The sequence below is a fragment of the Ruegeria sp. CDSA246 genome (assembly GCF_059611225.1).
Map to the genome: position 1 here is coordinate 1 of NZ_JBXWPD010000021.1, position 49,590 is coordinate 49,590.

At 57.0% G+C, this 49,590-nt stretch carries 41 protein-coding genes, 1 tRNA gene and 3 pseudogenes; 29 read left to right on the forward strand and 16 right to left on the reverse strand.

Annotation, left to right across the window (positions count from 1 at the left end):
• The 13 genes and pseudogenes from AC2FI9_RS20615 to AC2FI9_RS20675 form a co-directional block, all read left to right on the forward strand.
• The coding region (locus tag AC2FI9_RS20615) for an adenylate/guanylate cyclase domain-containing protein (RefSeq protein ID WP_496770330.1) at window positions 1–1,244 on the forward strand (1,244 nt) is incomplete at its 5' end.
• Between the two features lie 61 nt (window positions 1,245–1,305).
• A pseudogene (locus tag AC2FI9_RS20620) lies at window positions 1,306–1,380 on the forward strand (IS6 family transposase); the annotation flags it as partial.
• A gap of 44 nt (window positions 1,381–1,424) precedes the next feature.
• Window positions 1,425–1,554: pseudogene (locus AC2FI9_RS20625) on the forward strand (integrase); the annotation flags it as partial.
• Between the two features lie 525 nt (window positions 1,555–2,079).
• A complete protein-coding gene (locus AC2FI9_RS20630; RefSeq protein ID WP_481668174.1) occupies window positions 2,080–3,051 on the forward strand; it encodes a VOC family protein in 972 nt (323 codons plus the stop codon).
• Window positions 3,052–3,065: 14 nt separating this feature from the next.
• On the forward strand, window positions 3,066–4,580 hold the full coding sequence (gene mhpA / locus AC2FI9_RS20635; protein ID WP_299353562.1) for a bifunctional 3-(3-hydroxy-phenyl)propionate/3-hydroxycinnamic acid hydroxylase MhpA: 1,515 nt from the start codon (window positions 3,066–3,068) through the stop codon (window positions 4,578–4,580).
• A complete protein-coding gene (locus tag AC2FI9_RS20640) occupies window positions 4,577–5,557 on the forward strand; it encodes a fumarylacetoacetate hydrolase family protein (RefSeq protein WP_299353559.1) in 981 nt (326 codons plus the stop codon). Before mhpA ends, AC2FI9_RS20640 begins: the two co-directional genes overlap by 4 nt.
• Window positions 5,558–5,604: 47 nt before the next feature.
• Window positions 5,605–6,396 (forward strand): DNA-binding transcriptional regulator, encoded by a 792-nt coding sequence (locus tag AC2FI9_RS20645; protein ID WP_299353557.1) that lies wholly within the window; start codon window positions 5,605–5,607, stop codon window positions 6,394–6,396.
• Between the two features lie 132 nt (window positions 6,397–6,528).
• Window positions 6,529–7,542, forward strand: coding sequence for a TRAP transporter substrate-binding protein (locus AC2FI9_RS20650; protein WP_299353554.1), 1,014 nt, complete (start codon window positions 6,529–6,531; stop codon window positions 7,540–7,542).
• Window positions 7,543–7,623: 81 nt separating this feature from the next.
• The gene (locus AC2FI9_RS20655; RefSeq protein ID WP_299353551.1) at window positions 7,624–8,169 is read left to right on the forward strand and encodes a TRAP transporter small permease; all 546 of its coding nucleotides are present in this window, start codon (window positions 7,624–7,626) and stop codon (window positions 8,167–8,169) included.
• Window positions 8,169–9,485 (forward strand): TRAP transporter large permease, encoded by a 1,317-nt coding sequence (locus tag AC2FI9_RS20660; protein ID WP_299353548.1) that lies wholly within the window; start codon window positions 8,169–8,171, stop codon window positions 9,483–9,485. The genes AC2FI9_RS20655 and AC2FI9_RS20660 overlap by 1 nt, the downstream gene beginning before the upstream one ends.
• Window positions 9,486–10,171: 686 nt before the next feature.
• Complete coding sequence (locus AC2FI9_RS20665; protein ID WP_058279925.1) at window positions 10,172–10,435, forward strand: DUF3489 domain-containing protein; 264 nt, start codon at window positions 10,172–10,174, stop codon at window positions 10,433–10,435.
• Window positions 10,432–10,845 (forward strand): DUF2924 domain-containing protein, encoded by a 414-nt coding sequence (locus tag AC2FI9_RS20670; RefSeq protein WP_496770345.1) that lies wholly within the window; start codon window positions 10,432–10,434, stop codon window positions 10,843–10,845. Before AC2FI9_RS20665 ends, AC2FI9_RS20670 begins: the two co-directional genes overlap by 4 nt.
• Entirely contained in the window at window positions 10,845–12,473 is a 1,629-nt protein-coding gene (locus AC2FI9_RS20675; protein ID WP_496770347.1) for a recombinase family protein, read from the forward strand. The genes AC2FI9_RS20670 and AC2FI9_RS20675 overlap by 1 nt, the downstream gene beginning before the upstream one ends.
• 183 nt (window positions 12,474–12,656) lie before the next feature.
• Here AC2FI9_RS20675 and AC2FI9_RS20680 read toward each other — a convergent pair.
• A tRNA-Gln gene (locus tag AC2FI9_RS20680) sits at window positions 12,657–12,731 on the reverse strand.
• A gap of 303 nt (window positions 12,732–13,034) precedes the next feature.
• Here AC2FI9_RS20680 and AC2FI9_RS20685 point away from each other — a divergent pair.
• Entirely contained in the window at window positions 13,035–13,952 is a 918-nt protein-coding gene (locus AC2FI9_RS20685; RefSeq protein WP_496770349.1) for a haloalkane dehalogenase, read from the forward strand.
• Between the two features lies 1 nt (window position 13,953).
• On the opposite strand, the gene AC2FI9_RS20690 is transcribed toward AC2FI9_RS20685, so the two are convergent.
• Window positions 13,954–14,475, reverse strand: a complete 522-nt coding sequence (locus AC2FI9_RS20690; RefSeq protein WP_496725537.1) for an SH3 domain-containing protein — start codon at window positions 14,473–14,475, stop codon at window positions 13,954–13,956.
• Window positions 14,476–14,613: 138 nt separating this feature from the next.
• On the opposite strand from AC2FI9_RS20690, the gene AC2FI9_RS20695 reads away from it, so the two are divergent.
• The 5 genes from AC2FI9_RS20695 to AC2FI9_RS20715 all read left to right on the forward strand — a co-directional run bounded on the left by AC2FI9_RS20695 (window position 14,614) and on the right by AC2FI9_RS20715 (window position 22,886).
• Window positions 14,614–15,600 carry a 2-hydroxyacid dehydrogenase gene (locus AC2FI9_RS20695; RefSeq protein WP_496734208.1) on the forward strand — a complete coding sequence of 329 codons (987 nt, stop codon included), beginning with the start codon at window positions 14,614–14,616 and terminating at the stop codon, window positions 15,598–15,600.
• 67 nt (window positions 15,601–15,667) lie between these two features.
• A complete protein-coding gene (gene ggt, locus AC2FI9_RS20700) occupies window positions 15,668–17,461 on the forward strand; it encodes a gamma-glutamyltransferase (protein ID WP_496770351.1) in 1,794 nt (597 codons plus the stop codon).
• A 25-nt stretch (window positions 17,462–17,486) separates the two neighbouring features.
• Window positions 17,487–18,893 carry an FAD-binding oxidoreductase gene (locus AC2FI9_RS20705; protein ID WP_496770353.1) on the forward strand — a complete coding sequence of 469 codons (1,407 nt, stop codon included), beginning with the start codon at window positions 17,487–17,489 and terminating at the stop codon, window positions 18,891–18,893.
• 100 nt (window positions 18,894–18,993) lie between these two features.
• On the forward strand, window positions 18,994–20,241 hold the full coding sequence (locus AC2FI9_RS20710) for a hypothetical protein (RefSeq protein ID WP_496770355.1): 1,248 nt from the start codon (window positions 18,994–18,996) through the stop codon (window positions 20,239–20,241).
• A 137-nt stretch (window positions 20,242–20,378) separates the two neighbouring features.
• Window positions 20,379–22,886, forward strand: coding sequence for a GcvT family protein (locus tag AC2FI9_RS20715; RefSeq protein ID WP_496770356.1), 2,508 nt, complete (start codon window positions 20,379–20,381; stop codon window positions 22,884–22,886).
• Window positions 22,887–22,925: 39 nt separating this feature from the next.
• Here the strand turns inward: AC2FI9_RS20715 and AC2FI9_RS20720 are convergent, their stop codons facing one another.
• From AC2FI9_RS20720 to AC2FI9_RS20730, 3 genes are all read right to left on the reverse strand, one after another.
• Complete coding sequence (locus AC2FI9_RS20720) at window positions 22,926–23,261, reverse strand: carboxymuconolactone decarboxylase family protein (RefSeq protein WP_496770358.1); 336 nt, start codon at window positions 23,259–23,261, stop codon at window positions 22,926–22,928.
• Window positions 23,262–23,329: 68 nt separating this feature from the next.
• Entirely contained in the window at window positions 23,330–23,983 is a 654-nt protein-coding gene (locus AC2FI9_RS20725; protein WP_496770360.1) for a DUF938 domain-containing protein, read from the reverse strand.
• Window positions 23,980–25,047: an NAD(P)/FAD-dependent oxidoreductase gene (locus tag AC2FI9_RS20730; RefSeq protein ID WP_496770362.1), complete on the reverse strand. Its 1,068-nt coding sequence runs from the start codon at window positions 25,045–25,047 to the stop codon at window positions 23,980–23,982. The genes AC2FI9_RS20725 and AC2FI9_RS20730 overlap by 4 nt, the downstream gene beginning before the upstream one ends.
• A 204-nt stretch (window positions 25,048–25,251) precedes the next feature.
• On the opposite strand from AC2FI9_RS20730, the gene AC2FI9_RS20735 reads away from it, so the two are divergent.
• On the forward strand, window positions 25,252–25,632 hold the full coding sequence (locus tag AC2FI9_RS20735) for a hypothetical protein (RefSeq protein WP_496770422.1): 381 nt from the start codon (window positions 25,252–25,254) through the stop codon (window positions 25,630–25,632).
• A 3-nt stretch (window positions 25,633–25,635) separates the two neighbouring features.
• Window positions 25,636–26,868: an HlyD family secretion protein gene (locus AC2FI9_RS20740; protein WP_496770364.1), complete on the forward strand. Its 1,233-nt coding sequence runs from the start codon at window positions 25,636–25,638 to the stop codon at window positions 26,866–26,868.
• Window positions 26,869–26,910: 42 nt separating this feature from the next.
• Here AC2FI9_RS20740 and AC2FI9_RS20745 read toward each other — a convergent pair whose 3' ends face one another.
• From AC2FI9_RS20745 to AC2FI9_RS20785, 9 genes are all read right to left on the reverse strand, one after another.
• Window positions 26,911–28,278: an MFS transporter gene (locus tag AC2FI9_RS20745; protein WP_496770366.1), complete on the reverse strand. Its 1,368-nt coding sequence runs from the start codon at window positions 28,276–28,278 to the stop codon at window positions 26,911–26,913.
• 166 nt (window positions 28,279–28,444) lie between these two features.
• Window positions 28,445–29,518 carry a BMP family ABC transporter substrate-binding protein gene (locus AC2FI9_RS20750; RefSeq protein ID WP_496725547.1) on the reverse strand — a complete coding sequence of 358 codons (1,074 nt, stop codon included), beginning with the start codon at window positions 29,516–29,518 and terminating at the stop codon, window positions 28,445–28,447.
• Window positions 29,519–29,553: 35 nt separating this feature from the next.
• Window positions 29,554–30,474 carry an ABC transporter permease gene (locus AC2FI9_RS20755; protein ID WP_496725548.1) on the reverse strand — a complete coding sequence of 307 codons (921 nt, stop codon included), beginning with the start codon at window positions 30,472–30,474 and terminating at the stop codon, window positions 29,554–29,556.
• Window positions 30,475–30,477: 3 nt separating this feature from the next.
• Window positions 30,478–31,560, reverse strand: coding sequence for an ABC transporter permease (locus tag AC2FI9_RS20760; RefSeq protein ID WP_496725549.1), 1,083 nt, complete (start codon window positions 31,558–31,560; stop codon window positions 30,478–30,480).
• 39 nt (window positions 31,561–31,599) lie between these two features.
• Window positions 31,600–33,117 (reverse strand): ABC transporter ATP-binding protein, encoded by a 1,518-nt coding sequence (locus tag AC2FI9_RS20765; protein ID WP_496770368.1) that lies wholly within the window; start codon window positions 33,115–33,117, stop codon window positions 31,600–31,602.
• Complete coding sequence (gene xdhC / locus AC2FI9_RS20770) at window positions 33,114–34,049, reverse strand: xanthine dehydrogenase accessory protein XdhC (RefSeq protein WP_496770370.1); 936 nt, start codon at window positions 34,047–34,049, stop codon at window positions 33,114–33,116. The genes AC2FI9_RS20765 and xdhC overlap by 4 nt, the downstream gene beginning before the upstream one ends.
• The gene (xdhB, locus tag AC2FI9_RS20775) at window positions 34,049–36,451 is read right to left on the reverse strand and encodes a xanthine dehydrogenase molybdopterin binding subunit (RefSeq protein ID WP_496770373.1); all 2,403 of its coding nucleotides are present in this window, start codon (window positions 36,449–36,451) and stop codon (window positions 34,049–34,051) included. Before xdhB ends, xdhC begins: the two co-directional genes overlap by 1 nt.
• Window positions 36,448–37,809 carry a xanthine dehydrogenase small subunit gene (gene xdhA / locus AC2FI9_RS20780; RefSeq protein ID WP_496770386.1) on the reverse strand — a complete coding sequence of 454 codons (1,362 nt, stop codon included), beginning with the start codon at window positions 37,807–37,809 and terminating at the stop codon, window positions 36,448–36,450. The genes xdhB and xdhA overlap by 4 nt, the downstream gene beginning before the upstream one ends.
• Window positions 37,810–38,011: 202 nt before the next feature.
• Entirely contained in the window at window positions 38,012–38,155 is a 144-nt protein-coding gene (locus AC2FI9_RS20785) for a hypothetical protein (RefSeq protein ID WP_282151815.1), read from the reverse strand.
• On the opposite strand from AC2FI9_RS20785, the gene dnaE reads away from it, so the two are divergent.
• The 3 genes from dnaE to AC2FI9_RS20800 all read left to right on the forward strand — a co-directional run bounded on the left by dnaE (window position 38,154) and on the right by AC2FI9_RS20800 (window position 42,332).
• Window positions 38,154–41,654, forward strand: coding sequence for a DNA polymerase III subunit alpha (gene dnaE, locus AC2FI9_RS20790; RefSeq protein WP_496770415.1), 3,501 nt, complete (start codon window positions 38,154–38,156; stop codon window positions 41,652–41,654). The two genes, AC2FI9_RS20785 and dnaE, sit on opposite strands and share 2 nt — an antisense overlap.
• A gap of 85 nt (window positions 41,655–41,739) precedes the next feature.
• On the forward strand, window positions 41,740–41,958 hold the full coding sequence (locus AC2FI9_RS20795) for a YMGG-like glycine zipper-containing protein (RefSeq protein ID WP_496770417.1): 219 nt from the start codon (window positions 41,740–41,742) through the stop codon (window positions 41,956–41,958).
• Window positions 41,958–42,332, forward strand: a complete 375-nt coding sequence (locus AC2FI9_RS20800) for a hypothetical protein (protein ID WP_496770424.1) — start codon at window positions 41,958–41,960, stop codon at window positions 42,330–42,332. Before AC2FI9_RS20795 ends, AC2FI9_RS20800 begins: the two co-directional genes overlap by 1 nt.
• Before the next feature lie 4 nt (window positions 42,333–42,336).
• Here the strand turns inward: AC2FI9_RS20800 and AC2FI9_RS20805 are convergent, their stop codons facing one another.
• Window positions 42,337–42,531 (reverse strand): SlyX family protein, encoded by a 195-nt coding sequence (locus AC2FI9_RS20805; RefSeq protein ID WP_058275721.1) that lies wholly within the window; start codon window positions 42,529–42,531, stop codon window positions 42,337–42,339.
• A 131-nt stretch (window positions 42,532–42,662) separates the two neighbouring features.
• Here AC2FI9_RS20805 and hisS point away from each other — a divergent pair, with 131 nt between their 5' ends.
• From hisS to hisG, 3 genes are read left to right on the forward strand one after another with little or no spacing between them, the layout of a single operon-like run.
• Entirely contained in the window at window positions 42,663–44,150 is a 1,488-nt protein-coding gene (gene hisS, locus AC2FI9_RS20810; protein WP_496696219.1) for a histidine--tRNA ligase, read from the forward strand.
• Between the two features lie 3 nt (window positions 44,151–44,153).
• Complete coding sequence (locus AC2FI9_RS20815) at window positions 44,154–45,242, forward strand: ATP phosphoribosyltransferase regulatory subunit (RefSeq protein ID WP_496770418.1); 1,089 nt, start codon at window positions 44,154–44,156, stop codon at window positions 45,240–45,242.
• A complete protein-coding gene (gene hisG, locus AC2FI9_RS20820) occupies window positions 45,239–45,928 on the forward strand; it encodes an ATP phosphoribosyltransferase (RefSeq protein ID WP_058275488.1) in 690 nt (229 codons plus the stop codon). The genes AC2FI9_RS20815 and hisG overlap by 4 nt, the downstream gene beginning before the upstream one ends.
• Here the strand turns inward: hisG and AC2FI9_RS20825 are convergent, their stop codons facing one another.
• Complete coding sequence (locus tag AC2FI9_RS20825; RefSeq protein ID WP_282118950.1) at window positions 45,929–46,360, reverse strand: DUF1489 family protein; 432 nt, start codon at window positions 46,358–46,360, stop codon at window positions 45,929–45,931.
• A 128-nt stretch (window positions 46,361–46,488) separates the two neighbouring features.
• Between AC2FI9_RS20825 and AC2FI9_RS20830 the strand changes: the two genes are divergently transcribed.
• Entirely contained in the window at window positions 46,489–48,771 is a 2,283-nt protein-coding gene (locus tag AC2FI9_RS20830) for an adenosylcobalamin-dependent ribonucleoside-diphosphate reductase (protein ID WP_496770420.1), read from the forward strand.
• A 185-nt stretch (window positions 48,772–48,956) separates the two neighbouring features.
• Window positions 48,957–49,103 (forward strand): annotated as a pseudogene (locus AC2FI9_RS20835) (IS3 family transposase); the annotation flags it as partial.
• Between the last annotated feature and the right edge of the window lie 487 nt (window positions 49,104–49,590).

Sequence of the window (49,590 nt, forward strand, 5' to 3'; positions counted from 1 at the left end):
TTGGCGGTTACGATGAGCCAGAAACCCTCTCTTATCAAATCTACTTAAACTGTCCCATTGGTGCTGACGTCAGACACTTCGGTGCCCAACCTACGCTCGGGCTTATAGTGCCGGAAGATGAGTTTATCGGAGAAATAAAACGAAACACGACCCGTGCCATGCAAATCGGCGTACTTGCTTTGTTTCTGGCTGTCGCATTTACCTTTGTTGTCGCCCGACTGTTGAGCAAAAATCTTGTACGCGTGGCCACGGAAGCGAGAAAAGTCAGTAACTTTGAACTAAGTGAGAACTTGAACCTGAAATCAAATATTCAGGAAGTCGCCGAACTCGAAACAGCCATTGCAAGTATGAAGGCTGGATTGTCGAGTTTCGGTGCGTTCGTACCAAAGGAGCTGGTGCGCTCTATCCTTTCAAAAGCAGAGAGAATTAGCGTTGGGGGAGAAACGCGCGACGTGACTCTTATGTTCGCCGATCTCAAAGGGTTTACGCGCCAAACCGAGGGACTTGAACCCGAAGTTCTGATGCCTGCTTTGTCCGAGTATTTCGAAACAATGGAAAAAGAGATATCCGGTAATCAGGGTACAGTGGACAAGTACATTGGAGATGCCATCATGGCTCTATGGAATGCTCCGCTCGATGATACTGATCACCCTGTCCATGCTTGCCGAGCAGCTTTGGCGTGTTTACAGGCTGAGGCGATACTCAATTCTGATAACGGAGCCTTACCGTTTCGTCCCTTGCACACACGTTTCGGCCTACACACGGGTCGCGTAGTTGTCGGTAACGTTGGGTCTCTCTCAAGATTGCAATACACTGCGCTTGGTGCTGCCGTTAATTTTGCTTCCAGACTGGAAGGGTTGAATAAAGTTTACGGCACAAGAATTCTCGTATCGTCAGATGTGGCCGTTCATGTCGAGAACAAGTTTGTGCTGCGCGAAATTGACTTTGTCGTGCCTGCTGGAACTAGCTTCCCTAGCCGCATCTTTGAACTAATCGCGGAAAAAGATGATGACGGTGGTTTTCTGGTGAGCGCAGCCAAGAAACGCGAACTCGAAGAATGGAGCTCATGCTACGCCTTATATCAGTCGGGAGAATGGGGTGATGCATTGGACGCGCTGGAAAGGCATCGAGAAACCGCTTCCAACAAGCAGCTTGTGGATATCTTTGCCAAAAGATGCAAAAGGTTTGCGTCTAAACCACCGGCCTCTGATTGGGATGGCATTTACTGGTTCGAGAAGAAATGAATGAGAGGTCGGTCGTGTCAGAACAACTTTGCTTGAGCGGGGCAGGACGGTTGCGTAACTTTTGTCCATGACCAGACCTGCCTCCTTCAAGTACTTCAAAACCAGTCCCGAGATAATCCGCCTTGCGGTGATGCTGTCAAACTGGCGCCAAAACCATGGAGAAGGGCGTTGGTTGATCGCATTTACCAGCGCACCTAACCTTCGGGCCGTCCAGCTTCTGCTCGGACATACAAAAGTAGATAGCACGGTTAGGTATCTTGGAATCGAACTCGACGATGCATTGAGCATTGCAGAGAAGATCGATCTTTGAGGATTTGGCAGACGGCAGCAGCCGTCCGTCATCTCAACTTAAACCGAGTGTTCAAACGTCTAGACGCGAACGGCCGCTCCTCTGGATAGCAGACCTTATTCCTTTTGCGTTCGATGACCTACTTGCGGGACAAAACGGTCATTCGCAAAACCGTGCCTTCTGTCGCCATAGGCCCATTCACGACCTTATGAACTCTGTCAAACGCTGTGGTGCAGTTTCACAAGAGCAGCCGTTCATGCATCGTGCAGCATCCATTGCCAGAGAACAGCGGACGCGTGGGCAAATTGGTCCGTTTCGGCGGCAGCATGTCCACGCCCCAATCCAGCGTGGTGTCAGAAACCGGAAATGATCCATTTTTTCGGATCAAGGCTGCGTGCAAAGATGCAATCTGCGCAAAAAACAACGCTGTTTTCAAAGGCGCTCCACGAGCACACCTTGTCCGCCTGGCGGACACTGAGCCGGACAGAAGTTCTCTCCGGTACCGTCTCTTTCTAGTTTGGTTGCGCAGCTGTGGAAGGAAATGAAATGCCAATTCAATCTTTGGGCTATCTTGGTGTGCGATCCGACCGGACGGATGACTGGAAGCAATTCGCAAGTAAAGTACTTGCCATGCAACTCGCTGATCACGGCGGGCGCCAACTTTCTTTCCGGATGGATGATTTGGTGCAGCGCCTGGTGATATCCGATGAACCCGGCGAAACGCTTGCCTTCATCGGCTGGGAACTTTCGCAGAAATCAGACCTGCAAGATTACGCCGCCCGGCTGGACAATGCGGGACATAAGGTTGGGCAGGGAAGCCGTGAATTGGCAGACCGCAGGTTTGTCGAAGACCTGATCGTATTTCACGATCCTGCGGGAAACCGGATCGAACTGGTGTGGAACCCACAAAAAGCCGAAGACCCCTTTACGCCGGGGCGGCCGATCGACGGCTTTAAAACCGGCCCGCTTGGAATGGGGCATGCGGTGTTGCACGTGCCCGATGCGACGGCTCTATTACCGTTCTATCGCGATGTGCTGGGATTTGCCGTCAGTGACTATGGTCTGAAACCAGTGCCGCTCTACTTTTTCCACGTCAACGGGCGTCATCACAGCTTTGCCATAGTTGGCTCGGGCAATTCGGGGTTTCACCACTTCATGGTCGAATATCACAACCTTGATGACGTTGGTCAGGGTTATGACCTAGCCTGCCAGGAAGAGGATGGCATTGCCTATACGCTGGGGCGCCATACCAATGACTACATGACCAGCTTCTACGCCAACAGCCCCTCGGGTTTCTTTGTCGAAAACGGATGGGGTGGGCGCGTGATCGACCCCGCGACCTGGGAGCCACATGAAACAAAGTGCGGCCCCAGTTTCTGGGGTCACGACCGTCTTTACTTGTCCGAGTCAGGGCGGGAACCTTTTGTCGACATGCGGCTCAAGGCCGCTGAGGACGGGTTGCGCGCGCCGCCCGTAGTCGATTGCCCATGGCTATATGAAACCCGTGGGCGTGGCTGAGAGAGGGGAACCTGATGGCACAGATTACCAAACATTTTGATGTCGCCATTGTCGGCTATGGGCCAACTGGTGCGACGCTGGCCAATCTGCTCGCCGAATGCGGTGTGAGTGTGGCTGTCATCGAGCGCGAGGCGGCGATTTATCATCTCCCCCGGGCTGTGCACTTTGACGGTGAAACCATGCGGGTTTTTCAGGCCGCAGGCGTAGCCGAGCAGCTGAATGAAAAAGTGCGGGTCAATCCGGGTATGCGCTTTGTCGATCAACAAAGAAATCTGCTGATGGACTGGCCCCGTCCGCAAGGGATTGGACCGCAGGGGTGGCATTCAAGTTATCGCCTTCACCAACCTGACCTTGAGAAGCTGTTGCGTGACAAACTGACCAGCCGCGACACTGCGATGATTCTGACAGAAACTGAGGTTGTTAGCGTCGAGGATCAGGGCGAAGAGGTTACTTTGTACTGTCGCAAAGCTGGCGACGAGCACAGCACAATGGTTAAGGCCAATTTCGTTGTCGGCTGTGACGGTGCTCGATCTTTGCTGCGTGAAGCCATCGGTTCTGGCATGGACGATCTGGGGTTTGACGAACGTTGGTTGGTCGTGGACCTATTGCTTAAGAGGGACCGCCCCGATCTGGGTGATCACACGGTTCAGTTCAGCAACCCTGATCGTCCAATGACCTATTGCCGAAGCCCGGAAAACCGGCGGCGGTGGGAAATCACGGTTCTAGATGACGAAACCGACGACGAGGTTTTGCAAACCGCGCGCATATGGGATTTTCTTGCGCCCTGGATTGGCCCCGAGGATGCGGATCTGGAACGGAGCGCGGTCTACACGTTTCGATCTGCAATCGCGCAGAACTGGCGCAAAGGTCGATTGATGATCGCCGGAGATGCCGCACATCTGACACCGCCTTTTATGGGTCAAGGCATGTGCGCGGGGATCCGTGACGCCGCCAATCTGGCGTGGAAACTGGCGCTTTGCGTCAATGGCGAAACCGGAATTGACTTGCTGGACAGCTATCAAGCCGAGCGCGCGCCCCACGTGCGCACGTTCATCGAAACGGCGGTGCGCTTAGGTGGTTTGATCAATACGATGGATCGCGACACCGCGCTGGCACGAACAGAAGCTGATTGCGACGGAAAGGCTCGCATGGAGTTCACCTCGCCCCCACTTGGTCGCAGTGATTTGGCCAGCCTCGTGGTTGGCAACACGCCGCACACCGGGCACCTGTTCAGCCAGCCGACACTCAGTGACGGTCAGCGGCTTGATGATGCCATCGGGTATGCACCAGTGCTTGTGGTGCGTCACAAACTGCCCCGTGATGTCGTGCCAGCCATGCGCGTTCTTGATGGAGAAGCGCATCCTGCCTTTGCAGATGCGTTGGACGAAATTGGGGCAAATGCCGTTCTGCTGCGCCCTGACCGATACATCGCCGCTAGCGCCATGACTCAGACAGACATCAAAGCAATTGCAGCTATGAGCCTGCCAACCCCTTACAAAACCATCATAGAAAGAGAGCCCGTAAAATGAAACTTGCTTCCCTGAAAACTGGCGGGCGCGACGGCACGCTGGTCGTTGTGTCCCGTGATCTTTCCCGTTTGACTTTGGCCACATCCGTGGCACCCACACTGCGCGAAGCGATCGAAGACTGGCAGACCGCCGAGCCTGCCCTGCGCAACCTTGAAAAACAACTCGAGGACGGCGTCGTCGATTCCATGTCGTATGATCCGGCGGCACTGGCCTCACCGTTGCCGCGAGCGTTCCAGTGGGCGGACGGTAGCGCCTATCTCAGCCATATGCGGCTTGTACGCAAGGCGCGCGGCGTTGACATGCCTGCAAATTCGGAATCCGACCCGTTGCTCTATCAAGGTGGTGGCGACGGGTTTCTTGGACCGGTCGACCCAATCCCCTGCGTCGATACCGATTGGGGTCTGGATTTCGAGGGCGAAATTGCCGTGGTCACAGATGACGTGCCGATGGGATGCACGGCCAAGCAGGCCAGATCGCATATCAAACTGATCATGCTGTGCAACGATGTAAGCCTGCGCCATGTCATGCGCCCAGAACTGGTTAAAGGATTTGGCTTCTTCCAGTCGAAACCCGCAAGTTCCTTCTCGCCCGTGTGCGTAACCCCCGACGAGCTGGGAGAGGCCTGGACTGGTGGGCGCATCAACCTGTCACTAGTCACGACTTACAACGGTGACGAATTCGGATGCGTCGACGCGGGCGCGGATCTGAACTTTGAGTTTCCCGAGCTGATCGCCCACGCCGCGCGTACCCGCGACCTATCGGCCGGCACGATCATCGGGTCGGGCACTGTCAGCAATGAAAACCACCAAGAGGTGGGTTCATCCTGTCTGGCTGAAAAGCGTATGATTGAAACAATTCGCGATGGCGAGCCGACAACCCGGTTCATGCAACCCGGCGACACAATCCGGTTCGAGATGCTGGACCACGACGGCACCAGCGTGTTCGGCGCTATTGACCAGTCGGTTGTGGCCGGGTGAAACTGCATCATGGGCGGACAGAACGCCCCCCTGATCGTGATGGATAAATGGCGGCAAACTCTGAAACTGTCCGCGCGCTTGCGCGTGGATTGAATATCCTGCGATATCTCAACCGGGCCGGCGCAACCCGTCCGGGTGAAATCGCGTCAGAGCTGGGTTTGCCTCGCCCAACGGTTTATCGCTTGCTGCACACGCTGGAAGAAGAGGGCTATGTCCTCTGTTCCGCCAGCGATGCCCGGGTGCGTGTGTCGCCTTTGGCCGCGGCATTGGGAGACAATGTGTCGGTGCGCTCGCGCCTTTGTCAGGTGGCGGCACCAGTTATGGCGGAATTCACCGAAACCCACGCCTGGCCAGCCGATCTTTCCACCTATGAAGACGCCCATATGGTGATCCAGGAATCGACCCATGGCCGCAGCCCGTTGTCGGTGGACCCAGGGATGGTCGGCTTTTCCCTGCCCATTCTGCGCTCGTCAGCGGGGCGGGCCTATCTTTCGGTCTGTGGTTCGCGCGAGCTGGAGATGATTATCGAGTTATTGCGCGCCGAAAACCTTCCCGAAGACATGCCGTTCCTCAGAAAAAGATGGCTGGAGGAAAACCTGACGATCTATGCCGAACAGGGATACGCCACCCGTGGCCCACACACATTCAGGCCCAAAACATCCAGCCTGGCCGTGCCTATCCTAACTGATGATCGCGCGGTCGGCTGCTTGTCGATTATCTGGGTCACCAAGGCCATGAACATGGATCAGGCGATCAAGCGTTATGCCGACGCTTTGCAGTTTGCTGCGGCGAACATCGCCACCGAATATGAAACCCTTGAAATTTCGGGTCGGCCTTAACGGCGTCTGTGGGCATATGGCGCGCTTCAAAACGCTAAGTGTCCGCCACGCGGACAGCTGGACGCAAGAGCATATTTTTTTTGTGCTCTGAAGCGCTAGAATTTCGCCAAGAAATGGGAGGAAACACACATCATGAAACATACTTTGATCACAGGTCTTGCCGCCGGCGCGATGTCGATTGCATCCATGGCAGCGCAGGCCGCTGACACCACACTGACGATTTCGTCTTGGGCCCCGCCAACGCATGGCGTCAACGCCATGATCTGGCCTGAGCTAACCAAAATGATCGAAGAGGCCACCGACGGGCGGGTCAGTGCCGAAGTCAAATATGGTCTGGGCAGCCCTCCGGCGCAATTCGACCTGGTGCTTGACGGTGCGGCCGATATCACCTGGATCTTCCACGGCTATTCGCCTGGCCGCTTCGTGTCGACGAAAATGATCGAACTTCCGGGCTACGAGGGTAACGCCGAGGCCGCGTCGGTCGCAAGCTGGCGGGCGTATGACACATTCTTTGCCGATTTGAATGAGCACAAGGGCGTCAAGGTTCTGGCGATGATGACCCATGGCCCGGGCGTACTGCATTCGAACGTGCAGATCACCGCGCTTGAAGACATTTCTGGAATGAAGTTGCGACTAGGTGGCGGCGTGTCTGGCGATGTCGGGGCTGCACTGGGGGCAACGGGCATCCGTGTGCCCGCTCCAAAAGTCTATGAAACATTGGAATCGAATGCCGCAGACGGTGTGATGATGCCGATGGAGGCGAAGAAGAGCTTCAAACTGTTCGAAGTTGCCAAAAACTCTTACGAAGTTCCGGGCGGGTTCTATCGTGGATCTTTCGCCATCATCATGAACCAGGACACATTCGACAGGCTGTCTGATGCCGATCGCGCTGCACTGGATAAGGTATTTGGCGAAAACTTGTCACGCGCTGCGGGCAAAGCCTGGGACCAGATCGATGCGGCTGGCATCGAATCGCTGCACGCGAATTCCGACAATGCACTGACACAGGCCTCGGCTGACGATGCGGCCAAGTGGCAGGCACTTACAGGACCGCTGATTGAAAAGGTCCTCTCCGAGGTCAGTGCAAAGGGCGTCGATGCAGTTGCCGCGCATGCCTTTATCGTCGAGCAGATGTCCGCCGAGTGACCTGACCGCACGTTCAGCGTTTCAAAACACCAACAACAAGGCCCTTCATTGGGCCTTGTTTCATACAGTGGACCCACCATCATGACTGAACAAGATGACCAAACCTCAAATCCAGCGCAAAACTGGGACATGTCGCTGCGACAAACAAGTCCCTGGCGCTATATCGCCGTTGCCCCGACATGGTTTGCGGCCGGTATCTTGTTCCTGTTGATGTCGATGACATTTGCAGATGTCGTTTTGCGCAGCCTGTTTGGCAACCCGATTGAATCGGCAACCGAATTAACGCGACTGTTCATGGCCATCATCGTGTTTTCGTCTCTGCCTATCGTCAGTTGGAAAGGCGCGAACATCGTGGTTGATCTTATGGACCCGCTATTTTCCCGTCGCCTTGCGGCCCTGCGCGACTTTGTAATTGATCTTGCGTGCGGAATCTTTCTGTTGTGGCCCGCAAAGCGGGTCTGGGAACTTGCCGAACGTGCGCGCGAATACGGCGATGTCAGCGAATACCTCAACCTACCACAACACTATGTCGGTTGGTTCATCTCCGTTTTCACCCTTGTCACTGCAATCACCTTCATTGCCCGTGCCGTCGCGCGAGTAATTTCCCCAACAAAGGCAAACTTCTGATGCTGTTTTCCATCCTTGGCCTGGCTGCGGTCCTTTTCCTTGTGTTCCTGCGGATGCCGATTGCGATAGCAATGGGGTTTGTGGGGTTTGTCGGCTATGCTGAACTGCGCGGGTTTCGTGCCTCGATTTCTATGGTCGGTCGGTTGATCATAGACACCGCACAGGACTACGGGCTGTCGGTTGTCCCACTGTTCATCCTGATGGGGCTTTTCGTGAATAAGGGCGGACTGTCGCGCGAATTGTATCAGGTATCTTACGCCTTTATGGGTCACTTTCGAGGTGGGCTGGCAATGGCGACAATCGTTGCTTGTGCCGGATTTTCGGCCATCTGCGGCTCGTCCCTGGCGACTGCTGCCACGATGTCAAAAGTCGCGATGCCTCAAATGCGCAAATACAATTATGCTGACAGCCTGTCGACGGCATCCATCGCCGCCGGGGGCACGTTGGGGATTCTTATACCGCCCTCTGTCATTCTTGTTATCTATGGTTTGCTGACCGAAACCAGCATCGGAAAATTGTTCATCGCCGGTATCATCCCGGGATTGCTCGGGGTCGTTCTTTACCTTGCGGCAGTGCGCTACACGATCCTGCGCAACCCAGAGGCCGGCCCCGCCGGGGATCGCGCGAGCTGGGTTGATCGTGCCAAGGCTTTGAAAGGCGTGTGGGCGGTACTTCTGTTGTTCTTCATTGTAATCGGCGGGTTGTACGGAGTTTTGGACTTCTGGCCACTGAATTTGACATTTTCCCCGACCGAGGCGGCAGGTATGGGCGCGGCAGGAGCCTTTCTGATCGCTTTTTCGCGGCGCAGACTCAGCTTTGCTGCAACGATGCAGGTCTTGATCGAAACCGCCCAGACGACCGCCGCTCTGTTTACTGTTCTGATCGGCGCCTGGGTGTTTTCAAACTTTGTGAACCTTGCCGGCCTGCCGGAAGCGCTGCGCGCCACGGTTTCCTCTGCGGGTCTGGGGCCAATGACGGTAATGCTGATGATCCTTGGCGTCTATGTCATCCTCGGATGTGTTTTCGAAAGCCTTTCGATGCTATTGCTGACTGTGCCGATCTTTTTTCCACTGGTCACGAGCCTAGGCTTTGATCCGGTCTGGTTCGGCATCATTGTTGTCGTCGTCACCGAAATCAGCCTGATTACACCACCGGTCGGATTGAATGTCTTTGTCCTCAAAGGCGTTGTTGGGAACGTGTCGACAGCAACGATCTTCAAAGGCGTCACGCCATTCTGGGTCGTCGACATCATCCGCTTGGCCGTGTTGGTACTTGTACCAACACTGGTGCTGTTCCTGCCAAACTCTATGCACTAGCGAGTGGTGCCTCCCAAAAGGACGCTAACCAACTCTCTGATATGGCGTGTTAAAACGTACGGCTCGCGGCGTTCGGCGCTCAACGAACCTAGTTAGAGATTGGTTAGCCTTCCAACATCTGTTTTGCGAAATTCAATTGAGGTTACAGCACGGGCTATTCCTCAGCTCCGACAAAGGTCCTGCATTTCTCGCCTTCACTGCAATGCATTCGGCAGCGATCTCTGCTGAAAGAGAGAAGTACGAGAACCTTGGTGCGTTCCGCGCGACTGACATTTTCAGTGCCGGATTGCCGGAATTGCAGCCAAAGATTGCATAGTCGCCCAGTCAAACACCGGTGGCGGGACAATTTCTGAGGGCGTAACGAACGGCAGCTTTTCTTTCTGCAGTGTGGCTGATGGTCTCGGTAAGCGGGAGTTGCAGCACCTGCGAGCGTCGGCGTTGACTATGTCTACTCCGGGCTCGGGGCTGACATCCGAGCATTTTACTCAGATGACTGCTTAAGAGCGGAAAGCAGACACAGAAGCCTGTGCCCTGCGATCTAGTGAGGCGAGAACATTTTTTACAACTGGACTGGACTTCCTGGCGGTTCAGAGCGGTACTGTCTGTGTCGCATTCGCCCGGGATCACCGGGCTCCACTCAGTACGGGGCGAGGGATGGACCTTTGCTCGCAGAGTGGAGAAACACGATGACTACACGAAATGCGGTAGCGCAAAGTTCGGCCAGAACCACAAAGTTTGGCAAAAAGCTGACCCGTCATAAGCAGCTTCACAGAATGCTCACGCGGAAATCCGGCGTCACAATCGCACAACTTCAAAAGACCTTCGGTTGGCAGGCGCATACGGCACGCGCCGCGATATCCGCGCAGCGCAAAGCCGGATGCGTTGTGGACAGACTGGAGACAGACAAGGGATCGGTTTACCGAATTGTCGAGGCGCAGAGCACCCAATGAAAGTGGAGCAAAACGAAAAGGTATCGATCCTGATATCAGAGATCGCCGCCCTTGATCGCGCTGCGTGCCTCGACCGATGGCGTGAGGCCTTCGGTCGCTTGCCCCCAAAGTATCTTTCGCCACAGTTCATGAAGCGGGTGCTGATCTGGGATATGCAAAACAAAACGCTGGGCAGTGTGTCAGCGAAAACCACCCGACGCCTGAAGCAGATTGCGGCTGGGAAAGTGTTGCCCACGACCGCCAGGCCTGGGTCTCATCTGGTCCGGGAGTGGAACGGACAGACCTATCAGGTCGAAGTCACTGAAGGCGGGTACGTCATGGATGGTAGAACGTGGCGTTCCCTGTCAGCCATCGCAAAGCACATTACCGGAGCGCATTGGTCAGGCCCGCGCTTCTTCGGGCTTCAATGATGCGACGTATCCGCTGCGCCATTTACACGAGGAAAAGCTCGGAGGAGGGGCTGGAGCAGGATTTCAATTCGCTGGATGCCCAGCGGGAAGCCTGTGAAGCTTACATCTCCAGCCAGAAGCACGAGGGATGGGAGCTTCTGCTGGATTGTTATGACGATGGCGGTATCTCGGGCGGTCATCTTGACCGCCCTGCGCTACGGCGGCTGATGCAGGCTGTAGAAGAAAATCGTGTTGACCAGATTGTTGTCTACAAGATCGATCGGCTGACTCGTTCGCTGGCGGACTTCGCGAAACTGGTCGAACGTCTCGACGCAGCCGACGCATCGTTTGTGTCCGTTACTCAGTCCTTCAATACGTCTACCAGTATGGGGCGCCTGACACTCAACGTGCTGTTGAGCTTCGCTCAGTTCGAACGGGAAGTCACCGCTGAACGCATCCGGGACAAGATCGCAGCTTCAAAGCGTAAGGGCCTTTGGATGGGCGGGAATGTTCCGCTTGGCTATCAGGCTGACGGCCGGACGCTCAAAATCGATGAAGAAGAAGCTGAGGTCATCAAGGCGCTCTACGAACTCTATCTGGAGCATCGGAGCATTCTTGATGTGAAAGAGCAGGCTGAGGCACTGGGTCTCCGTTCGCGCCGTCGGGAGCGCCCGGGCGGACGCGTGGCAGGCGGTAAGTGCTTTGACCGCGGACACATCCATCATTTGCTCAGTAATCCGATCTATTCTGGCCGCATCCGACACAAGGGTCAGGTTTATGAGGGGCAGCACCCTGCCATCATCGCCCCGGAAATTTGGACCCACGTGCAACAGCTATTGACGGATGGCGCAGTAAGGGAGCGCGGCGTAAAACAGAAAGCAAAGCGATCAGTGCTGGCCGGAAAGCTCTTTGATGAGACCGGAGATCGGCTGACACCCAGTCATAGTCGCAAAAATGGGAAGCGTTTGCGTTACTACATCTCCGGACGTCTGGTGACTGATCGCAGTAAGAAGCATTCTGATGCCTGGCGGCTGCCTGCAGAGCAGCTTGAAAACCTTCTGACCGAAGTGGTCAGACAGCATCTGAGCCGACCGAATGCCGTGACATTAATGGCGCAGGATATGCCAGCAGCCAAAATTACTTCGGCAACGGAGCTTCTCAGAGATTGCCAGTCCGCCAGGAAATACCTCGGTCTGATTTTGCGGGCAGATTTGCAACAGGGGTCTCTGAGGGTGCAACTGGATCTCCAGGCACTGGCACAGATGATTGAGTGCAGGGTAGATCAGGTCGATGCCAGGGAGCTAACGATCGAAGCGCCATTCCGGATGCGCCGCAGAGGCGTGGAGCTGAAACTGCATCTTGGCGATTCACCGCCTGAGATCGATCAAACACTTGTCCGCAACGTCGTTAAGGCGCGCCGGTGGTTGGCGATGATTATTGATGGCAGAACGTTCTCAGAAATTGCGGAGACAGAGGGCACTTCCAAACGACGAGTTCAGGATGTGGTCGATCTGGCCACGCTGGCGCCTGACGTCCTGGAGGCCATCGCTGCAGGCGAACAACCTGACGGCCTGACCACGGATTACCTGATCAAGTCCGGCTTCCCTGCTATCTGGTCAGATCAGCACAAACAGTTCGCTGCGCTCTGATCTGCAGACTCTCCCAAAGTTACCAAACTCGTACCGCCGGAATCGCGAACTGAGACTGCGGCCCGAAATCGACCATTGTTGCGCATAAACTCGGGTCTCAGCTGGAATAGCCGGATGATAACCTGCTGAAAGCAAGCGATAATATGCGGCCAAATATTCAGTGCGTGATTTTAGGGAAAATCATGGCTGGGGTGGTAGGATTCGAACCTACGGTACACTGTACCAAAAACAGTTGCCTTACCACTTGGCTACACCCCAACGGTGAGGCGCTGTCTACGATTGTTGATCGGTGGGTTCAAGACCTTTCGGGTAAAAAAATGAGTGCGGATTAAAAAAAATCTGAAGGCGCTAATCGAAGATCTGAGAGTGGCTTGTTTTCATAGGTAAGGTGTTCGATCTTGCTGAGATCGGGTCGTCGGAAAGCACTGCAGAATGTATGCGGAATGAGTAGCCCATTGGCCTGATCTTACGGCGGGGTTTTGAAATCCAGTGTTTTGCGAAGAGCTGGATGCGCGCATTGATGGCAGGGCGCTAAGATTGGAAACTCTGAAAGGGAAGAGAATGAAGTTTCTACGTACTCCAGACACCCGGTTTGACGGGCTCTCAGAATACCCGTTTGCACCGAATTACGCGCAGGTGGATGACACCGAAGGCGGCCAGTTGCGGATGCATTATGTGGATGAAGGGCCAGCCGAGGCTGATCCCGTATTGATGATGCATGGCGAGCCAAGCTGGTCCTACCTTTACCGCCACATGATTGCGGGATTCGTCGCGCAGGGACATCGCGCGGTTGCGCCAGACCTGATTGGGTTCGGACGATCCGACAAACCAACTGAACGAAGTGACTACACTTATGAACGCCACGTGGCTTGGATGGGTGATTGGCTGCGCAAGGTGGACCTGCGCAACATCACTCTGGTTTGCCAGGACTGGGGCGGGTTGATCGGGCTGCGGTTATGGGCAGAGATGCCCGACAGGTTCGCGCGCATAGTGATTGCCAACACGGCGCTGCCAACTGGCGATCAGCCAATGGGCGCAGCGTTTGAGAACTGGCGCAGGTTTAGCCAAGAGGTCCCGGTATTTCCGGCCGGTGGAATTCTGAAAGGCGGAACTGTATCGTCACTGTCCGAAGACGTTATCGCGGCCTATGATGCGCCTTTTCCAGATGAAAGTTACAAGGCCGGGGCGCGGCAGTTCCCTATGCTAGTGCCAGCGACGCCTGATGATCCGTCCTCGGGTCCGAACCGGCAGGCGTGGGAGGTGATCCGAGGGCTTCAGACACCTGTCCTCACTGCTTTCGGGGCCGATGATCTGGTCATGGCGGGGATTGATGCGGTGTTCCAGAAACTGTGCCCGGGGGCCGCAGGGCAGCCTCATGTTATCTTGCCGAATGCGGGGCATTTCTTGCAAGAAGACGTTGGTCCGGAACTGGTCAAGCTGACCTGCGATTTCATCGCGCGCACACCCCTATCCGACTAGGTTATTCTCGGATTTCGGCAGGGTCGACGCCCCAGAGGTTCGTTTTCTGCGCCCAGCCGCGATACCCGCCCGCAGAAATCTGGCACCAGTCCAGCGAACAACTTCCCAGGCGCGCCACAACGCCCGTTTCAAACTGTGCGCTGATCGGCGCATTTGCATCGGGGCTTGTGTAAACGGTCAGCAATTCGGCGTCGACCAACACAGTTCGAACACCGGACAACAGGGCATAGTGGACCCATCCTCCGGCTCCGTCGCGGTCCTGAACTCTGCGCCAGTTTCCGTATTCTGCCGTTATCTGCAGTGGCATGCCGCGCCGTTTGAAAACCCAATCGATTCGGTGAGTCAGGGATGGGCCGCGGCGCACATTGCCCTCAGCAGCTTTCATCGAAACGAACCGTGGGAGGGGCAGGTTGGTGACTTGGCCACGCTTGTCCTGCGCGCTGGCAGCCAAGCCACCAAACACCGTCAGGAAAACAGCGAATGCCGCCGAAACAAGGCGTTTTACGGGTAGAAAACCACTCACTTACTGTCTGCTCTTGTGCCTGTTGATCTTGCTTCGAAAAAAGGTCGACTCAATGCCTATGGGGTTCTTGTGCCCCGCCTTATCCTGCGCCACGATGACATGGCGCGCGAAGGTTTGCAAAGCAGTGGGAGTGCAGAGGTGTCAAGAGAACGTCTGAGTGTTGTCGTTACGCGACGGTTGCCCGAGGCGGTTGAAACCCGGTTGAGCGAATTGTTCGATGTGCAATTGCGCGACGATGACAACCCGATGACCCGTGAAGAACTGGTGGAGGCCGTGAAAACCGCCGATGTTCTGGTGCCAACCGTGACCGATACGATCGACGGTGGCCTTTTGGGGCAAGCGGGTGAAAACCTGCGCTTGATCGCGAATTATGGGGCAGGGGTCGACAATATCGATGTCTCGACCGCGCGTCAGAGGGGCATTCTGGTGTCGAACACCCCGGGGGTTCTGACCGACGATACCGCTGATATGACCATGGCGCTGATTCTCGCTGTGACCCGTCGAATTCCCGAGGGTCTGTCTGTCATGCAAAAGGGCGATTGGACCGGGTGGGCGCCGAATGCCTTGTTGGGCGGACGTATCGGCGGGCGGCGTTTGGGCGTTCTTGGCATGGGGCGTATCGGCCAGGCCGTGGCCCGCCGTGCCAGCGCATTTGGAATGCAAGTACATTACCACAACCGTCGCAGGCTTCGCCCCGAGATCGAACAAGAGATGGAAGCGACCTACTGGGAAAGCCTCGATCAGATGGTGGCGCGAATGGATGTGATTTCGGTCCATTGCCCGTCGACACCGTCTACCTTCCATTTGATGAATGCACGGCGGCTGAAATTGATGAAGCCGACAGCCGTTATCGTGAATACCTCAAGGGGTGAGGTGATCGACGAAAACGCTCTGACACGCCGGATACGCTCGGGCGAAATCGCCGGCGCGGGCCTGGATGTTTATGAGCACGGGACGGATGTGAATCCAAGATTGCGACAGTTGCCGAACGTTGTTCTGCTGCCCCACATGGGGTCGGCCACGTTAGAGGGTCGGATCGAAATGGGTGAGAAAGTTATTATTAATATCAAGACCTTCGAAGACGGTCACCGCCCACCGGATCAGGTAGTCCCCGCAATGCTTTGATCAGGTGTTTCCCGTGTTTTGATGCGGGCGGTGCCAATTTACACACGCATATTTTCAGGAGGATACGATGAAACGAAGTCTGATTTCGGGAGTTTTGCTGTCGGCGGTTGTGCTGGCAGGACCATTGACTGCTCAGGAAACGGCGGATGCCGTTGCGCCCGAAGGCGCGTCCGAGGGGCAGGTGCAAGGCCTGACCGAAGAGGTGATCGCTGCGCTTGAGGCCAAGATGGCAGGGCAGCCGGTCACATCTGAAAACTGGATGGTCGCTGCTGCGAATCCATTGGCGGTTGAAGCAGGCGCAAAGGTTTTGCGCGCTGGCGGGTCGGCGGCTGATGCAATGGTCACCGTTCAGGTTGTGCTGGGGTTGGTCGAACCGCAATCGTCGGGCCTTGGTGGCGGTGCATTTTTGGTTTGGTATGACGCTGCATCGGGCAAGCTGACGACATTGGATGGGCGTGAAACGGCCCCGCTTGAGGCGAACCACAGGCTGTTCCATGACGAAAACGGCGAACCGCTGAAGTTCTTTGATGCGGTTGTCGGCGGATTGTCAGTGGGCACACCCGGGACACCGGCCTTGCTGGAAGAGGCACACCGGCGCTGGGGCCGCAGTCCCTGGCCAAGCCTGTTTACCGATGGCATCGCGTTGGCGAACGACGGCTTCCTGGTATCTCCGCGCCTTGCTGGCCTGGTCGAAAAGGATGCCGAACGCCTGTCGCGCTTTCCTGCAACCGCAGAATATTTCTTGCCCGACGGTAAGCCGCTTGAGCAGGGGCAACGCCTGACCAACCCGGCCTATGCCGAAACTCTGCGTATTTTGGCCGACGAAGGCTCGGCTGGCTTTTATGGTGGTGAAGTTGCCGCTGGCATCGTCAGCACCGTACGCAACGCCGAAGGCAACCCGGGCGTTCTGTCGGGAATTGATCTGGCGCTGTATCAGGTGATCGAGCGTGAACCAGTGTGCGCAACCTATCGCGCCTATGAGGTCTGCGGCATGGGCCCGCCATCGTCAGGCGCGCTGACCGTCGGGCAGATATTGGGCATGCTGGACGGCTATGATCTGGCTGCAATGGGCCCCGAAGACACCAATGCATGGCGCCTGATCGGTGATGCCTCTCGTCTGGCTTTTGCCGACCGCGGTCGCTACATGGCCGATCATGATTTTGTTCCCATGCCCACACAGGGCTTGGTTGATCCATCTTATCTGTCCGACCGTGGCGCTCTGTTAGGCGGAGAAGCCGCCCTGACAGAGGTCGCACCGGGTAACCCCGAGTTCGATCATGCGTCGAATTGGGCTGACGATGTCTCGATCGAGTTACCCTCAACCTCGCATATCTCGATCGTTGATCAGTACGGAAACGTCCTGTCGATGACGACGACGATTGAGAACGGGTTCGGTTCACGACTGATGACAAACGGGTTTCTGCTAAACAACGAATTGACGGACTTCTCGTTTAAAACGCACAGTGACGGTGTTCCAATTGCCAACCGGTTGGAGCCTGGCAAACGCCCACGTTCGTCGATGAGCCCGACAATTGTGATGCAGGACGGCGCGCCTGTTCTGGCCATCGGATCGCCGGGCGGTAGCCGTATCATCGGCTATGTTGCCAAGTCGATCATCGCCTGGGCGGATTGGGACATGGATGTGCAACAGGCCCTGTCGCTACCGCACCTAGTCAACCGTTTTGGCACCTATGACGTGGAAGAAGGAACCGCGGCCGAAGGGTTCTCGGATGCGTTGATTGAGCTGGGTTTTGAAGTGAACCCGCGCGACCTGACCTCAGGTCTGCATGCGATTGAGATCGGGGATGTGCTGGTCGGCGGTGCTGATCCGCGTCGTGAAGGTATCGCGCTGGGCGAATAGCCCGGCGTTTTAAAAGGGGAAGACCATGGTGCAGGCAGTTGCTTTGCCGCGAAACGAAGTGGGGATCGAGGCGGCTGTCGGCATCCTGAAGCAGAAATTTGGTGACCGGTTGCAAACCGGTCAGGCAATCCGCGAACAGCATGGTCACACGACCACCTGGATCGAAAACCAAACCCCGGACGCCGTGGTTTTTCCGTGCTCAACGCAGGAGGTATCCGAGATCGTCAAAACCTGCGCCACGCACAAGGTACCGGTGATTGCATTTGGCACGGGTACGTCTTTGGAGGGTCACGTGAACGCCCCTGCTGGTGGTATCTCGGTTGACCTGACCCAGATGAATAAGGTGCTGGCTGTGAACCCTGGTGATCTGGATTGCGTCGTACAACCGGGTGTGACGCGCGAAGACCTGAATACCCATTTGCGGGATCAGGGCTTGTTCTTTCCGATTGACCCCGGCGCGAATGCTTCGATGGGTGGAATGGCGGCGACGCGGGCGTCCGGAACCAATGCGGTTCGCTATGGCACGATGAAGGACAATGTCCTTAGTCTTGAGGCGGTCATGCCGGATGGGCAGATTATCCGAACCGGGCACCGGGCCAAGAAATCCTCGGCCGGTTACGACCTGACCCGACTGTTGATTGGGGCCGAAGGGACTTTGGGCATCATCACCGAGCTTACCTTGCGCCTGCAGGGCATCCCCGAGGCGATCACCTCGGCCCGTTGTTCATTTCCGTCGGTGGATGCGGCCTGTCAGGCCGTCATGATGACGATCCAGTACGGTGTTCCGGTGGCGCGGATCGAGCTGCTGGATGAAATGTCGGTCAAGGCCGCCAACGCCTATTCCGGGCTGAGCCTGCCTGAAACGCCATTGCTCTTGCTCGAGTTCCACGGATCGGAAAACGGTGCGGTCGAGCAGTCCGATACCTTCAACCAGATCGCGGAAGAGTTCGGCGGCACCGATTTCGCGGCGACCTCAACGACTGAGGAACGCAATAAACTCTGGCAGGCCCGGCATGATATGTACTGGGCTTCCTTGCAACTGCGTCCGGGCGCGCGAGGAATCTCCACCGACGTCTGCGTTCCGATCTCGCGTTTGGCAGAGTGCGTCACAGCGACTCAGGACAAAGCGCGTGAGCTAGGGCTGATGGCCCCAGTGGTGGGGCATGTCGGGGATGGCAACTTTCATTCCTTGCTTCTGATCGACATGGAAAACGCGGACGAGGTCAGCAAAGCTGACGAATTCGTCGGGTGGCTGAATGATCTGGCTATTTCGATGGAAGGCACGTGCACGGGCGAACATGGGATCGGACAGGGCAAACAGCCCTATCTGGTCAAAGAGCTTGGGCCAGCCGTCACGTATATGACTGCTATCAAAAAGGCGCTGGACCCCGACAACATCATGAACCCAGGAAAGATTCTGCCGAACGAATAAAATTGACCCATCCTTGGGAATTTCGCTTCAAAGCCACAAGGGTGCCCGATTCTGCCGCTATCCATTGCGAAAACAAGCAGTAATTGAATTTGAGGTCATAATGGGCGCGCTAAGGTTCATTGGGTTTGCGTTGATAGTTGGTCTGGTCGTTGCGGGCCTAGATTATTTTCAGCAGGACAAAAAATCGGACGGTACGCTTTCGCTTAGCGGATATTTTGAAACCATCTCGGTGCGGTTCGATCAAAGCCAAAAAGAGCGGGAAGTGAAACAAGCGGCGCGAGAACGTCAAAAGTTGTGGAATGCCGGTGCAAAGTCCTTTCTTCCGAACCCCCCAGAGGGTTGGGCGCAATATGCCTTGACCGAGCCCGACACCAAGGCAGTCTCCAGAGTTCTTTCAGAGTTGCGGCCAGTGCCCCTTGTCAGTTCGATCAGCGGGCCAGCCGAATTGCTGCAGCTCAACGCTGCCGGCAAAGACGGCGCGCTTCGAAAGCTGGATGAGACAGGCACTGTTTACGCAAAAGAAGGTGAACTGATCTGGCTTGATATCACCCTCAAACCACAAGCAGCACGAAACACTTTGGCCGGATTAGCGCTGAGTGCGCAGGATGCGTTTCTGGATGGGATGAAGGCCGAACAAGGGTATGCGATGATTGACGGCGTCGCTTTCATCGAAACAACCGGAAATTTGCTGGATGATACCAAAAAGACCAACTATCGCGCGTTCACAGGCCGTATCGGCTTTGATCAAGAGGTTGTAATCCGCCTTCATGCAGATGCCAGCGATGCGACGATCCGAGAGTTTCTTGGCCGCGTCGATTACGCAGGCTTGAACGCGTTGCTGCCGCATCCGGCCCTGATTGTCGGCAAGGGAATCGAAGTTCCCCTGATCCGGCAGCCCGAAATAGCGGATGAAATGCACGATCTTTACGAAACGATGCAAATCGCGCAGCTAAGGTTGGGTCAGGAAAAGCTGGAAAATCTGGATGCGGCGGCTTTGGTGGCGAACACGCTAAGTAGTTCGGGCTTCAACTCTGAAGGCGTCATGGACATCACCAACGGCGAAGTCTTCGAAAATCAGGAACTGTCGCAATTATCTTACATTCGCACCCAGAACCTGCTGCTTGAATCTGCGCTGAGCGAGGCGGAAACCGAAGTGGCCAGCACAGGTGGTATCGGCGGGTTCATTAAGGGATTGATGGGCAAAGTGGCCCACGCCGATGCAAAAGCGGAGGAACCCCAGCCTCAGGTTGCTCCATCGGGTGAGGTTAAAGTCAGGAAGGGTGGTTTGGGCAAATCATCCTGTGCAACGTTGGGCAGTAGCAAACGGTGCTCTGTCGGGGGCAACTGAAACCTTTCACCTGAAAAATCGACGCTCTGCGCCATGCACGGGTCGTTTTCTTTATATCACTGGTCGGATGAATGTCGCGCCGGGGCATTCAAATGCGCCATATGGTGTCAACTGAATTCAAGGGGAGACGCCCGGTAATGAAAACCCAAGTCAAAGCACTGGTCGTTGGCGGTGGTGCCGTCGGCACTTCGATTGCATATCACTTGGCCAAGGCAGGCTGGGACGATGTGATGTTGATTGAGCGGGACGAGCTGACTTCCGGCTCGACATGGCACGCAGCAGGGCTGTTGCCGCTGTTCAACATGTCCTATGCAACGACACACATCCACAAGTACTCGGTCGACTTCTACAAGCAGCTTGAGGAAGAGACCGGCCTGAACGCAGGCTTTGCCGTCGTTGGCAACCTGCGCATGGCACAAACGCAAGAGCGCATGGATGAATACATGCTCTATGCGTCCACCGCTGAAACTTGTGATGTCGCCTACGAATGGCTGACGCCCGAGCAGATCAAGGAACGCTGGCCGCTGATTGAGACATCGGACCTGAAGGGTGCGATCTATCACACCGAAGACGGCTACATTAACCCTGCAGATGTGACGCAGGCGATGGCTAAGGGTGCCCGTCAGCGTGGCGTTGATATTGTTCGCAAGATGCAGGCCGATGCCTTCCACTGGAACGGCACTCACTGGGAAGTGACCTGCACCAAGATGGTCGAGAAGGGCGGCAACCTCATCCCGTCTGACGAGCAAGTTGTGATTACCGCCGAGCACGTCGTGACTGCATCAGGCAACCACGCGCAGCGCACCGCCAAGATGCTGGGCATCAAGATGCCCGCGATCCCGGTCGAGCATACCTTTATCGTCATGGACAAGGACCCCGAGCTGGTCAAATGGCGTGAAGCGGGCAACCCCGAACACCCAGTTGTCCGTGATGCCGACAACGAATCTTACGCGCGTGAGGAACGTGGCGGCTGGATTCTGGGTATTTATGAACACGGCGCACCAGCGCAGTTCGAACATGGCGTGCCGGACAGTTTCCGCGCTGACCTGTTCCCGCTGGATCTGGACCGGATTGCCGATCAGTACATGGCGATGGCCGAACGTGTGCCGTCCTGCGCCGAATCCGGCCTGAAGGACGACTTCAACGGCCCGATCTGCTACACCCCGGATGGCAACCCACTGGTTGGTCCGGCACCGGGTCTGCGTAACATGTGGCTGGCTGAAGGTTTCTCGTTTGGCATCACCGCGGCAGGCGGCACCGGCTATTACCTGGCGCAGATGATGGTGGATGGCGAAGCCGAGATCGACATGGCGTCGCTGGACCCCAAACGTTACTCGTCGAACTGGATGACCACCGAGTTTGCAGCGCGCAAGAATGAAGAGTGCTATGAGCACGTCTACATCCTGCACCACCCCGATGAAGAACGTGCTGCCTGCCGTCCGCTGCGGACTGTTCCGGCCTATGACCGTCAGAAAGCGCGTGGCGCACAGTTTGGCTGGGTCAATGGATGGGAGCGCCCGAACTATTTCGGTCCACTGGATGCACCCGAAAACTTCGACCATGACGCCCGCTCATTCCGTCGCGGTGGCTGGTGGCAGTACGCAGTCGAAGAAGCCAAAGCGATCCGCGAAGGCGTTGGCCTGATCGACGCATCGGCCTTCACCAAGCATGTCGTCAAAGGACCCGGTGCGACGCAATTCTTGGATTGGTTCACCTGCAACAAGCTGCCCAAGGTCGGTCGTATCAACCTGACCTACGCGCTGACCTCGCACGGCACCACCCGCACCGAGTACACCATCGTCCGCAATGGCGAGAACAACTACTACATCGTCTCTGCAGGTGCCTGGACCGAGTACGACGCGGACTATCTGCGCAAGGCGGCTGAGGACAAGATGGAGGAGTTCGGCTACATCGAGATCCAGGACGTGACCACCCAGTGGGGCGTTTTCGCTATCGCCGGACCCAAATCGCGTGACGTTTTGAAAGAGGTCATCAAGGACGCCGATCCGGAAACCGCATTGTCCAACAAGCGCTTCCCGTGGTTGTCGGCCCGTCAGATCGAACTGGGCATGTGCCCGGTCAACGCGATCCGCGTGGCCTATACCGGCGAGCTGGGTTGGGAACTGCACCACCCGATCGAGATGCAGAACTACCTGTTCGACCTGCTGGAAAAAACCGGTGAAAAGCACGGTATGAAGCTGGTCGGTGCGCGCGCTCAGAACTGGCTGCGTCAGGAGAAATCCTATCGCGCCTTTGGCACTGAACTGGGCCGCGACGCGACCCCGCTGGAAGCCGACCTGCCGCGTTTTGTTGATCTGTCGAAAGATTTCTACGGCAAGGACAAGCTGGAAGAGACCGGTGTGCGCGTGAAGTGCTGCACCCTTCTGATCGACGGGCCGGACGATGCCGACCCATGGGGCCGCGAGGCGCTGTACACACCGGAAGGTGAACGCGTGGGTCGTTTGACCTCGGGCGGATACTCGGTCGCGTTCGAGAAATCCATCGGCATGGGCTACGTAAAGCCCGATCTGGCGGTCGAAGGCACTAAGCTAAAGGTCAAGATTCAGGATAAACTGTGGGATGCGGTCGTGACCTGCGACAGTCCCTACGATCCGAAAAACGAAACCATCCGCAAGGACGGTTGATCAAAAAAGGGCCCCGGAGATCTCCGGGGCCCTTTTTTGTCACGCGGAAAGCTCGTCAAAGCATTCCAGCGCCTTGGCCGCATACATCATCGATGGCCCACCGCCCATCTGGATGGCGATGGCGAGCACCTCTGACACTTCTTCGCGGCTTGCTCCGGTATTGATCAGAGCTTCGGTGTGTAGCGTTATGCATGGTTCGCAGCGGGCAGCGATGGACATACCCAAAGCGATCAGTTCTTTGGTTCTGTAATCCAGCGAGCCGCCCTCTTTGACGGATTTTCCAAGCGCACCGAATGCACGGGCGGTATCAGGTATCGCAGCGTTTAGGATGCGCAAATTGTTGCGGGTATCCGAGAGCTTGTCTTGCCAGTTCATTTGTGGGCTTCCTTTAAACATATCACCTTGTGAATATGTTCATGGAAACTGCCTGACTTTGATCTTGATCAGACTGAAGGTCTTTCAGCGATAAATGCCAGGTTGTTTGCTGGCATTTCAACAGCATCGGTTAAACTCAATTGAACTCGACGCAGCAGGTCCAAAATATCGGCGTCATCCTTGTATCCAATGTCCGGGTCTTGTTGGCTCAACGCAGCATGAAAGTTCTGGTCTCCGGTACTGGTCAATCGGCCTGCGCGCATGAATGGCCCATAGAGGATTAGCCGACCGCCCGGGTTCAGCGCCAGCGCGGCCTCGGTCACCAAGGTTTCCACCTCCGACCAACTGATCAGATGCAGCAAGTTGATCAAGAGGATCAGGTCATTTGCCCCGTGAACAGTATGCCAACCGGGTTGGACCGCATCGAGTTCTATCGCAGGGACTATGTTTTCTACGCCTTCGGCATATGCGTCGATTGAAGCGCGTCGTTCAGGTTCAACCTCACTGGGTTGCCAATCCAGACCGGTCAGTCGATTGGCAAAGACCGCGACGTGTTGCCCCGTACCGCTCGCCAATTCCAACGCGCGACCTGACGATGGGCCAAACCGCGCCAGCAGATCACAAAGCGCATCGGCATTCCTGCTGGCCGCCGGAGCGACCAATTTTTGCCCATCGGATACCGTCGCCACGCTGGCATTTGCAGGGAGTTTGCGTTTTGTCATCCACGTAGTCTTCCCGGTCTGAGGGCCGAAACGCTGGCCGCCTCCAGTTCTGAACGAACACCAGTCGTCAAATCCGCCACCAGTTGCGAGGCCGCCGGTGCTGTTTGAAAGCCGTATCCGCCTTGGGCGGCCGACCAAATAAACGTAGGCTCAGCAGGGTCGGGGCCCAGAACCAGAGTACCATCCGGCGCAAAGCTGCGAAGCCCGGCCCAGTTCGCCTCGACCCTTGTGACCGGTTCGGTCACCATCGCTTCGTACCTCGCCAGTCCTTCGGCTAACACCATGTCGTCCGCATAGGCATCATGGGGAAAGGTGGGATCAGCCTCGCAAGGTGAAACGATCAGCTTTCCGGCATCCGGTTTCGCATACCAGCCTTCGCCAGCACCCAACATCAAAGGCCAACCTGTCACGCCATGACCAGCCGGGGCGGGAATACGTGCCACTGATCGTCGGCGTGGTTCTATACCGATCGGTGTAACGCCGGCCATCATAGCGATCTCATCCACCCACGCGCCTGCGGCATTTACAAGGGCCTTAGCCTCGAAAGCGTCTGCCGCCTCGACAACCCAATGACCAACTTTGGTGATACGTTTTACCTTTTGGCGGGTCAGCACCAGACCGCCGTTGGCCCTAATCACACGAGCGAAATCCTGCATCATCCGGTCGGTATCAATGTCAAAAGCAAAACTGCTGGCGGCGGCAAATCCAACAGTCTGAGGGTTCAGTATCGGAATTCGCGAAATGGCCTCTTCAACCGAGATTTCTGACAGACGAAGGTCAGCTTGATCCTGAAGAAACGCGTCTCGTTGATCATGCCCGGCGATCAGCATCAACCCGCGCGGCGACAGATAGCCATTCGACCTCAGATAAGCTTCGCTCGCTGCATTCAGGGTCTTCACGGAAGGTGGTCCATACCCCTTTTCGAACAACGCCGCCGACCGGCCAGAGGTGTGATATCCCAGCGCGTCTTCGCCTTCGAGCACGACGACATGTCCATGTTCAGACAAACGCGCACCTGCGCTTAACCCGGCGATGCCGCCGCCGATGACCAGGAAATCGATCATGTCAGTAACTCCGCCCCGGGATCACCCCAAAACGGGTGGATTTGAGATCTGCTTTCATTCATGCGCTAAGCTTCGCATGCGTAACACTATTGGAAAAGAGGCGTAATTTCCGCAATGTAAACTTGAACCATAGAGATTGGCCTGTCTTTAGTGCGGCCAACATCGGAATCGGAGAAAAACGTGATACCGGCAGAGCTACACCCAATGGCCACGGGGCATATCCCCTCTTACGTCACGCAGGCGGATGGCAGTGACTTTTTGCTAACCTTCATGTTTATTTTTACCGTTCTGGTGATCGTGCTGATTGGCGTTGGCTATTTCACCCTGCACTCCATCCCGGAAAAAATCGCGCATGAATCCAACCACCCTCAGTTTCAGCTTGTGGGGATATTGGCGCTGTTGGCTCTGTTTACCCACAATGGTCTGTTCTGGGTGGCGGCCATTCTGGTGGCCGGGTTCCAATTCCCGGATGTCGCCGCCCCCTTGCGCGCCATTGCTGACGCGATCCGATCCTTGGGCGATCAAGGCAACGATGTTCCTGCCCCCGCGGCCCCATCGCAACCGACCGCGCAGCAGGGGCAGTAAGAGATGCTTGAGACACTGATGTGCGCGCTGGTCACCGTGTTGCCGGATTACCTGTTCCGCCGTTACGTACAGGGCAAACGTATAGGCCATGAAATCACACTGTTCACCATGTGGTATGAACTGCGCTGGGGCCTGACCACCTGTGCCATTCTTGCGCTGACGGTGATCACCACGCTGTTCTACTTCCATCCTGCAAGCAAAACGGCGGCGTCATATTTCCGCACGGTCACGATCCTTCCACAGCTCGGCGGTCGCGTGTCCGAGGTTTATGTCACCAATAACCAGCAGGTCACTGCGGGCCAGCCGATTTTCCGGATCGAGGATTTCACCCAAACCGCACAGGTTGAGGCCGCGCATGCGCAGATCGCGCAAGTTCAGGCCTCGCTGAAAGTGGCGGAAACCGATCTGGCCGAGGCCGACGCAGGCATCGCAGGCGCGCGCGCTGCATTGGATCAATCGCTTGAGGATTTGGAGCGTAACACCACCCTGCGGGACGAAGGCTCCAGCGCCGTACGATTGGCCGAAATCGACCGGTTGGAAAACCTTGTTGCCGAGCGTGAAGCGCAGCTTACCGCATCGCGATCCCGCCGTGCCGCCGTGGTGCAGCAGATCGAAGAACTGATCCCGGCCCAACTGGCCAGCGCCAACGCCCAGTTGGACGCCGCGCTGACCGAGCTGGACAAAACAGTCGTAAGCGCAGGTGTGACCGGTCGGGTTGAACAATTCGGCCTTCAGGTGGGCGACTATGTCAGCCCCTTGCTGCGGCCTGCGGGCATTCTGGTTCCGTCAAGCTCGGGCCATAACCGGTTTCAGGCTGCATTCAACCAGATGGCCGCTCAGGTCATCAAGCCGGGCATGATCGGAGAGCTAGGCTGCATGACCAAGCCCTTCACCGTGATCCCGATGGTTGTGGTTGAGGTGCAGGATGTCATCCCGTCAGGTCAGATACGCCCTTCGGATGAGTTGCGCGATGTGCAGGCCAACAAGGTACCCGGTTCGATTCTGGTTTATATGGAGCCGTTGTACAAAAACATGGCCGATGACATACCGCCCGGTAGCAATTGTCTGGCGAATGTCTACACCGACAACCACGAACGGCTGGAACATGAAGACCTGGGATTCTGGCACACCGCCGCCTTGCATGTGATAGACACGATCGGTGTTGTCCACGCGGCGGGCTTGCGCCTGCGTCTGATCCTGATGCCGGTGAATACGTTGGTGCTGACCGGGCATTGAGCCATTCACGCGTTTTGATTTCAGATCCGGCCTGTGTGAGGTTTAAACCGCTGGGCGGCCGGGTTTGTTATCTAAGGCGAGGGACGCGTAAGCAAACGCGAGAACGCAGACAGCGAACGCCGCAACAAAACAGAAAACCAGAGTGAACGAGCCGGTTATGGCAAAAACCGAACTGCCCAGGGCCATCCCGACCGTACCGCCCAGCGGCTGAAATGTCATCGAGATGCCACTTGCCTGTCCGTGCAGAGCTTGTGGTACCGTTGACATGATGGCCCGCCTTGGGGGGACAAACAGAAACGGCACGCAACAACCCCAAAGGAAGTAGCCAGCATAGATCAGCGCGGCGACGTCTAAATGCATTCCCAGTGCGACAATAAGTATGGCAATCGCACCCAGCGCTGTACCTGTCAGAGAAGGGCCGCGAGAGCCAAATTTATCAGCAATTTTCCCCGCCATCGGGGCAATGAAAATCTGCGGAAAAGCAATCGGCAACAGGGCGACACCAGCAGTCAGCGGTGAAAACCCGAGCTTTGATTGAAAGTAGGATGCGCCGAACACGAACAGAGTAATCTTGCCGAATTGTGCGGTGAACAGGATCATGTTTGAAGCAGCAAACCCGGGGCCGGCAAAAAGGGAGATGGCAATCAGAGGCGATGTTGCCCTCTGTTCGACGCGGACAAATAACACCAAAAAAATAAGACCCGCTGACAGGGCCATAAGAACTTCGGGCTGTACCCAGCCTCTGTCCGGGCCCTCCATGACACCGAACACAATAGCCGCCAACCCCGTCACCAGTAGAATTAGCCCTTTCAGGTCGAACTCGCGCTCCCGTTGGTGTGGCGGGTCCCGCCAGAAAACCCATGCGACCAGAGCGACCACAAGCACGATTGGGGGGTTGACCCAGAAGATCCAGCGCCAAGACAGATATTCGGTCAGAACGCCTCCAACCAGCGGACCCATTGACAGGAATACTGTCCCGATCCCGCCGTATAAACCCAGTGCCAGCCCGCGTTCCTTTTCGTCAAAAGACTGGATCAGAACCACTAGCGACAGCGGGAAAATCAGTGCTGCACCGATGCCCTGTGCGGCGCGCGCTGTTAACAGAGCAAATACACTTTCGGCAAACGCTCCCAGTGCGGAGGACAAACCGAAAATCAATAAACCTGCACTGAGCAAAACCCGAATGCCCAGAACATCGCCCAATCGTCCTGCTGCGCCCGCAAAACAAGCCAGCACCAGCAGATAGATATTCACCACCCAATGCGCTTCAAGCAGAGACAGGCCAAGCTCATTGCGGATGGTTGGAAGCGCGACGCTGACGACCGTTTCGTCCAGCAGAATAACACCCAAGATGGCACCCATCGCGCCGAGTATCCACCAGCGGCTGTGGTCTTGCGCTTTGATCTCCATGGGGTTTTTACGTTTCGTGTTGAGAGAGGTAAAACATTAACCCCATCAGGTCCGTCGTGTCTGCAATCGTCAAGACAGTATTTAGTTAAGGCTAGGCGAGGTGCTCGCATAGACACGAAAAAGGGCCAGCCAAATGGCCAGCCCCTCAACGTGTTCGTGTATAGGTTTACTGCGGAATTTCGCCTTCCAAACCTTCAACGTAGAAGTTCATACCTGCCAGTGTACCGTCATCGGCGGTTTCGCCTTCAGCCAGCCAGTCGCTACCGTCCTGCTTTTTCAGCGGACCGGTGAAGGGGTGGTATTCACCCGCGGCCATGGCCGCTTTCATCGCCAGTGCTTCTTCTTTGATGTCGGCTGGAACGGCGTCCGAGATCTCACCGATCTCAACCATGCCTTCCTTGATGCCATCCCAAGTGTTAACGGTTTCCCACGACCCATCCATGACCGCTTGGGTGCGTGCGATGTAGTAGGGCGCCCAGTTGTCGATGATCGACGATACGCGCGGCTTGGGGGCATATTCGCTCATGTCCGAGGCCTGACCGAAGGTGATCACGTTGCCCGCCTCTTGTGCGGCCGCCTGCGGCGCGGTCGAGTCGGTGTGCTGCAGGATCACGTCCGCGCCCTGTTCGATCAGAACGGAAGCAGCGTCAGCCTCTTTCGCCGGGTCGAACCAAGTGTAGGCCCAGATGATCTTGAACTCCACATCCGGGTTCACCTTTTTGGCGTGGATATAGGCCGAGTTGATGCCGCGGATCACTTCGGGGATCGGGTAGGACCCGATGTACCCGATGATGTTCGACTCGGTCATTTTACCAGCGATGTGGCCCTGAACGGCGCGGCCTTCGTAGAAGCGGGCCGAATAGACGGACACGTTCGGGGCGGTTTTGTAGCCGGTCGCGTGCTCGAACTTCACATTCGGGAATTTCTTGGCCACGTTGATGGTCGGGTCCATATACCCGAACGAGGTGGTAAAGATCAGGTCAGCGCCTTCCAACGCCATCTGGGTCATCACACGTTCCGCGTCCGGGCCTTCGGGAACGGATTCAACAAACACGGTCTCGACTTTGTCGCCGAATTCTTTCTCAACCGCCAGACGGCCTTTGTCGTGTTCATAGGTCCAGCCGCCGTCGCCCACCGGGCCGACATAGACAAAGCCTACTTTTGTTTTGTCCTGTGCGACCGCGCCGGTCGCCAGACCCAGCACCATCGCGGCACTGGCAAGAAGTGAAGTGAATTTCATGTGGTTACTCCCCAAGTTGGTTCAATTGGCCCCGTCTAGTGCGAGGCGTGGAAGGTCCGGCCCAGTGAGGCAGGTGCGCTGCTCTTGTCGGCCGAAAGGATCACAAGCACAAGGATCGTGATGATGTAGGGCGACATTGCCAGATACTCGACTGGGATGGCAACGCCCGCTGCCTGCAGATTAAGCTGCAACACCGTGATTCCGCCAAACAAATAAGCACCCAGCAATGCACGCCATGGTTTCCAGCTGGCAAAGACCACCAGCGCAAGAGCGATCCATCCAACACCGGCGGTCATGCCCTCGGTCCACTGCGGAACGCGGATCAGGCTGATATAGGCTCCACCGAGGCCAGCGCAGGCGCCACCGAACAAGATCGCCAGGATACGGATCTTGATAACCTTGTAGCCCAGGGCGTGTGCGGCGTCGTGGTTTTCACCCACTGCGCGCAGGATCAGACCGACACGAGTGTATTTCAACGTGGCCCAGACGGCTGCGGTCAGAGCAATACCGACATACAGGATCGGGTCATGCTGGAACAGGATTGGGCCGATCACCGGTATGTCGCTGATCAGAGGGATGTGAATGTCCCCCATGCTGGGCGGCTTGATACCCACATAACTTTGCCCAAGCAGAGCGCTGAAACCGAGGCCGAACAGCGTCAGGGCAAGGCCACTGGCGACCTGATTGGCAAGCGCGACCTGTGTCAGGAGGACAAACAGCAGCGACAGCACCGCGCCACCAATGGCAGCCGCAATGAAGCCCAGCCAGGGTGAGCCTGTCTCGACCGAGATCGCAAATCCGCTGATTGCGCCGACGATCATCATGCCTTCGACGCCAAGGTTAAGAACACCGGCTTTCTCGACGACCAGCTCTCCGATCGCGGCCAGTAGCAAGGGGGTTGCAGCGACCATTAATGATGCCACCAGAAGGACTGGGTTGATTGCTGAAAGGTCCATGATTCAGGCTACCTCGCTACGGGCCGCACGGATGCGGTAGTTGGTCAAAAGGTCGAAGGCGAGCAGGAAGAACAGCAACATTCCCTGAAACACCTGAATAGCGGCCGCAGGCAGGCCCAGTTGAGACTGAGCGATCTCGCCGCCGATATAGGTCAGTGCCATCAGGCCACCGGCCAGCAAGATGCCCAGCGGATGCAAGCGTCCCAAGAAGGCCACGATGATCGCGGTAAAACCATATCCTACATTGAAATCGATGCTGACCACGCCGGCGGGACCGGACACTTCGAACATGCCCGCCAATCCGGCCAAAGCACCAGCCATACCGAGGCAAAACAGGATCAACCGTGCGGGGTTCACACCGGCGAACTTTGCCGCGCGGGGTGCTTCTCCGGTCAGTCGAATGTGAAAACCCAGCATGTGTCGGTTCAGCAGAACATAGGCGAAGATTACCGCAATAAAGGCCGCAACAACACCCAAGTGCATACCCGATCCCGCGATCAGCTCGGCGTTATGTGCGCTGTCGTAAGCTTGTAAATTGCGTGAACCGGGAAAACCGTGGCCCTCCGGGTTTTTCAGCAACCCCAGCGAAACAGAGGCCAGAAACTGCTCGGCCACATAGACCAGCATCAGTGAGACAAGGATTTCATTGGTACCAAAGCGCACCTTCAGGAAGGCCGGAATCATTGCCCATATCCAACCGCCAAATGCACCGGCGATCACCATGATCGGGAAGACATACCAGGCATCCAGCGGATAAAAGGCCAGACCTGTACCTGCGCCAAAGATAGCGCCCATGATGTATTGGCCTTCGGCTCCGATATTCCAAATGCCGGCACGGAAACCCAAAGACAGACCAATTGCGATCAGAACTAGCGGAGCACCTTTCACCAGCAATTGCGGGCGATAGTAGAACGAGAATTCACCGAACAAAGGCTCCCAAAAGATGGTGCCAATGGCTTGGATCGGGTTCTTGCCCAGAATGGCGAACAGGATGCCGCCGAAAACCATGGTTGCCAACACGGCCACCAAAGGGGTCGCGTAAGACCACGCTTTGGACGGCTGCGGCCGTTTCTCCAACACAATCATCCGCTCATCCCCCTGTTTTCACTTCTTTTTTGATATGTCTTAGACATGGGCCACCTCCATGCCATGCGCGCCGCCCATCATCAGGCCAATTTCGTCGACCGTCAGACCTGTGGTCGTGCGCGGAGCGCTAAGCCGACCTTCATTGAGCGCCGCAAAGCTGTCCGAGATTTCCATCAGCTCATCCAGATCCTGAGATATGCAGATGACCGCTGTGCCTTTTGCCGCCAAATCCAGAATGGCTTGGCGAATGGACGCCGCGGCGGCTGCATCCACGCCCCATGTTGGTTGGTTCACAACAAGCACGTCAGGGTTTTGCAGGACCTCGCGTCCTATGACGAATTTCTGCAGGTTACCGCCTGACAAGGATCGCGCAGCGTTTTCAGGTCCGGGCGTTCGGACGTCAAAAGCACTAATGATCTTTTCCGCGAAGCTCTTGGTTTCTGCCCATTTGAGAAACCCGTTGTTCTCAAGTCCTTCCCGGACCGAACCAGTCAGCAACGCGTTTTCGGTCAGGCTCATGTCAGGGGCGGCCGCATGTCCCAACCGCTCTTCCGGAGCGGTCAGAACACCCAGCTTGCGACGTGCGGTCGGTCCCAGCTTGCCGATTGGCTGGCCGTTGAACTTAATCGCGTCGGGCGCTGTGATGATTTCACCTGACAGAACGCCCAGCAATTCGTCCTGTCCGTTGCCAGCGACACCGCCAACGCCCAGAACCTCGCCCTTGCGGACGGTCATGTGGACATTCTTCAACGCAGTACCGAATTCAGATGGTGATGAAACTGACAAACCGCTGACATCCAGGGCGACCTCACCGAACTCACGCCCCGAACGCTCGGGCGTTTGCAGGGTCGAACCCACCATCATCTCGGCCATGTCGCGCGCTGAGGTCTCAGCGGGAATGCATTCGCCGACATTTTTACCCAAACGCAGGATCGTGGCGTGGTCGCACAGCGTGCGGATTTCTTCCAACTTGTGCGAGATATACAGGATCGAGGTACCCTCGGACCGTAATTTGTTCAGCGTTTCAAACAGAATATCGACTTCCTGGGGTGTCAGAACCGATGTCGGCTCGTCCATGATCAGAAGCTTGGGGTCCTGCAGCAGACAGCGGATGATTTCGACCCGCTGACGCTCACCCGCGGACAGATCACCGACAGTGCGATAAGGATCCAGTGGCAGACCGTAAGTTTCCGAAACTTCGCGAATACGCGCAGCCAGATCGCCCATGGCTGGCGGGTTTTCCATCCCCAAGGCGATGTTTTCGGCCACGTTCAATGCGTCGAACAACGAGAAGTGCTGGAACACCATCGCGATCCCGTCCGCCCGTGCGGCACGGGGTTCGGGTGGCGCGAAGGCTTGTCCGCGCAGCAGCATGGTGCCGCTGTCGGGCTTTACCAAACCGTAGATCATTTTGACCAACGTGGATTTGCCGGCGCCGTTTTCGCCAAGCAAGGCGTGTACCTCACCCTCACCGATGTCAAAGGACACCTGATCATTGGCCACGACGCCGGGATAGGCTTTAGTCAGCCCTTGTAAGCTTAGAAGTGGAGTGGTCACGCGCTCAGGTCCTTCTTTATTTCGTTTTGCCGGGCAGGGCGCAGGATCTGCGCCGCGACACCAACTGCGATCATCTGCGGGTGTTTGCCCAAGGCTGGATCTCCGATTGGGCAGGTAATCCGGCCAATCCGCTCGGGCGCATGTCCCAAAGCGGCCAGCCGGGATCGGAACCGCGCCCATTTCGTAGCCGAGCCAATCAGGCCCGCAAAGCGGAAATCATGCAAAAGCAACCTGTTGCACAGTTCCAGGTCCAGATTGTGTGAATAAGTAAGCACAAGGTGCTCGGCATCACGCGGCGCATGGCGAACCAGCTCGGCCGGTTTGCTTGCCGGAACGACGGTTACGCCTGCGGGCACCGTTTCGGGAAAACGCTCAGGCCCGGTATCGACCCAGGTGATCGACAGATCAGGCAATGGGGATAGAACGTCTACCAGAGCCCGGCCAACGTGACCGGCACCCCATATCCACAGATTGCGCGCCGGTTCGTGAACGGGTTCGACCATCCAGCCGTCAATCAGCTGCGGTTCGGGCGCAACACCTTGACCGCGGGCCTGCGACAACAGTCGCTTGACCGAAAGCGGCATCTCACCGCCCGAAGCCGAGCGCGCAATGACTGCATCATCCAGCCGGTCGACGGCCGCAAGATCGTAGATTTCACTCAGCAGAGTTACTGCACCGCCACAACACTGGCCCATATCCGGGCCGAGCGCGTGGTGCGTTTGGCGCATGGGCGCTGCTTGGGATCGGGCTGCTTCAGACGCCTGATACTCCAACGTGCCGCCGCCGATTGTGCCCGACTGCCCGTCCTCCCAAACCAGCATTGCAGCGCCAACTTCACGGGGGGATGACCCCTTGATCCCGGCGATAACCACCCGGGTCACCTTGCCGTGGGTTTTGACCGCCTCCCTCAAAGCCTCTCGATCAAATCCCATCAGGTCTCTCCCTTTACCCGCTGGACACCCTTCCAGACTTCTTCAGCCGTGGCGGGTGCATCAAGTGCCGGGTAGCTGTCACCGCACGCCGCCACCGCATTCGACAGGGCAAGCCACGCGGAAATACCCAGCATGAAGGGCGGCTCTCCGACCGCTTTTGAGCGATAGATCGTGTCCTCGCGGTTTTCACCGCTCCAGAGCGCGACATTGAAAACGTCAGGCCGATCCGAGCAAGCGGGAATCTTGTAGGTCGACGGCGCATGCGTGCGCAGATTGCCCTTGCCGTCCCAGACAAGTTCTTCCGTGGTCAGCCATCCCGCACCCTGTACGTATGCGCCTTCGACCTGCCCAATATCCAGCGCCGGGTTCAGCGACGCGCCTGCATCATGCAGGATATCCGTCCGCAAAATGCGGTTCTCGCCTGTCAGTGTATCGATCACGACTTCGGTAATCGACGCGCCGTAGGCGAAATAAAAGAACGGACGCCCCCGGCCTTTGATCCGGTCCCACTCGATCTTGGGTGTCTTATAAAACCCGGTCGCAGACAGGCTGACCCGGCCCTGATAAACCAGCGCAGCTGCTTCTGAGAATGTGTAGCGCTCTACGCCGACCGAGACGTGGCCATCAGAGAACGTCACCGTTGAGGGATCGGCCTGATGTCGATGCGCCAGATAGTCAGCCATCCGGTCGCGGATCGTGTCGCAGGCCGCTTTGACCGCCATACCGTTCAGGTCACTGCCCGAGGACGCGGCCGTAGCCGAGGTATTCGGCACCTTGGCGGTGTCGGTCGCGGTGATTTTCACCATCTCCAACGGAATACCAAAGCGGGACGCGGCCACTTGCGCGACCTTTTGGAAAAGACCTTGCCCCATCTCGGTGCCGCCGTGGTTCAGGTGGACCGAGCCGTCCTGATACACATGCACCAACGCGCCCGCCTGGTTCAGATGGGTCAACGTAAACGAAATGCCGAACTTAACCGGAGAAAAGCCGATGCCTTTCTTGATCACGCTGTTCTCGGCGTTCCACTTCTGGATGGCTGCCTTGCGCGTGTTGTAGTCGCTGGATTGCAGCAACTTGGCAGTCATGCCGTGCAGTTCGAAGTCACTGACCTCCATCCCGTACGGCGTGGTATTGCCACCTGCGGGCAAGGGACGCACCGGGGCGTTGCCCATCTCAACCGCGCCTCGGCTGGTCAGGTCCTCGTGCGGGTCAGGATGGCCCAGCGGCTTTTCAGCGATCACGGGATCCGCAACAACATGCGCCGGCTCATAGTAGTTCCGGCGACGCAATTCGACCGGGTCCATGCCCAGTTCATACGCGGCGTGATCCATCACGCGTTCGATCCCGACCATACCCTGAGGTCCGCCGAACCCGCGATAGGCGGTGGCGGATTGAGTGTTAGTCTTCAGCCGGTGGCTTTCGATCCGGGCATTCGGCAACAGATAGGCATTGTCCGAATGCAACATCGCACGGTCCGCGACGGGCAGGGACAGGTCCTGTGCCCAACCACAAATCGCATGATGCAGGAAGGAAACGCCTTGGATGTGACCGTTCTCATCAAACCCGGCCTTATATGCAATCCGGAACGCGTGGCGCTTGCCGGTGATGATCATGTCATCATCGCGATCGTAACGCATCTTGCAGGCTTTGCCTGTCGCACGCGCTGCGACAGCGCAGGAAACAGCCAACGCGTTGCCCTGACTTTCCTTGCCGCCAAAGCCGCCGCCCATACGGCGCGTTTCAACGCGAACCGCGTGCATCGGAACACCCAGAGCGTCCGCTACTTTGTGCTGAATCTCGGTCGGGTGTTGGGTCGAAGAATGCACCAACATATCCGCGCCCTCATTGGGCACGGCCAGTGCGGCTTGACCTTCCAGATAGAAATGCTCCTGACCGCCAAGTTCAAATCCACCTTCGATCACATGCGCCGAACCCGAAATGGCAGCATCCGCATCGCCCTTGGCGTAGATGCGCGGGCCGTCCTCGAACCGGCTGTCCGCGGCAAGCGCCTCTTCAACCGTCAGGATCGGGGTTTCTTCGGCATAATCGATCTGGCCCAAACGCGCTGCTTTCCGCGCGGCAAGGTGGCTGGTCGCGATAACGAGGAAAACGGGTTGCCCGATATAGTGAACCGTACCATCAGACAGCAGAGGTTCATCATGGATCGACGGTGAGACGTCATTGGCAAACGGCAGATCGTCGGCCGTCATTACCATGACGACACCTTCGGCTGCCTTCACCGCCGACAGGTCCATCGTGTTGATCTTACCCTTGGCAATCGGGCTAATGCCAAAGGCCAGATGCAACGACCCTTTGGGCGTCGGAATGTCATCCACATACCGCGCGGTTCCCGCGACATGCAGTGGCGCCGCGTCATGGGGGAGGGGTTTGGTCACGCTCATGCGGACACCTCCAATACATTTGTCACTTCGCCCTGATCCTCAAGGAAATATCGTTCGAGCAGCGCTTTGGCGGTCTGCAGCCGATAGTTGGCCGATGCGCGCATGTCCGTCATCGGGGTGAAATCACTGTCGAAGGCCGGAATGGCGGACTGAACGGTCTCATGCGTCCATGGCTTGCCAACCAGCGCGGCTTCGACATTTGAAGCCCGTTTGGGAGTGCCGGCCATACCACCAAAGGCAATACGGGCATCAGCAACCGTTCCGTCCGATACGATGATGTTAAAGCACCCACACACGGCTGAGATATCCTGATCGAACCGTTTGCTGAGTTTGTAGGCCTTCAAACGATCCGCCTGACGCGGAAAGCTCACGGATTCGACAAACTCGCCGGGTGTCCGGTCTTGTTTACCGTAGTCGATAAAGAAGTCCTCCAATGCGACCGAGCGACGTTCGTCGCCCTTGCGCAGATGTAGCGTTGCGCCCAGGGCGATCAGTGCAGGCGGGTTGTCTCCGATGGGCGAGCCGTTTGCGATATTTCCGCCCACGGTGGCCGCGTGCCGCACCTGAACGCTGGCGTAACGGCGGATCATCTCGGCGTAAGACGGGTGCAGGTCCGCCAGTGCTTCGCCCATCCGGTTCATATCGACCATCGCGCCGAATCTAACCTCGTCATCCGTGATCGTGATCTCTTTCAGATCATCGCAGCGGTTCAGAAAAATCACTGGGTCGAGGTCTCGCAGTTGCTTGGTCACCCAAAGCCCGACGTCCGTCGCGCCGGCGACCAGAGTGGCGTCCGGGTGTTCCGCATAGATTTTGGCCAATTCATCCGATGACTCCGGCAACATCTGCGATGTGACCCGCGTCGCGACTGGCTTGTCTTTCACCCAAACTGGCACAGGGATCTCTTCGGCGGCCTTGGCCGCACGAATGATTGGCGCGTAGCCGGTGCAGCGGCACAAGTTGCCAGCAAGCTGGGTGTCGTGATCCGTCGCGCCATTTGCATGACTTGCCACCATCGACATAACGAAACCGGGGGTGCAGAAGCCACATTGCGAGCCGTGCAGATCCACCATCGCCTGCTGGGCTGGGTGCGCCTCGCCGTTGGGGCCACTGGCGCCTTCGACCGTGCGAACCGCTTTTCCGTGCAGTTGAGGCAGAAACAGGATGCAGGAATTCAGCGCCTTGTGGCCACCTTCATCCGTCACCATGACAGTGCATGCCCCGCAATCGCCTTCGTTGCAGCCTTCTTTGGTGCCGGTCAGGCCGCGATCCTCACGCAGCCAATCCAGCAGGGTCGCTGTCGGATCGACATCCGCCAGTTCCACTGTCTCTCCGTTCAGAAGAAACGTGATATTCATACGAGAAACCCGTCGCCTTACCCGGTTGCGCCCTTGCGTGCCCCCCTTCGATGCGACGTAGAAAGAGTAGCGGGCGGATAGCTTGCCATCTGATGTTAGAAACAGCGCAGGTTGTCTGGCAAGAAAAACTACCTATGTGATACACCATTGAGCACCGACACTGCGTGATTGTTATCTTCGTTTAGAGATCACTGGTTTGAAACTAAAGCGTTTTTTGTCTTTGGCTACTGCCGGGCTCCGAAGCACCTTCTGGAAAAGCCGAATAATCAAAGCCCATCTTTTTGGCAATCCAAAGCCAAGGTTCCTGCTTTTGCCGGGCGCGCGGCTGGGATAGCGTGGCGGTCATGAGCAGTACTCCTCGATTCATTCACCTCCGTGTTCACACCGAATATTCCCTGCTGGAAGGCGCCGTGCGGCTGAAAAAGCTGCCCGGTCTGTGTGAGAAGATGGATATGCCCGCCGTCGCTGTGACGGATACCAATAGCATGTTCTCGGCTTTGGAGTTTTCGGTCACCGCCAGCGGGGCCGGAGTGCAGCCGATCATGGGTTGTCAGGTTGACCTGACCTATGTGCAGGCGCAACCGGGCGAAAAGCCCAAAACACCTGCACCGGTGGTTTTGCTTGCCCAGTCCGAGGTCGGGTATGAGAACCTGATGAAGCTCAGTTCGTGCCTTTATGTGGATAATGGTGGGCAGTTGCCGCAGGTGACTCTGGAAGAGCTTGCGGAACGATCTGACGGGTTGATCTGCCTGTCCGGTGGGCCGGATGGACCGGTTGGGATGTTGTTGCAGCAGGGTCAACGCCCCGCAGCTGAGGCCTTGGTGGACCGGTTGTCAGCGATGTTCCCCGATCGCCTCTATATCGAACTCCAGCGTCATCCGGGTGAGGGTGGTCAGCCAGAGGCTGAACGTCTGACCGAGCGTGGCCATGTGAAAATGGCTTATGCCAAAAACCTTCCTCTAGTCGCCACCAATGACGTCTATTTCCCGACCACAGATATGTACGAAGCGCACGATGCGCTGATTTGTATCTCAGAGGGGGCCTATGTCGATCAGCAAGAAGGCCGACGCCGCCTGACCGCGCAGCACTATTTCAAGTCGCAGCAAGAGATGGCGACTTTGTTTGCCGACTTGCCCGAAGCAATTGAGAACACCGTTGAGATTGCCAAGCGCTGTGCGTTCATGGCCTATCGCCGCGATCCGATCTTGCCGAAATTCGCCGATGACGAGGTTGCCGAACTGCGCCGTATTGCGAATGATGGTTTGCAGAAACGTCTGGCAGTGATCCCGCACGCTGTGACACCAGAGGAATATCAGGAACGACTGGATTTCGAGCTCGACATCATCGAAGGCATGGGGTTCCCCGGCTACTTCCTGATTGTTGCCGATTTTATTCAGTGGTCCAAGGATCACGATATCCCGGTCGGGCCGGGTCGGGGCTCGGGTGCGGGATCTTTGGTGGCCTATGCGCTAACGATTACTGACCTTGATCCGCTGCGCTATTCGCTGCTTTTCGAACGGTTCCTGAACCCGGAACGGGTTTCGATGCCGGACTTCGATATCGACTTCTGCATGGATCGCCGCGAAGAGGTGATCCGTTACGTGCAGCAGAAATATGGCCGCGACAAGGTGGGGCAGATCATCACCTTTGGTGCGTTGCTGTCGAAAGCTGCCGTGCGCGACATTGGGCGCGTTCTGCAGATGCCATACGGGCAGGTGGATCGCCTGTCCAAGATGATCCCGGTGGAAGGCGTCAAACCCGTCTCCATCGAGAAGGCGCTGAAAGACGAACCTCGTCTGCGCGAAGAGGCGCGCAACGAAGAGGTTGTGGACCGCCTTCTGACTTATGGCCAGCAGGTCGAGGGGTTGCTGCGAAACGCGTCGACCCACGCGGCGGGAGTGGTTATCGGAGACCGCCCGCTGGATGCGCTGGTGCCGCTGTATCAGGACCCGCGATCCGACATGCCGGCCACTCAGTTCAACATGAAATGGGTGGAACAGGCCGGGCTGGTAAAGTTCGACTTTCTTGGTCTGAAGACGCTAACTGTGATCCAGAATGCGATGGATCTGATCTTCAAATCCAACCGTCCATTGCACGTCGCCGCCGACGGAACCGAGCTTTATGAGCCTGCCGACGGGGCCGAGAACCAGATCAACGCCATCCCTCTGGATGATGAGGCAACGTACAAACTCTATTCCGCGGCCAAGACGGTAGCGGTGTTTCAGGTGGAATCCTCGGGCATGATGGATGCGCTCAAGCGCATGAAGCCGACCTGTATCGAAGATATTGTTGCCCTAGTGGCGCTCTATCGTCCCGGTCCGATGGAGAACATCCCGACCTATTGCGAGGTGAAGAACGGGCTTCGCAAGATTGAATCCGTACACCCCTTGATCGACCATATCCTTGAGGAAACCCAGGGCATCATCGTCTATCAGGAACAGGTGATGCAGATCGCGCAGGTTATGGCTGGGTACAGCCTTGGTGGTGCCGACCTGCTGCGCCGCGCGATGGGTAAGAAAATTAAAGAAGCGATGGATGCCGAGCGCCCGAAATTCGAAAAGGGTGCGGGCGAGAATGGAGTCGATGCCAAGAAGGCCAGCGAAGTCTTCGACTTGCTGGAAAAATTCGCCAACTACGGCTTCAACAAATCCCACGCAGCCGCCTATGCCGTGGTCAGTTACCAGACAGGCTGGCTTAAGGCGAACCACCCGGTCGAGTTTATGGCCGGTGTCATGAATTGCGATATCCACCTGACCGACAAGCTGGCTGTATACTTCGAGGAGGTGCGCAAAGGGCTGGAATTGCCTTATGTGCCGCCTTGCGTAAACCGCTCGCTGTCGACTTTCGATGTGGTCGACGGCCATCTTGTCTATGCATTGGGGGCACTAAAGAACGTGGGCGTCGAGGCGATGAACCTTGTGGTCGCGGGGCGCGAAAGCAAGCCGTTCGTGAACCTGTTCGACTTTGCCCGCAAGGTTGATCTGAAGAGGGTCGGCAAGCGCCCGCTGGAGATGATGGCGCGGGCAGGGGCCTTCGATCAGCTCGACAAAAACCGCCGTCGCGTGTTCGAAAGTCTCGATCCGTTGGTGCAATATTCGGCGGCAATCCATGACCAGAAGAACTCGAACCAGGTGTCGTTGTTTGGTGAAGCCGGAGACGATCTGCCCGAACCGCGCCTGTCGCCTTCGCCAGACTGGCTGCCGGCGGAACGTTTGAGCGAAGAATTTAAGGCTATTGGTTTCTATTTGTCAGGCCACCCGTTGGATGACTACATGCCCGCGTTAAGGCGTAAGCAGGTTCTGACGTTGGACGAAGTGACCGAAAAGGCGCGTTCGGGCCCTTTGATCGCTAAAATGGCCGGAGTTGTTGCCGGACGGCAAGAGCGAAAGTCCGCACGCGGCAACCGGTTCGCCTTTGCCCAGTTGTCCGACCCGACAGGTGCATATGAAGTAACGCTGTTTTCAGAAACGCTCGAAAAGTCACGCGAGTATCTGGAAACCGGAGCACAGGTGGTGCTGACCGTCGAGGCGACGATGGAAGCTGACCAACTCAAGCTGCTGGGGCGCTCGGTAGGCCCGGCGGATTCCGTTGTGGCAGAAGCCGGGGCGACGGGCCTGCGTATCTTTGTTGACGCAGCGCAAGCGGTGCCAACCGTGGCAAAAGTTCTTGAGGATGCCGCAACTGCCGCCAAAGGCGCGGCGCGCGGACCGATCCAATTGTTGTTACTGGACCCAAGCCTGCCAGGTGATGTCGAAATGGACCTGGGCGCTGAGTTTCCGATCAACCCGCAGATCAAAGGCGCGATAAAATCGCTGGAAGGTATTCTGTCCGTCGAAGAGATCTGACCTCTCTTTGTTGCCAGACAGTTAGCACCCCGCTAGGCTGACCCGACAGAGATGTCTTTGGGTCATGCCGCAGGAGGGTGTTGATATGACAATTGCAGGTCTCAATTTCAGAAGAGTTTTGTTTGGAGCGACGGCATCGCTGGCTTTGGTTGCAGCCTCGGTCGCGTCGGCGGACGACAAGAAGAAAAAGAAGACCATCGAAGGCGCGCTGATCGGCGCAGGTGTTGGTGCGATTGTCGGTGATGGAAAAGGCGCCGCAATTGGTGGCGTGGCCGGAGCCATTATTGGACATAACTGGAAGTGATGGTGATGCAGTTTAAAAAACTTGGAATGTCAGCTTGCGCCGCAATTCTAGCGGCTCCGTGCGTGGTATCTGCCGATGAAGCTGCTGAGCAGATGGTGCAGGACGCATTGCCTGTGATGCACTATACCTGCGCCTCAATAGCTGAAGAGGCGGATGGTGACGAAGAATTTGTTGTGACTGTAGTCGCAAAAATGACGGCGCTATCTCTTCATAATCGTCAGATCAATATCGAAGAACATGCGGCCACAGATGAGGAAAAGGCCCAGTTGCGCGAAGCCTTCATAGCGGCGCTGTCGGAAGGATGCGCCGCGGATAAGGATGCCCTTTTGGGCGGCGTGGTCGACAACGCGGTGAAAAAGTCGCTGGGGCTCTAAGTCATCAATAATGTGGCGGGCGTTCGTCGCCCAAAACGATCCCGCCCGAGCCTTCCTGCGCCCGTTCGCCTTCGCGGCGCATCAGCATTTCGACACGGCGTGTCAAACGATCAATCTCGTCCTGTTGTCGAGTGACGACCGAGTTGAGGTCTTCGACCGTACGGGCAAGATGGGCGATCTGCTCTTCCAGATGCTGCATGGGGGACTCCTGTGTCTTAGGCCGGTCATAGCGACCCGGATAGCGCATGGCCAGCGAAAGCGCGCCTTGCCCCGATGCAGGCCATGGGATAGACCGCGCGCGGAACAAGGCAACTCCCAAGGACGTCCCACATGGCCAAGCCCAAGAAACAGCCCCGCCCCAAGGCCGTAACGCCAAAAGGGTTCCGCGACTATTTCGGCCAGGAAGTCACGCAGCGCACCGAGATGCTGCGGGCTATTGCGGACGTCTATCATCAGTACGGGTTTGACGCCCTGGAAAGCAGCGCGGTTGAAACCGTCGAGGCGCTGGGCAAATTCCTGCCCGACGTAGATCGCCCGAATGAAGGCGTCTTTGCGTGGCAGGAAGTCGACGAGAATGACAAGGGCGACTGGATGGCCTTGCGTTATGATCTGACCGCGCCGTTGGCCCGCGTCTATGCGCAGCACCGCAACGATCTGCCAACGCCTTATCGCCGCTATGCGATGGGGCCGGTCTGGCGGAACGAAAAGCCGGGGCCGGGGCGGTATCGTCAGTTTTATCAATGCGATGCGGATACGGTGGGTACGGCCTCGATGGCCGCAGACGCCGAGATTTGCGCGATGCTGTCTGATACGTTGGAGACCGTGGGCATTCCGCGCGGCGACTATCTGGTGCGGGTCAACAACCGCAAGGTTCTGAATGGCGTGCTTGAGGCCATGGGGCTTGGCGAAGACGTCGCTGCCCGCGACAACGTTCTGCGCACCATCGACAAGTTCGACAAAGTTGGCGAGCAGGGCGTGCGAGAGCTGCTGACCAAAGGCCGTCTGGACGCCTCTGGCGCGTTTATCGACGGCGTTGGCCTCAGCGAGGATCAGGCTGAGCCGGTGATCGCGTTTCTGACCTCCAAGGCCGCCGAAACCGCCGGAACATTGGCCAACCTGCGCGCCGCCGTAGGCGACAGCAAGATCGGTGCGGATGGGATCGCCGAGTTGGAACAGATCGGAACCCTGTTGGATGCGGGCGGGTACGGCGCGGACCGGATCGAGATTGACCCTTCGGTCGTGCGCGGCCTGGGTTATTATACCGGGCCGGTATATGAGGCCGAGCTGACCTTTGAGATTTTCGATGAGAAAGGCCGCAAGCGGCAATTCGGATCGGTCTCGGGTGGTGGTCGCTATGACGATCTGGTCAAACGCTTCACCGGGCAGGAAGTTCCGGCGACCGGCGTCTCCATCGGTGTCGACCGTCTGCTGGCTGCCCTGCGCGAAAAAGGCAGGATAGCCGCGCAAGCCACGGGTCCTGTAGTCGTGACCGTTATGGATCGCGACCGGATGGCCGACTATCAGGCGATGGTGGCGGAACTGCGCAATGCCGGTATTCGGGCCGAGGTCTATTTGGGCAACCCCAAGAACTTCGGTAATCAGCTGAAATATGCGGATAAACGGAACTCTCCGATTGCAGTGATCGAGGGCGGTGACGAGAAAGCCAATGGGATCGTGCAGATCAAGGATCTGATCCTGGGCGCGAAGATTGCCGAAAGCGCCACGCTCGAGGAATGGAAAGAACGCCCCAGCCAGTTCGAAGTGTCACGTGGTGATCTGGTCGCCAAAGTGCGCGAGATTCTGGACAGTCAGGACTGACCGATGCCCAATCGTTCCCAGATACAGGCCCGCGCCGCGATGATGCGTGTCCGGTTCGAAGCCGCCGGGGCGCAGGTTGTGGATACGCCCCTGCTGCAACCGGCTGAAACGTTGCTGGACCTTTATGGCGAAGACATCCGCGCGCGTGCTTACGTGACTTCGGATGCGTTGCGTGGCGAACAGATGCTGCGCCCGGATTTCACCCTTCCGGTGGTGCAGATGCACATGACCGAAGGGGCTGAACCCGCGCGCTATACCTATTCCGGTGAAGTGTTTCGTCGGCAAGAGCATGACCCGGATCGATCCAACGAATACATTCAGGTCGGATATGAAGTTTTCGATCGCAATGATCCCGCCGGGGCCGATGCAGAGGTGTTTTCCCTGTTTGCCCTGCAATTGCGGGGGCTGCCCCTGCGCGCGGCAACCGGTGACATCGGCATCCTGACGGCGGCTGTTCAGGGGCTGCGCACTACGGATCGGCGCAAGGCCGCGCTGATGCGCCACCTGTGGCGTCCACGTCGGTTCCGCGTCTTGCTGGACCGGTTCGCCGGACGAAAGCCCGAGCCGGATCACCGCACAATGCTTTTGGAGGCTGCAGACCCGATGGGGTTTGACGTTCCTATGATCGGAAAACGCCGCGCTGCCGAGATTGAGGCCCGCATCGACGCGTTGCGCGAAGATCGTGAGACGCCGCCAATTTCGGACAACGAGCTTGCAGGCCTGGAATCTCTGCTGACCGTTCGGGAAACCATGCCCTTTGCTTTGGAGCAGTTGCGGGATGTGGCCGTTGACCTGCCTCAGATCACCCCGGCGCTGGACAGGCTCGAGGCAAGAATTGCTGCCCTGCAGGCGCGTGGTGTTGACGTGAGCCGGTTGGATTTCGAGGCTGCCTATGGGCGTACGTCGATGGAGTATTACGACGGGTTTGTCTTTGGGTTTTATGCCGAAGGTCGCCCCGATTTGCCTCCGATTGCCACCGGCGGGCGTTACGATGCGCTGACGCGACAACTGGGCAACGGGGCAGAAATTCCAGCTGTTGGCGGCGTACTGCGCCCGGACCTGATGCTGGAAATCGAGGAGGCCGCGCAATGAGCTTGAAACTGGGCGTGCCCTCGAAGGGCCGATTGATGGATAAGACCTTTTCGTGGTTCGAAAAGCGCGGCATCACATTGTCGCGCAGCGGATCAGACCGCGAATATGCCGGTAAGGTTGAAGGGATCGACGGAGTCTCGCTGATCCTGCTGTCTGCCGGGGAAATCCCCCGCGAACTGGCAGCTGGCCGCATTCATATGGGTGTCACCGGAACAGATCTGGTGCACGAAAAATTGCCACGGTGGGAACAGCAGATTGAAGAAGTCTCCGAGTTGGGCTTCGGCAAAGCGGATCTGATCATTGCGACCCCTGCCTGTTGGGTCGATGTCGAAACCCTGGACGATCTCGATGCTGCGGCGGCAGCGTTTCGCAAAACCCACGGGCACCGGTTGCGGATTGCGACCAAATACCACCGATTGGTGCGCGAGTTTCTGACGGACGCTGGGGTTGCAGATTACACTCTGGTCGACAGCCAGGGCGCAACCGAAGGCACTGTGATGAACGAAACCGCCGAGGCGATTGCCGATATCACCTCGACAGGTGAGACATTGCGCGCAAACCACCTAAAAATCCTGTCGGACGGCCTGATCCTGCAATCACAGGCCACGCTGTGGCGTAGTCGGGTTGCCAGCTATGGTGTGGGTGAAAAAGAGGTTCTTTCCGAATTGCTTGACCGGCTGAGCTGATTACAGCACGCCGATGTCCGCCAACGCGCGATTCAGATCGTCGGGCAGAGAATCATCCTCGGCCCGTCCTTTGGGAAGATCGGCAGGCGTATCTTCCGGTTTGAGGTATCGCCACCCTTGGAACGGGCGTTTCAAGGCATTCTGTGTGCGGTGCACCTCAGGGTCCAGCACGATGGCGCAGCGGCGTATACCGTCCTCGCCGCGCACTTCGTCCAGCCGCAGGATCTTCTGGCGGCACTGTACGACACCCTTGATCACCCAATAGATTGATCCGCCGTTCAGAATCTCGGCCTCGCGCTTGGGCCACATGCGGGTGACGTGGCGCGGCAAGCCGTCTTCATAAAGCGGTTTGCGGCTATCCTGCCATTCCATCAGCGTGTCGACGCTTTCCGATCCGACGGAGAGTTTTATGAGGTTTATGTACTTATCCACAGCTTTCCCACAGAGTCGTCCCAAGACCGTCTATACATTGTAGCTCAAGAAAGCCTGTCATCAAGGTGTTGTGGTTAAGGTGTGATCTGGGATAATCTGGATACCTCTTTCAGAACAGGGAATCACCAATGAGCCGCTTTGCCGCCCCCATCGCCGAGCAGATCTGGGACATGAAATATCGTTTCAAACAGGCCGATGGCACGCCCATTGACCAAACGGTTGAGGACAGCTGGCGGCGTATCGCTCGCGATCTTGCGCAGGTCGAAAAAGACCCGGCGCATTGGGAGCAGAAGTTCTTCGAAGCGCTGGAAGATTTCAAATACCTGCCTGCTGGCCGTATCACCGCTGGCGCAGGCACTGCGCGACGTGTGACGCTGTTTAACTGCTTTGTCATGGGCACGGTGCCGGACAGCATGGGCGGTATCTTCGATATGCTGAAAGAGGCCGCGCTGACCATGCAGCAGGGTGGGGGGATCGGCTATGATTTCTCGACCATTCGCCCGCGCGGAGCGGATGTGCATGGGGTCGCGGCGGATGCATCCGGGCCTCTGAGCTTTATGGATGTATGGGACGCGATGTGCCGCACCATCATGTCCGCAGGTTCGCGCCGGGGTGCGATGATGGCGACCATGCGCTGTGACCACCCGGATATCGAACAGTTCATCACGGCTAAGTCCGACCCTGCACGCCTGCGCATGTTCAACATGTCTGTGCTGGTCACCGATCCTTTCATGGAAGCTGTCAAAGCCGATGGCCCGTGGGAGCTGGTGTTCGAAGACAAGGTTTACCACACCGTTCAAGCGCGTGATCTGTGGAACAAGATCATGCAGGCCACCTATGACTATGCCGAACCGGGTGTGATTTTCATCGACCGGATCAACAAAGCCAACAACCTCAGCTATGCCGAAACCATCGCGGCGACGAACCCGTGTGGCGAGCAGCCGTTGCCGCCATATGGTGCATGTCTGTTGGGGTCGATCAACCTTGCCCGTCTTGTGGCAGAGCCGTTCGAAGATGCGGCCCATCTGAATGAGGCTGCCCTGCAAGAGCTGGTCGCGACAGCCGTCCGCATGATGGACAACGTTGTCGACGCGTCGAAGTTCCCGCTGCCCGAACAGGCCGCCGAGGCGCAGGCCAAGCGCCGTATCGGGCTGGGCGTAACCGGGCTGGCGGATGCTCTGCTGATGCTGGGTCTGCGCTATGGATCGGACGAGGGCGCGCGTCAGACCGAGCTCTGGTTGAAAGCGATTGCGCGCGCCGCGTATCTGGCGTCGGTCGACTTGGCGAAGGGAAAAGGGGCGTTCCCCTTGTTTGATGCCGAGAAATACCTGGAAAGCGGCACGATGCAGCAGATGGATGATGACGTGCGCGATGCGATCCGCGAACACGGCATCCGCAATGCTTTGCTGACTTCGATTGCTCCGACCGGTACGATTTCTCTCTATGCAGGGAATGTGTCGTCAGGGATCGAACCAGTCTTTGCCTATGCCTATACGCGGAAGGTCCTGCAAAAGGATGGCTCGCGCACTGAAGAAGAGGTCGTGGACTACGCCGTGCAGATGTGGCGCGACAAATTTGGCGACAAGGAACTGCCAGACTATTTCGTCAACGCGCAGACGCTGTCCCCCTCCGATCACGTTAAGATGCAAGCGGCGGCTCAGAAATGGATCGACAGCTCGATCTCGAAGACGATCAACTGCCCCGAAGACATCAGCTTTGACGCTTTCAAAGATGTCTACATGCAGGCCTGGGATCAGGGGTGCAAAGGGTGCACGACCTATCGTCCGAACGATGTGACGGGGTCCGTCCTGACCGTGTCAGAAAGCGAAGACAAAGCGCCGGGTGAAAGTGCAAGCGCACCGCATGAAATTGACGGTGGCGACGTGATCTACATGTCGGAGCCGCTGGATCGCCCACAATCTCTGGAAGGGTCGACCTACAAACTGAAGTGGCCCGACAGCGAACACGCGATCTACTTGACGATCAATGACATTGTCATTGGTGGCCGTCGCCGTCCGTTCGAAGTGTTCATCAACTCGAAGAATATGGAGCATTACGCCTGGACGCTGGCGCTGACCCGCATGATCTCGGCCGTGTTCCGCCGGGGTGGGGATGTGTCTTTTGTTGTGGAAGAACTGAAGGCCGTGTTTGACCCGCGCGGTGGCGCATGGGTTCAGGGCAAGTATATCCCGTCGATCCTGGCCGCAATTGGTGGCGTGATCGAACAGCACATGATCAATATCGGCTTTCTTGAGGGCGAGGGCATGGCGCTCAAATCCGACCCCCAGGCTCAGGTCGTCAACATGGACGCGCCACGCGGCAAAGCCTGCCCATCCTGCGGCCAGTACGACATGGTGATGATCGAGGGCTGCATGACCTGCCGCAGCTGCGGTCATTCAAAATGTGGCTGATGTCGTGAATTTCAGCGTGTTCCTGTGGCGTTTCACGTGACATGACCTAAACGTTTCAATAGGTCATTTTAGGCTGGCGATATGAGAAAACGGCCTCGGATTTCTTCCGGGGCCTTTCTCCTGTCTAGCGGAGTTGATGAATGGCGATAGCGCTGCTGGTACATCGTGGCGACCAAGAAGTGGAGATGAGACTGAAACCCGGAACCGAGCAGAGCCACGGCGAGAAAGTTGTAAAAGACATTCGTCGCGCGACGCGCAAACTTTACTCTGCGGAACAGAAGGTCAGGTTCGTGCTGGACGGCCTCAATGGCGAAGACAGCAAATCAGATTTGCCGCCTAGTACATGGTTTGCGAAGCTTTTTTGGCAAACCAAAAGCGTGGGTCCTGACCATTACGTTTTAATCCAATATATATTGCTTTCACACCAGAGGACTCATCATAGCTTCTGCTGGATTTGTACTTGGTAAAGTCAAGTTTGAACACGATGCTGCATTTGCAGGACGCCAATGCTTCGTTAAGCCATTTGCTTTCCGCCCATAAGGTGCTTCCTTCATTCTGATATCGGCTACGATGATTGTCGGGGTCCGGCACCCATTCTCCCCAGACTTCGCTCTTTATTGCTAGAGCGCCTTTTCGATCATGCCACTCTCGCTCATCGCCATCTGGCTTCAATTCCAGAAACTTGGTGAGTTTTCGCCCTAACTTAGGACGGGCTATTGCTCCCCGAGCAGCATACCCATCATGTGTCCGTCGTCAGGGATTTTGGGACAGATGGCGCTCTGATCTAAGAGAGGATGTGGCTCATCTGGTTGGTTTGAT

What these genes read in the sequence shown, in the direction of transcription:
- AC2FI9_RS20630 (WP_481668174.1), top strand. Translation starts at nt 2,080, where the DNA reads ATGCCAATTCAATCTTTGGGCTATCTTGGTGTGCGATCCGACCGGACG.
- mhpA (WP_299353562.1), top strand. Translation starts at nt 3,066, where the DNA reads ATGGCACAGATTACCAAACATTTTGATGTCGCCATTGTCGGCTATGGG.
- AC2FI9_RS20640 (WP_299353559.1), top strand. Translation starts at nt 4,577, where the DNA reads ATGAAACTTGCTTCCCTGAAAACTGGCGGGCGCGACGGCACGCTGGTC.
- AC2FI9_RS20645 (WP_299353557.1), top strand. Translation starts at nt 5,605, where the DNA reads ATGGCGGCAAACTCTGAAACTGTCCGCGCGCTTGCGCGTGGATTGAAT.
- AC2FI9_RS20650 (WP_299353554.1), top strand. Translation starts at nt 6,529, where the DNA reads ATGAAACATACTTTGATCACAGGTCTTGCCGCCGGCGCGATGTCGATT.
- AC2FI9_RS20655 (WP_299353551.1), top strand. Translation starts at nt 7,624, where the DNA reads ATGACTGAACAAGATGACCAAACCTCAAATCCAGCGCAAAACTGGGAC.
- AC2FI9_RS20660 (WP_299353548.1), top strand. Translation starts at nt 8,169, where the DNA reads ATGCTGTTTTCCATCCTTGGCCTGGCTGCGGTCCTTTTCCTTGTGTTC.
- AC2FI9_RS20665 (WP_058279925.1), top strand. Translation starts at nt 10,172, where the DNA reads ATGACTACACGAAATGCGGTAGCGCAAAGTTCGGCCAGAACCACAAAG.
- AC2FI9_RS20670 (WP_496770345.1), top strand. Translation starts at nt 10,432, where the DNA reads ATGAAAGTGGAGCAAAACGAAAAGGTATCGATCCTGATATCAGAGATC.
- AC2FI9_RS20675 (WP_496770347.1), top strand. Translation starts at nt 10,845, where the DNA reads ATGCGACGTATCCGCTGCGCCATTTACACGAGGAAAAGCTCGGAGGAG.
- AC2FI9_RS20685 (WP_496770349.1), top strand. Translation starts at nt 13,035, where the DNA reads ATGAAGTTTCTACGTACTCCAGACACCCGGTTTGACGGGCTCTCAGAA.
- ggt (WP_496770351.1), top strand. Translation starts at nt 15,668, where the DNA reads ATGAAACGAAGTCTGATTTCGGGAGTTTTGCTGTCGGCGGTTGTGCTG.
- AC2FI9_RS20705 (WP_496770353.1), top strand. Translation starts at nt 17,487, where the DNA reads ATGGTGCAGGCAGTTGCTTTGCCGCGAAACGAAGTGGGGATCGAGGCG.
- AC2FI9_RS20710 (WP_496770355.1), top strand. Translation starts at nt 18,994, where the DNA reads ATGGGCGCGCTAAGGTTCATTGGGTTTGCGTTGATAGTTGGTCTGGTC.
- AC2FI9_RS20715 (WP_496770356.1), top strand. Translation starts at nt 20,379, where the DNA reads ATGAAAACCCAAGTCAAAGCACTGGTCGTTGGCGGTGGTGCCGTCGGC.
- AC2FI9_RS20720 (WP_496770358.1), bottom strand. Translation starts at nt 23,261, where the DNA reads ATGAACTGGCAAGACAAGCTCTCGGATACCCGCAACAATTTGCGCATC.
- AC2FI9_RS20725 (WP_496770360.1), bottom strand. Translation starts at nt 23,983, where the DNA reads ATGACAAAACGCAAACTCCCTGCAAATGCCAGCGTGGCGACGGTATCC.
- AC2FI9_RS20730 (WP_496770362.1), bottom strand. Translation starts at nt 25,047, where the DNA reads ATGATCGATTTCCTGGTCATCGGCGGCGGCATCGCCGGGTTAAGCGCA.
- AC2FI9_RS20735 (WP_496770422.1), top strand. Translation starts at nt 25,252, where the DNA reads ATGGCCACGGGGCATATCCCCTCTTACGTCACGCAGGCGGATGGCAGT.
- AC2FI9_RS20740 (WP_496770364.1), top strand. Translation starts at nt 25,636, where the DNA reads ATGCTTGAGACACTGATGTGCGCGCTGGTCACCGTGTTGCCGGATTAC.
- AC2FI9_RS20745 (WP_496770366.1), bottom strand. Translation starts at nt 28,278, where the DNA reads ATGGAGATCAAAGCGCAAGACCACAGCCGCTGGTGGATACTCGGCGCG.
- AC2FI9_RS20750 (WP_496725547.1), bottom strand. Translation starts at nt 29,518, where the DNA reads ATGAAATTCACTTCACTTCTTGCCAGTGCCGCGATGGTGCTGGGTCTG.
- AC2FI9_RS20755 (WP_496725548.1), bottom strand. Translation starts at nt 30,474, where the DNA reads ATGGACCTTTCAGCAATCAACCCAGTCCTTCTGGTGGCATCATTAATG.
- AC2FI9_RS20760 (WP_496725549.1), bottom strand. Translation starts at nt 31,560, where the DNA reads ATGATTGTGTTGGAGAAACGGCCGCAGCCGTCCAAAGCGTGGTCTTAC.
- xdhC (WP_496770370.1), bottom strand. Translation starts at nt 34,049, where the DNA reads ATGGGATTTGATCGAGAGGCTTTGAGGGAGGCGGTCAAAACCCACGGC.
- xdhB (WP_496770373.1), bottom strand. Translation starts at nt 36,451, where the DNA reads ATGAGCGTGACCAAACCCCTCCCCCATGACGCGGCGCCACTGCATGTC.
- xdhA (WP_496770386.1), bottom strand. Translation starts at nt 37,809, where the DNA reads ATGAATATCACGTTTCTTCTGAACGGAGAGACAGTGGAACTGGCGGAT.
- dnaE (WP_496770415.1), top strand. Translation starts at nt 38,154, where the DNA reads ATGAGCAGTACTCCTCGATTCATTCACCTCCGTGTTCACACCGAATAT.
- AC2FI9_RS20785 (WP_282151815.1), bottom strand. Translation starts at nt 38,155, where the DNA reads ATGACCGCCACGCTATCCCAGCCGCGCGCCCGGCAAAAGCAGGAACCT.
- AC2FI9_RS20795 (WP_496770417.1), top strand. Translation starts at nt 41,740, where the DNA reads ATGACAATTGCAGGTCTCAATTTCAGAAGAGTTTTGTTTGGAGCGACG.
- AC2FI9_RS20800 (WP_496770424.1), top strand. Translation starts at nt 41,958, where the DNA reads ATGGTGATGCAGTTTAAAAAACTTGGAATGTCAGCTTGCGCCGCAATT.
- AC2FI9_RS20805 (WP_058275721.1), bottom strand. Translation starts at nt 42,531, where the DNA reads ATGCAGCATCTGGAAGAGCAGATCGCCCATCTTGCCCGTACGGTCGAA.
- hisS (WP_496696219.1), top strand. Translation starts at nt 42,663, where the DNA reads ATGGCCAAGCCCAAGAAACAGCCCCGCCCCAAGGCCGTAACGCCAAAA.
- AC2FI9_RS20815 (WP_496770418.1), top strand. Translation starts at nt 44,154, where the DNA reads ATGCCCAATCGTTCCCAGATACAGGCCCGCGCCGCGATGATGCGTGTC.
- hisG (WP_058275488.1), top strand. Translation starts at nt 45,239, where the DNA reads ATGAGCTTGAAACTGGGCGTGCCCTCGAAGGGCCGATTGATGGATAAG.
- AC2FI9_RS20830 (WP_496770420.1), top strand. Translation starts at nt 46,489, where the DNA reads ATGAGCCGCTTTGCCGCCCCCATCGCCGAGCAGATCTGGGACATGAAA.